The 57,671-nt window shown below is 69.0% G+C and carries 43 protein-coding genes and 10 pseudogenes (1 of these 53 running past the window's edge); 31 read left to right on the top strand and 22 right to left on the bottom strand.

Annotated features, from left to right (window positions below):
* Nucleotides 1-303: 303 nt before the first annotated feature.
* Nucleotides 304-1,848 (bottom strand): annotated as a pseudogene (locus tag OV079_RS59100) (serine/threonine protein kinase); the annotation flags it as partial.
* Here OV079_RS59100 and OV079_RS34195 point away from each other — a divergent pair.
* The gene (locus tag OV079_RS34195; protein ID WP_420829564.1) at nt 1,750-2,892 is read left to right on the top strand and encodes a saccharopine dehydrogenase family protein; all 1,143 of its coding nucleotides are present in this window, start codon (nt 1,750-1,752) and stop codon (nt 2,890-2,892) included. The pseudogene OV079_RS59100 and the gene OV079_RS34195 overlap by 99 nt on opposite strands.
* A gap of 219 nt (nt 2,893-3,111) precedes the next feature.
* On the opposite strand, the gene OV079_RS34190 is transcribed toward OV079_RS34195, so the two are convergent.
* On the bottom strand, nt 3,112-3,459 hold the full coding sequence (locus OV079_RS34190; RefSeq protein ID WP_267773520.1) for a BP74-related protein: 348 nt from the start codon (nt 3,457-3,459) through the stop codon (nt 3,112-3,114).
* Nucleotides 3,460-3,978: 519 nt separating this feature from the next.
* Between OV079_RS34190 and OV079_RS34185 the strand changes: the two genes are divergently transcribed.
* A complete protein-coding gene (locus tag OV079_RS34185) occupies nt 3,979-4,815 on the top strand; it encodes a hypothetical protein (RefSeq protein ID WP_267773518.1) in 837 nt (278 codons plus the stop codon).
* Nucleotides 4,816-4,887: 72 nt separating this feature from the next.
* Here the strand turns inward: OV079_RS34185 and OV079_RS34180 are convergent, their stop codons facing one another.
* Entirely contained in the window at nt 4,888-5,847 is a 960-nt protein-coding gene (locus OV079_RS34180) for an NAD(P)H-binding protein (RefSeq protein ID WP_267773516.1), read from the bottom strand.
* Between the two features lie 77 nt (nt 5,848-5,924).
* Here OV079_RS34180 and OV079_RS59095 point away from each other — a divergent pair.
* Nucleotides 5,925-6,442, top strand: a pseudogene (locus OV079_RS59095) (GNAT family N-acetyltransferase).
* A gap of 143 nt (nt 6,443-6,585) precedes the next feature.
* On the top strand, nt 6,586-7,590 hold the full coding sequence (locus tag OV079_RS34175; protein WP_267773514.1) for an ornithine cyclodeaminase family protein: 1,005 nt from the start codon (nt 6,586-6,588) through the stop codon (nt 7,588-7,590).
* 30 nt (nt 7,591-7,620) lie between these two features.
* Here OV079_RS34175 and OV079_RS34170 read toward each other — a convergent pair whose 3' ends face one another.
* The 4 genes and pseudogenes from OV079_RS34170 to OV079_RS34155 all read right to left on the bottom strand — a co-directional run bounded on the left by OV079_RS34170 (nt 7,621) and on the right by OV079_RS34155 (nt 11,524).
* Nucleotides 7,621-8,238 carry a hypothetical protein gene (locus OV079_RS34170; RefSeq protein ID WP_267773512.1) on the bottom strand — a complete coding sequence of 206 codons (618 nt, stop codon included), beginning with the start codon at nt 8,236-8,238 and terminating at the stop codon, nt 7,621-7,623.
* 130 nt (nt 8,239-8,368) lie between these two features.
* Nucleotides 8,369-9,475: a PAAR-like domain-containing protein gene (locus OV079_RS34165; RefSeq protein WP_267773509.1), complete on the bottom strand. Its 1,107-nt coding sequence runs from the start codon at nt 9,473-9,475 to the stop codon at nt 8,369-8,371.
* A gap of 105 nt (nt 9,476-9,580) precedes the next feature.
* Nucleotides 9,581-10,699 carry an AAA family ATPase gene (locus OV079_RS34160; protein WP_267773508.1) on the bottom strand — a complete coding sequence of 373 codons (1,119 nt, stop codon included), beginning with the start codon at nt 10,697-10,699 and terminating at the stop codon, nt 9,581-9,583.
* Between the two features lie 31 nt (nt 10,700-10,730).
* Nucleotides 10,731-11,524: pseudogene (locus OV079_RS34155) on the bottom strand (RNA ligase family protein).
* A 376-nt stretch (nt 11,525-11,900) separates the two neighbouring features.
* Between OV079_RS34155 and OV079_RS34145 the strand changes: the two are divergent.
* From OV079_RS34145 to OV079_RS34135, 3 genes are all read left to right on the top strand, one after another.
* A complete protein-coding gene (locus OV079_RS34145; RefSeq protein WP_267773503.1) occupies nt 11,901-12,119 on the top strand; it encodes a hypothetical protein in 219 nt (72 codons plus the stop codon).
* Entirely contained in the window at nt 12,116-12,463 is a 348-nt protein-coding gene (locus OV079_RS34140) for a hypothetical protein (protein ID WP_267773502.1), read from the top strand. Before OV079_RS34145 ends, OV079_RS34140 begins: the two co-directional genes overlap by 4 nt.
* 582 nt (nt 12,464-13,045) lie before the next feature.
* Nucleotides 13,046-15,361, top strand: a complete 2,316-nt coding sequence (locus tag OV079_RS34135; RefSeq protein WP_267773499.1) for a DUF4215 domain-containing protein — start codon at nt 13,046-13,048, stop codon at nt 15,359-15,361.
* A gap of 13 nt (nt 15,362-15,374) precedes the next feature.
* Here the strand turns inward: OV079_RS34135 and OV079_RS56445 are convergent, their stop codons facing one another.
* The 3 genes from OV079_RS56445 to OV079_RS34120 form a co-directional block, all read right to left on the bottom strand.
* Nucleotides 15,375-16,412, bottom strand: a complete 1,038-nt coding sequence (locus OV079_RS56445; RefSeq protein ID WP_267773496.1) for a tyrosine-type recombinase/integrase — start codon at nt 16,410-16,412, stop codon at nt 15,375-15,377.
* Nucleotides 16,413-16,477: 65 nt separating this feature from the next.
* On the bottom strand, nt 16,478-16,654 hold the full coding sequence (locus OV079_RS34125; RefSeq protein WP_267712136.1) for a helix-turn-helix domain-containing protein: 177 nt from the start codon (nt 16,652-16,654) through the stop codon (nt 16,478-16,480).
* 305 nt (nt 16,655-16,959) lie between these two features.
* A complete protein-coding gene (locus OV079_RS34120; protein WP_267773494.1) occupies nt 16,960-18,021 on the bottom strand; it encodes a hypothetical protein in 1,062 nt (353 codons plus the stop codon).
* Between the two features lie 503 nt (nt 18,022-18,524).
* Here OV079_RS34120 and OV079_RS34115 point away from each other — a divergent pair.
* The 4 genes and pseudogenes from OV079_RS34115 to OV079_RS34100 all read left to right on the top strand — a co-directional run bounded on the left by OV079_RS34115 (nt 18,525) and on the right by OV079_RS34100 (nt 23,521).
* Nucleotides 18,525-19,973 carry a hypothetical protein gene (locus OV079_RS34115; protein WP_267773492.1) on the top strand — a complete coding sequence of 483 codons (1,449 nt, stop codon included), beginning with the start codon at nt 18,525-18,527 and terminating at the stop codon, nt 19,971-19,973.
* 565 nt (nt 19,974-20,538) lie between these two features.
* Entirely contained in the window at nt 20,539-20,988 is a 450-nt protein-coding gene (locus OV079_RS56440; RefSeq protein ID WP_267773489.1) for a helix-turn-helix domain-containing protein, read from the top strand.
* A gap of 643 nt (nt 20,989-21,631) precedes the next feature.
* Nucleotides 21,632-23,006 (top strand): annotated as a pseudogene (locus OV079_RS34105) (IS3 family transposase); the annotation flags it as partial.
* A 161-nt stretch (nt 23,007-23,167) separates the two neighbouring features.
* Nucleotides 23,168-23,521, top strand: a complete 354-nt coding sequence (locus OV079_RS34100; RefSeq protein ID WP_267773484.1) for a nuclear transport factor 2 family protein — start codon at nt 23,168-23,170, stop codon at nt 23,519-23,521.
* Between the two features lie 219 nt (nt 23,522-23,740).
* Here the strand turns inward: OV079_RS34100 and OV079_RS34095 are convergent, their stop codons facing one another.
* Entirely contained in the window at nt 23,741-24,058 is a 318-nt protein-coding gene (locus tag OV079_RS34095) for a hypothetical protein (protein WP_267773483.1), read from the bottom strand.
* Nucleotides 24,059-24,190: 132 nt separating this feature from the next.
* Here OV079_RS34095 and OV079_RS34090 point away from each other — a divergent pair, with 132 nt between their 5' ends.
* Complete coding sequence (locus OV079_RS34090) at nt 24,191-24,856, top strand: hypothetical protein (protein ID WP_267773482.1); 666 nt, start codon at nt 24,191-24,193, stop codon at nt 24,854-24,856.
* 6 nt (nt 24,857-24,862) lie between these two features.
* On the opposite strand, the gene OV079_RS34085 is transcribed toward OV079_RS34090, so the two are convergent.
* From OV079_RS34085 to OV079_RS34065, 6 genes and pseudogenes are all read right to left on the bottom strand, one after another.
* Nucleotides 24,863-26,428, bottom strand: a complete 1,566-nt coding sequence (locus OV079_RS34085) for a hypothetical protein (protein WP_267773481.1) — start codon at nt 26,426-26,428, stop codon at nt 24,863-24,865.
* A 31-nt stretch (nt 26,429-26,459) separates the two neighbouring features.
* Nucleotides 26,460-26,876, bottom strand: a pseudogene (locus OV079_RS59090) (protein kinase domain-containing protein); the annotation flags it as partial.
* Nucleotides 26,827-28,146 carry a protein kinase domain-containing protein gene (locus tag OV079_RS34080; protein ID WP_267773480.1) on the bottom strand — a complete coding sequence of 440 codons (1,320 nt, stop codon included), beginning with the start codon at nt 28,144-28,146 and terminating at the stop codon, nt 26,827-26,829. The gene OV079_RS34080 and the pseudogene OV079_RS59090, both read right to left, overlap by 50 nt.
* 322 nt (nt 28,147-28,468) lie before the next feature.
* Nucleotides 28,469-29,482 carry a DUF4215 domain-containing protein gene (locus tag OV079_RS34075; protein WP_267773478.1) on the bottom strand — a complete coding sequence of 338 codons (1,014 nt, stop codon included), beginning with the start codon at nt 29,480-29,482 and terminating at the stop codon, nt 28,469-28,471.
* A gap of 538 nt (nt 29,483-30,020) precedes the next feature.
* Nucleotides 30,021-31,577 (bottom strand): DUF4215 domain-containing protein, encoded by a 1,557-nt coding sequence (locus tag OV079_RS34070; protein ID WP_267773477.1) that lies wholly within the window; start codon nt 31,575-31,577, stop codon nt 30,021-30,023.
* Nucleotides 31,577-32,473, bottom strand: coding sequence for a DUF4215 domain-containing protein (locus OV079_RS34065; protein WP_267773476.1), 897 nt, complete (start codon nt 32,471-32,473; stop codon nt 31,577-31,579). The genes OV079_RS34070 and OV079_RS34065 overlap by 1 nt, the downstream gene beginning before the upstream one ends.
* 544 nt (nt 32,474-33,017) lie before the next feature.
* Between OV079_RS34065 and OV079_RS34060 the strand changes: the two are divergent.
* Nucleotides 33,018-34,393: pseudogene (locus OV079_RS34060) on the top strand (IS3 family transposase); the annotation flags it as partial.
* A 136-nt stretch (nt 34,394-34,529) separates the two neighbouring features.
* Here the strand turns inward: OV079_RS34060 and OV079_RS34055 are convergent.
* A pseudogene (locus OV079_RS34055) lies at nt 34,530-35,006 on the bottom strand (type I restriction-modification system subunit M N-terminal domain-containing protein); the annotation flags it as partial.
* Between the two features lie 841 nt (nt 35,007-35,847).
* Between OV079_RS34055 and OV079_RS34050 the strand changes: the two are divergent.
* Complete coding sequence (locus tag OV079_RS34050) at nt 35,848-36,213, top strand: hypothetical protein (RefSeq protein WP_267773474.1); 366 nt, start codon at nt 35,848-35,850, stop codon at nt 36,211-36,213.
* Nucleotides 36,214-36,231: 18 nt separating this feature from the next.
* Nucleotides 36,232-37,158: a DUF2169 family type VI secretion system accessory protein gene (locus OV079_RS34045; RefSeq protein WP_267773473.1), complete on the top strand. Its 927-nt coding sequence runs from the start codon at nt 36,232-36,234 to the stop codon at nt 37,156-37,158.
* Here OV079_RS34045 and OV079_RS34040 read toward each other — a convergent pair.
* Nucleotides 37,136-37,660, bottom strand: a complete 525-nt coding sequence (locus OV079_RS34040) for a hypothetical protein (protein ID WP_267773472.1) — start codon at nt 37,658-37,660, stop codon at nt 37,136-37,138. The two genes, OV079_RS34045 and OV079_RS34040, sit on opposite strands and share 23 nt — an antisense overlap.
* 24 nt (nt 37,661-37,684) lie before the next feature.
* Between OV079_RS34040 and OV079_RS34035 the strand changes: the two genes are divergently transcribed.
* The 5 genes and pseudogenes from OV079_RS34035 to OV079_RS34015 form a co-directional block, all read left to right on the top strand.
* Nucleotides 37,685-38,119: a hypothetical protein gene (locus tag OV079_RS34035; protein ID WP_267773471.1), complete on the top strand. Its 435-nt coding sequence runs from the start codon at nt 37,685-37,687 to the stop codon at nt 38,117-38,119.
* A 67-nt stretch (nt 38,120-38,186) separates the two neighbouring features.
* On the top strand, nt 38,187-39,509 hold the full coding sequence (locus OV079_RS34030; protein WP_267773470.1) for a PAAR-like domain-containing protein: 1,323 nt from the start codon (nt 38,187-38,189) through the stop codon (nt 39,507-39,509).
* 181 nt (nt 39,510-39,690) lie between these two features.
* A complete protein-coding gene (locus OV079_RS34025; protein WP_267773468.1) occupies nt 39,691-40,020 on the top strand; it encodes a hypothetical protein in 330 nt (109 codons plus the stop codon).
* A complete protein-coding gene (locus OV079_RS34020) occupies nt 40,017-40,253 on the top strand; it encodes a hypothetical protein (protein WP_267773467.1) in 237 nt (78 codons plus the stop codon). The genes OV079_RS34025 and OV079_RS34020 overlap by 4 nt, the downstream gene beginning before the upstream one ends.
* A gap of 736 nt (nt 40,254-40,989) precedes the next feature.
* Nucleotides 40,990-42,371, top strand: a pseudogene (locus OV079_RS34015) (IS3 family transposase); the annotation flags it as partial.
* A gap of 374 nt (nt 42,372-42,745) precedes the next feature.
* Here the strand turns inward: OV079_RS34015 and OV079_RS34010 are convergent.
* Nucleotides 42,746-42,985 (bottom strand): peptidoglycan-binding domain-containing protein, encoded by a 240-nt coding sequence (locus OV079_RS34010; protein WP_267778714.1) that lies wholly within the window; start codon nt 42,983-42,985, stop codon nt 42,746-42,748.
* Nucleotides 42,986-43,196: 211 nt separating this feature from the next.
* Between OV079_RS34010 and OV079_RS34005 the strand changes: the two genes are divergently transcribed.
* From OV079_RS34005 to OV079_RS33980, 6 genes are all read left to right on the top strand, one after another.
* Nucleotides 43,197-43,946: a serine/threonine-protein kinase gene (locus tag OV079_RS34005; protein WP_267773466.1), complete on the top strand. Its 750-nt coding sequence runs from the start codon at nt 43,197-43,199 to the stop codon at nt 43,944-43,946.
* The gene (locus OV079_RS56435; protein WP_267773465.1) at nt 43,897-45,069 is read left to right on the top strand and encodes a serine/threonine-protein kinase; all 1,173 of its coding nucleotides are present in this window, start codon (nt 43,897-43,899) and stop codon (nt 45,067-45,069) included. The genes OV079_RS34005 and OV079_RS56435 overlap by 50 nt, the downstream gene beginning before the upstream one ends.
* A complete protein-coding gene (locus OV079_RS33995; RefSeq protein ID WP_267773462.1) occupies nt 44,978-45,784 on the top strand; it encodes a vitamin K epoxide reductase family protein in 807 nt (268 codons plus the stop codon). The genes OV079_RS56435 and OV079_RS33995 overlap by 92 nt, the downstream gene beginning before the upstream one ends.
* Nucleotides 45,766-46,131, top strand: coding sequence for a hypothetical protein (locus OV079_RS33990; protein WP_267773460.1), 366 nt, complete (start codon nt 45,766-45,768; stop codon nt 46,129-46,131). Before OV079_RS33995 ends, OV079_RS33990 begins: the two co-directional genes overlap by 19 nt.
* 8 nt (nt 46,132-46,139) lie before the next feature.
* Nucleotides 46,140-47,153 (top strand): hypothetical protein, encoded by a 1,014-nt coding sequence (locus tag OV079_RS33985; protein ID WP_267773459.1) that lies wholly within the window; start codon nt 46,140-46,142, stop codon nt 47,151-47,153.
* 157 nt (nt 47,154-47,310) lie between these two features.
* Complete coding sequence (locus OV079_RS33980) at nt 47,311-48,534, top strand: TlpA family protein disulfide reductase (protein WP_267773458.1); 1,224 nt, start codon at nt 47,311-47,313, stop codon at nt 48,532-48,534.
* Here the strand turns inward: OV079_RS33980 and OV079_RS33975 are convergent.
* Nucleotides 48,531-49,571: a hypothetical protein gene (locus tag OV079_RS33975; RefSeq protein WP_267773457.1), complete on the bottom strand. Its 1,041-nt coding sequence runs from the start codon at nt 49,569-49,571 to the stop codon at nt 48,531-48,533. The genes OV079_RS33980 and OV079_RS33975 overlap by 4 nt on opposite strands.
* A 301-nt stretch (nt 49,572-49,872) precedes the next feature.
* Here OV079_RS33975 and OV079_RS33970 point away from each other — a divergent pair, with 301 nt between their 5' ends.
* Complete coding sequence (locus OV079_RS33970) at nt 49,873-51,366, top strand: DUF4215 domain-containing protein (RefSeq protein ID WP_267773455.1); 1,494 nt, start codon at nt 49,873-49,875, stop codon at nt 51,364-51,366.
* Between the two features lie 57 nt (nt 51,367-51,423).
* Nucleotides 51,424-52,161, top strand: coding sequence for a hypothetical protein (locus OV079_RS56430; RefSeq protein WP_267773454.1), 738 nt, complete (start codon nt 51,424-51,426; stop codon nt 52,159-52,161).
* 137 nt (nt 52,162-52,298) lie between these two features.
* On the opposite strand, the pseudogene OV079_RS33960 reads toward OV079_RS56430, so the two are convergent.
* Nucleotides 52,299-53,674 (bottom strand): annotated as a pseudogene (locus tag OV079_RS33960) (IS3 family transposase); the annotation flags it as partial.
* A gap of 560 nt (nt 53,675-54,234) precedes the next feature.
* On the opposite strand from OV079_RS33960, the pseudogene OV079_RS59085 reads away from it, so the two are divergent.
* The 3 genes and pseudogenes from OV079_RS59085 to OV079_RS33935 form a co-directional block, all read left to right on the top strand.
* Nucleotides 54,235-56,133: pseudogene (locus tag OV079_RS59085) on the top strand (HsdM family class I SAM-dependent methyltransferase).
* 95 nt (nt 56,134-56,228) lie between these two features.
* Nucleotides 56,229-57,452: a restriction endonuclease subunit S gene (locus tag OV079_RS33940; protein ID WP_267773449.1), complete on the top strand. Its 1,224-nt coding sequence runs from the start codon at nt 56,229-56,231 to the stop codon at nt 57,450-57,452.
* Nucleotides 57,449-57,671, top strand: partial view of a type I restriction endonuclease subunit R gene (locus OV079_RS33935; protein WP_267773448.1) — the 5' portion only. It continues 3,197 nt past the right edge of the window; 223 of the gene's 3,420 nt are visible here — the first part of the coding sequence; it begins with the start codon at nt 57,449-57,451; the stop codon falls past the right edge of the window. Before OV079_RS33940 ends, OV079_RS33935 begins: the two co-directional genes overlap by 4 nt.

Raw genomic sequence — 57,671 nt, 5'->3', positions numbered from 1 at the left:
CAGGTCGTGGTGGGCCAGGTCGCGCAGGTACTCGCCGACGAACAGCGGCACGCCGCCGGTGCGGTCGTGGACCAGCGCCGCCAGCGAGGCGACCTCGGCCGGGGCGCGGCGGAGGGCGTCGGCGAGCAGCGCGGCGGTGTCGTCCTGGGTCAGCGGGCGCAGGTCGATGCGGCGCGACACCTCGGCCAGCGCAGCCAGGGTCTGCTGCAGCAGCGGCGACACGGCCTCGTCGCGGAGCGTGGCGATCACCAGCAGGCCGGGCGGGCCCTCGCCGGTCAGCAGCGCGGCGAGCAGCTCGAGCGAGGCGGAGTCGGCCCATTGCAAGTCGTCGAGCAGCAGCACCAGCGGCGCGGCCGGGTCGGCGAAGGTGCCGACGAACGCGCGCACGGCCCGGTGCAGGCGGCCCTTGGCGGCCCCGGGCGAGTCGCCGTCGGCCGCGCTGGCGCCGGCGCGGGGCAGCGCGGGCCGCAGCTCGGGCAGGAGGGTGAGCAGCGCGCCGGCGAGGCGGCCGAGCGCCCGCTCGAGCGCGAGCGAGCGGCGGGCCAGGCCCTCCTCGGAGTCGGCGAGCATGGCCTCGACGAGCTGCACGAACGCGGCCCGCAGCGCGCTGTAGGGTTGGTCGCGGCGCAGCTGCTCGAACTTGCCGGCGACGAGGCGGCCGCCGCGGCCGGCGATCTCGCGGTCGAGCTCGTGGACCAGCGCGGACTTGCCGATGCCCGGCGGGCCGGCGACCAGCAGCAGCTCGGCCGGGCCGGCGCCGACCCGCGCGTAGGCGGACGACAGCTCGACGGCCGCCGCCTCGCGCCCGTACAGCCGCGCCGGCAGTTCGAACCGCGCCGGCGCGTCGTGGCTCGCCAGCGGGAAGCGCGTCGGCGCCTCGCCGGCCCGCACGCGCTCGCGGCAGCGCTCGAGGTCGTGGCGCAGGCCGCTCGCGCTCTGGTAGCGGTCATCTGCCTGTTTGGACAGTAACTTGAGGACAATGTCCGAAAGGACATCCGGCACCCCGGCCGCGAGCTCGCCGGGCGGCCGCGGGGCGCGGGCGATGTGGCCGTGGACCAGCTCGACCGGGTCGTGGCCGGTGAACGGCGGCCCGCCGGTCAGCATCTCGTAGAAGGTCGCGCCGAGCGAATAGAGGTCGCTGCGCGAGTCGACGGGCCGGTTCATGCGCCCGGTCTGCTCGGGGGCGATGTACGCGAGCGTGCCTTCGAGCACGCGCGGCGGGGCTGCGACGGCGAGCACGCGCGGCGCCTCGGAGGCGATCCCAAAATCGATGACCTGGACCTGACCGGCGTGGTCGACCAGGATGTTGCGCGGCTTGATGTCCTTGTGCAGCACGCCGCGGCGGTGCACGCCGTCGATGATGTCGGCCAGCTGGACCGCGAGGTCGAGGAACTCGGCGAGCGCCAGCGGCCCGCGGCGCAGCCGGGCGTCGAGGGTGTTCCCGCCGAAGTCGAGCAGGACCATCCGCAGCTCTCCGTCCTCCTCCTCCAGCGCGCGCGCCCGGACCACCCCCGGCAGGTCCAGGCGTTGCAAGATCTCGTACTCGCGGCGCAGCCGGCCTCGCTCGTGCGGGTCGCTGCGGGTCGCGGGCAGCCGTTTCAGCACCACCGGGCGGTTGTCCGTGGTGTCGACCGCCCGGTCGAGCGAGAACACGGCCCCGTCGTGCAGGTGTTCGACGACGAGGTAGTGACTCACGGCAACGCGAGTGTATCGCCAGGTCTCGCGCGAGAAACAAGGTATCCTCGCGCGGTGACGCCGCCCGCTGCACCCGTGAGAGACTGGGACATCACCGTGTTCGGAGCCACCGGCTTCGTCGGCCGACTGTGCGCCGCCTACCTCGCGGCTCATGCCCCGCCGGAGGTCCGGATCGCCGTCGCCGGACGGTCGCGCGACAAGCTCGCGGCGGTGGCCGCGGAGCTCGGGCGTGAGGTCGGCATCGTCGTCGCCGACACCGGCGACGACGCCGCGCTCGCGCGCATGGCCGCGGGCACGCGCGTGGTGCTCACCACCGTCGGCCCCTACGTGCGCTACGGGGAGCCCGTGGTGCGTGCGTGCGTCGAACAGGGCGCCGACTACCTCGACCTCACCGGCGAGCCGGCCTTCGTCGACCGCATCATCGAGCGGTACGACGAGGCCGCGCGGGCCCGCGGCGTGCTGGTGCTGCCGTGCTGCGGCTTCGACAGCATCCCGACCGACCTCGGCGTCCTGTGGACCACGCGCGCTCTCCCGCGCGACCGCCCCCTGACGATCGCCGGTTACATGGAGGGCCGCGGGAGATTCTCCGGCGGCACGCTCGCCTCCGCGCTCGGCGTGCTGACGGCGCCCCCGCCCCCGCGCAAGCCGCGGAGCGAGCCCGGCGCCGGCCGCAAGCGGGCCGCGATTCACTACCAGCGCGAGCTCGGGCGCTGGGGGCTGCCGCTGCCGACCATCGACCCGGTGATCGCGCGCCGCTCGGCCCGGCTGCGCGGCGACTACGGGCCCGCGTTCAGCTACGCGCACTACATCGCGCTGCCGCGGATCTACCACGTCGGCCTGGCGCTCGCGGGCGCCGGCGCGCTGGTCGGCGCGGCCAAGATCGGCCCGCTGCGGCGGATGCTCACCCGCATGAACCCGCCGGGCAGCGGCCCGAGCCCCGAGGTCCGCGCCAAGAGCTGGTTCAAGGTCACCTTCGTCGGCCGCGCCGGCGACGACCCGCCGGTGATCGCCGAGGTCTCCGGCGGCGACCCGGGCTACGACGAGACGGCCAAGATGGCCGGCGAGACCGCGCTCTGCCTCGTGTTACAACGGGACATGTGCAAAAGTACAGGCGGCGTGTCGACCACCGCGGCCGCCTGCGGCGAGCTGCTGATCGAGCGCCTGCAGGCCGCCGGGCTGCGCTTCGTGGTGCGCTGAATCGCGGCGCTCCGCGCCCTGCGAACGAAATGCGAGCAGGTCCGATCGGCGCGGACGATGAATGCATCGTCCGGTCGATACGGCCTTGCCCGCGCCTTCACGGGCGCGAAGTCATGCCAATCGGCGGTCCCGGCCGCGGCGACGCAGTCGTCGTCACCCGCGCCCCGAATCGCTGCTCCGGGCCCGGGTGCGCCGCGCGGTCGCTCTCGGCCGCCCGGCTCAACCGGGGCGGACCTCGTCGACCAGGCGCGAAGACCACGGGCACCAGTGACCGCCGGGCAGGAAGGCGCCGCCGGCCTCGTCGAGGTGGTCCTCGACGTATTGCATGCTCGCGTCGCAGACTTCGATCGCGACCTCGAAGAAGTCGATGGTGATCGGGTCGAGGTGGAACGACCAGCCGGGGTTGTAAGGCACGGGCCGCTTGAGGATGCGCCCGTGGATGTGGATCCGGTTCGTCTCCTCGCCGCTGAGGATCTTGCGCGCGTGCGCGATCTTGGCGTCGTCGGTCAGCTCGATCACGAAGCGCGGAAGGCCATTGGTGTCGGTGAATCGGAAGTAGGCTGCCATGTGTTTTCCTGCCCGCGGCCCACGCAATCATGACCCGCCGGCGACGGCCGCAAGACCGCCGGCAGAATCGAGGCCCCGAAGGTGACAGACTCGAGACCGTAGTGCAAGGCGCGATCGAGTGAACATCGATAATTTTAAAGAGGATTCGATCCCGCTGACGGCGATCGGGTCCGATTGACGTGATTGAGCCGCACGGTGGGCCGAAAGACCACGGGGCGATAATGCCCGAATGGGTGGTATCGATCGTCGCACCCAGCGGGCTCGAGAATGGCGATTTATAATACGCCGATCCGCGGCGAGGTAATGGCGAGTTACCGAATGACCGCTCGGAGGGCGACCGAGGCCGCGATCGACGCGGTGCGCCGGCCCCACGTCGCTGACTACCTGTAATCCGGTGTCGTTGTCCCCCGATCTGCCGCGCCAAGGCCGAGTCCGCCAGGACGGGCGGAGTTGCGCTTGCGCCGGGCTGGGCGGGTGTCAAGGTCAGCGGGTCGCGCCGGACGCGACTTGCGAGGCCACATGCACCGAAGTGCCGCCATTCTGTTTTCGGTCGCGCTGACCGCCTGCGACGGCGAAGCGCCGGCGCCCGCCGTCGCGGCGCCCCAGCAGGCCGCGCCGGCGCCCGCGACCCCGCCGGCGCCCGACGGGCAGCCGCGCGTGCTGGCGGAGCTCGACCTCGGCGGCGGACATACGGTGGTGTTCGAGGAGCTCGAGGCGGGGCTCATCAGCGTGGTCGAACGCGGTCGCGTCGACCACCCGCAGCAGGCAGTGACGCCCGAGCTGATGCGCGAGGGCGCGGCCGAGGTGTGGTCGCGGCTGGCGCCCGGCCGCGAGCCGCCGCCCGCGCTGGCCGCGGCGCTCGACCGCCAGGCCGAACGCGAGGTCGACGAGGTGTCGGCGTCGCCGAAGCCGGTCGCACCGCCGACCCTGCCGGCGGCCACGGTGTCGCCGACCCGCGACGACTGGGAGCAGCAGTGGTTCAAGGCCACGTTCTGCACCCGCCCCGAGCGCAGCCATTGCACGCAGGGCTGGGAGTGGGCCGAATCGACGTCGGACCTGAACTCCGGCGAATACGAGGCGGTCGCCATGCAGGGCCGCGAGGGCAAGCAAGACGCGACGTTCACCACCGACTGGTGGAAGTGCCGCCGCACCTGCGAATTCTTCGATTGCGACCTCGAGTGCTGGTGGGAGCGCGGCTCGACCGACACGATCAAGCCGGGCACATGGGTCGGCCGCCACTACGACAACGACCCGGGCCTCAAGCTCACCGGCGGCACCACGTACAAGGCGGAGATCACCGGGGCGACCGGCGCGCTCGTCAGCCTGCGGACGAAGTGGGAGCCCTGGCACGAATGAAGACGACGAATGATGGTGCTGTGAATGCGAGGCGCCCGGCGGTTTGACGATTCGGTCGCGCGTCGACCCTGATCAATGCGCCGCGAGGACGCGCTCGACCACTCCCCACGGGCCGCGCACCGGGACGCCCTCGCGCTCCTCGGCCGCGAGCGCGCGTCGGGCCGCCTCGGCGAACGACAGCCGGGTGCGGTGATCGATCAGCGCCCAGAAGCGGTCGCTCTGCGCCAGCAGGTCGTGCGTCAGGCCGACGACGATGTTGCGCGCCACGGACCAGTCGGCGCGGGTGACGAAGCGGACCCACAGCGACGACAGGTGCGGGGTGAGCAGCGGGACGTCGAGCGAGCGCGGCCGCCGGAGGCCCATCACCCGGGCCGTCTGCTCGAGGATCTGCTTGCCCGTGAGCACGTCCGGGCCGGGGATGTCGAACCACGCGCCGCCGGGCTGCTCGAGCGCGAGCGCCCGCACCAACGCGACCACGACGTCGTCGATCGCCACCGGCTCGGTCCGCGAGCGGAGCCAGCGCGGCAGCACCATCACCGGCAGGCGCGCGGCGAGGTCGCGGACGATCAACCAGCTGAGGCTGCCGTGACCGACGATCATGCTGGCGCGCAGCTCGATCGTCGACACCCGACCGGCGCGCAGCGCCTCGCCGACCTCGAGCCGGCTCTGCAAATGTTCGGACCCGCGGCCGCGCGGCGCGACCCCGCCGAGGTAGACGATTCGTCGCATCGACGGGACCGCGGCGGCCGCGGCGGCGAAGGTCCGCGCCGCCTCGACCTCGCGGCGGCGGAAATCGGCGCCCTCGCCGATCGCGTGGACCAGGTACAGGGCGGCGTCACAGTCGGCCAGCGCGCGGGCGCAGACGGCCGGATCGGCGACGTCGCCCCGGGTCCACTCGATCTCGGGCCAGCGCTCGCGCGCCCGGCGAACGTCACGGCTGAGCCCGCGGACCTGCCAGCCCGCGCGCAGCAGGGCCGGCCGGACCGAGCGGCCGACGAACCCGGTGGCGCCGGTGAGGAGGACCCGCGGCATCGATCGATCCATAGCACGCACCCGCCGGCGCGCCCGGCCGGCAGCGAGCTCGTCCCGGGTCGTGATACGGTGCCGGGGTGACGAACGCGAGTCGATCGTTGCCGGGCCCGAGCGAGCGGCTGGAGTTCCGCTGGTGGGCGCCCGACGACCTCGAGCTGGCGCGCGGGCTGTGGGGCGATCCGCGGGTGACGGCCAGGATCGCCGGGGAGCCGTTCACTGCGACGGAGATCGCCGCGCGCCTGGCCCGCGAGATCGATCAGGGCCAGGCGCACGGGGTGCAGTACTGGCCGGTGTTCCTCCGCGACGACGGGTCGCACGTCGGCTGTTGCGGGCTCAGGCCGCACACGCCACAGGTCTACGAGCTCGGTTTCACCTCCGCAGCGCCTTCTGGGGTCGCGGCCTGGCGGGCGAGGCCGCGGCCGCCGCCGTCGCCTTCGCGTTCGGCCCGCTCGCCGCGCGGGGCCTGTTCGCCGGCCATCACCCCGACAACGCCGCGTCGCGTCGGGCGCTGCTGCGATTGGGCTTTCGTCACACCCACGACGAATTGTATCCACCGACGGGGGCTCTGCATCCGTCGTATCGGCGGGACCCCTGATACGATTGCCGACGTCGGCGAATCGTCGCGCCTGCTGTCACGATCGCGTGGGGCGGATCCGCACTTTCCTGCTCGCGCGGCCCCGCGCTCGCGCGCGTGCGTGCTTGTGCCCGCCGCCCTCGCGTGCGACCGTCGCCCGGCCGATGACCACGGTGATTCTGACGCAACGCGAGATCCGCCATCTCCTGCCGATGGCGGAATGTGTCGAGCAGATGGCCGAGGTGTTGACCGCGCTGGCGCGCGACGAGGCGACGAGCCCGCTGCGCTGGGGCATGCGGCTCGCGGGCGGGGCGATCCTCGGCATGATGCCGGCGGCGCTGCACTCGCGGCGGGCGCTCGGGCTCAAGATCGTCGCCGTGTTCCCGCACAATCACGGCACTCCGTTCGATTCGCATCAGGGCCTGGTGACCCTGTTCGACGCCGAGACCGGCGCGCCGCGGGCGATCCTCGACGCCACCGAGGTCACCGCGATCCGCACCGCCGCGGTCTCTGCGGTGGCCACCCGCGCGCTGGCCCGCGACGGGGCCGACGACCTGGCGCTCCTCGGCGCCGGCACGCAGGCGTGGACGCACCTCGAGGCGATGCTGTGCGTGCGGCCGATCCGCCGCGTGCGAGTGTACAGCGCGACGCCGGCCAGCCGCGAGGCGTTCGCCCGCCAGGCCGAGCAGCGCTTCGCCGTCGAGGTGCGCGCGGTCGACTCGGCGCGCGCGGCGGTCGAGGGCGCGTCGATCGTGTGCACCACGACCTCCTCGCGCGAGCCGGTGCTGCTCGGCGAGTGGCTGGCCCCGGGGACGCACGTGAACGCCGTCGGCGCCTGCGTGCCCGCGGCACGCGAGCTCGACGCGCGCGCGGTGGCTCGCGCGCGGCTGTACGTCGACCGCTGCGAATCGGCGCTGGCCGAGTCCGGTGATTTCCTGCTGGCGCGCGCCGAGGGGGCCGTCGACGACGCGCACATCCTCGGCGAGCTCGGCGAGCTGCTGTGCGGCGAGTGCGAGGGCCGGCGCTCGGCGGAGGACATCACGCTGTTCAAGTCGCTCGGCCTCGGGGTCGAGGACGTGGCCGTCGCGCACTACCTGCACGGCCGCGCGCTCGCCACCGGCGTCGGCGTGCAGGTCGAGCTCGGCGGCCGCCGACGCCTCGGCGATTGAGCGCTCGGCCGCGTCGACGGCAGCTCGAAGCTACCGTCGCGGTGCCCACACGAGATTCTCGACCACAAGATGGGTCGAGGTGGAGACCATGCCGAGGAACTTGCGCAGGGAGCCGGGCGACGGGCCGCCCAGGTTGAACGGAATCACTTGCGGCGTGGGCCAGGCCGGGCTCCGGTAGCTGGAGAACGCGATCGTTCCGTCATCGTACAGCAAGCACAGCGGGCCACACGCAACGGGCACGTCGAATCCGCGCTCTGCGAGCAGAGGAGCGAGCGTTTGGGACGCCTCTTCCCCGTCCTCGGCGACGAGCAGCCCCTCGCATCGGAACGGCATGGGTCGAAGTCGATGATTGTCGAACACGGCCGAGGCGATGAGCTCCCGCAAGGTCTCGAATTCCGGCTCGAAGTCGTCCTCCTCCGGCCCCGCGACGAACACCGGGGCGTCCTGGTCGGAAGGGTGGGCGAGATCGTAGTACCGCAGCTGCGGCTGCTCCTTCGCGGTGTCGTTGGCGATGCACATCATTCCCGCGCGGTGCGGGAACACGCCGCGGATGTGGCCTTCGACGATGCTGCGAGCCGAGAAGTCGAGCGTTCCATAACCGATCGCGTCCCAGCCCTCCCCAGCCGGAGCAACAGCCAGCGGTAGCACCGGGGCAACTCACCCCCTGCGATCCCTTCGATGGCCGCGATGTCTGCTTCGGACGCGCTGCGCCAGCGTGAGCTCATTCCGGGGACCCATCGCAAGAGTAGCGCCTCGAGCTCGGGTTCGAGGTCGTGATCTAGGAGTGGCACGACTTGTCCTTATCGCAGAGGAGGAGCGGCAGCAGGGCGTCACAGGCCAAGCAGGGGGGCACGGTGTCCCCATGCTTGAAGACCTTGTCGGTGACGTACCTCCGCTGGTCTCCGGTGTCGTCGTAGTACGCGACGGGGTCGGCCATCGTGTCGCTGCCGCACCAGCGCTCGGTGAGCGCGCCAGGCAAGCCCTTGTCCTCCAGCAGCAGTAGAAGTGCCCGTGGCGCGGCGCAACTACCCGGCACGTTGACCTGGGGACCTGGATCGAGACCGTCTTTCGCTTGCTTGACGAAGTCCTCGCGTCGCTTTTTGGCAAGGGCGATGCTCTTGTCGAACGCGCCTTTGTTCTTCTCCATAGCCTTGATCTTCATGAGAACCGCCTTGGACGAGCCGTACGTCTCATACGCCGGGGTGAGATACCCCGACGCCGCCTTACCGAAATCACCAGATCGTTGCATGGTCGACCGCGCCGCGGCCTTGGTCTTGCCGCATCGACAATGAGCGACGGCCAGCATGTTGATCTCTTCCGCGGCGAAACCAGCGGCCTTGAGGGTCGACTCCAGGCTGGCGGCTTCGCCCTTGGTGGAGTTGCTCTCTTCGAGCTTGTGGCCGGTCTGTTTACAGTCGGGGCACGTCTCATTCCCTTCCACCACGACCAGGAGCGGCCCTTGGATGACCCCGAGCAATGTCGCCGAGTTCGGCGGGCTCCCGCTCGGCCCGCAGTTGTTCAGCATGGGATCTCCCAGCAGCTGCACGTTCTTGCCCTCGAACTTCACGTTCATCGAGCCGGGACCCGCGAACTTGGTGGGGCCGTGCGTGTTCGCGGAGAGCAAGCCTCCGCCGGTCGCCTTGCTGGCCGCGTCGCCCACGGAATTGAAAGAGGCGCCCTTGACAGCGACTGCTTGCCCCTCGACCATGACCCGCTTCGTGTAGCCCTTGGGAGAGTCCCCGCTCTTGCCGATGTTGGGAAGCGGTGTCGGCACGAACGGTGCGGGAGGGCCGGGCATCTTGCAGACGTTGGGTAACGTGGCCGTGGCCACCCCGCTGCTGCCCTTTGTCACCGGTGTCTTGGGCGCGTTGACGGATACCTTCACTGTTGTCTCCTCACGGGTGGGCGCGCAGGCTCTGGATAGGCGCACACCACGACGATCCGCCGGTCGCGGAGGTGGTTTCCAGGATAGCCGGGGGCCCGTCCGTGATCAATCGCCTTGCAAGATCCACTCGACGTGATGCGCCTCGGTCAGGTCGGGCGGTTCCCAGCGCGCCAGCATGCGCTCGATCGCCGCCAGCGGGACCTGGGCCTCGCGCTCGCGGTTCTGTCGCAGCACCCGGCGGTACGGCGTGTCGAGGAACACGATCCGCACGCGCGCCCCGTAGTCGGCGCACAGGTCGATGAGGCGGCCGCGCATCTCTCGGCTCAGGTTGGTCGCGTTCCACACGAACGACTGGCTGCGGCGCAGGTGCTCGCGGGCCTGCTCGCGGGCCGCCTGGATCACCGCGTGTTGCGGGCCCGTGTGTGACAGATCGAGCTCCTCGCGCAGGGCGTCGAGCGACACCACCGGCAGATTGAGGTTGTGCTCGATCCAGTGGTCCTTGCCGCTGCCGGGCAGGCCCGACATCAGCGTCACCTCGCAGCGCGTGTCGTCGTGGACCGCGAACCGCGGGTCGCGGTCGTCGCTGCGGAAGTACACGAATCGCGTGTGTGCGCTCGGGAACTTCCACGGGCCGTCGAGGCATTCGTGCTCGGCGCAGAAGTCGACGAACAGGTCGATGTTGTCGAGCAGCCGCTGCGGATCGCGGCAGATCCGTCCGAGCGCGTCGGCGCGGGTGAGCAGGGCCAAGTGGTCGCAGCGGACCGTCTGGCTGATCTGCGCCGCGCGGCGGCGGGCGTCGTCCTGGTCGATGAGGAAGAACGGGATCTGGTGCGTCCGCACCAGCGCCGCGATCCGTTCGCGCACGACCGGGTCGACGCCCATCTTCCACAGCATCGCGCGGACCATCAGCGCCCCGCGCGGCGAGTGGCCGGGCTGGCGGATCCGCCCGTCCTCGATGCGCGTGCACACCGGCTTGGCGATGTCGTGAAGCAGGGCCGACGCGAACACCACCTCGCGGTCGGCGGGCGCGAGCGCCTGCCAGTCGGGCAGGCCGACCAGCGCCTCGCACACCATCTTGGTGTGGGTCCAGACGTCGCCCTCGGCGTGGTGCTCCGGGTCTTGCGGGCACGCGGCCATCGGCGCGATCCACGGCTCGAAGAAGCTGTCCCAGGGGACAGCCGTCGAGACCGCCGGATCGGCGGGGCAGGGGTAGGGGAGCAGCATGGCGGTGTCCTCCGTCGGCGCGCCCGGGGCCTCACGCGGGGGCCCACAGATCGACGCCATCGGCGAGTTGATTGGGGACGATCGGGCGGTCGAGCCAGTGGCTGCCGCTGTCGAGGATCGCGTTGAGGAAGCTGGCACGGACCCACTTGAGGCGGGCGGTGACGCGGCCCTCCTCTTCGACCTTGATGTAGAGGCCTTCCATGTCGTCGAAGCCGTCGGTCTCGGCGACGACCTGGGCCGGCGCCACGCCCGAGGCTTCGCCGGCGGCGACCAGCCGGTCGCGCCATTGCGGGGTCTTGAAGCGCGACGGGCCGACGTGGCGGGTGATGTCGGTCAGGCGCTCGGGGTGGCCTTCCCACAGCACCTCGACCGAGACCACCGGCAGGCCGCGCAGCATCTCGCGGCGGCGCGCGGTCGACAGGAACTCGCCGGTCTCGCGGTCGAGGATGTCGAACTCCATGAAGTAGTGGGGCAGGGCGTCGTAGAAGCAGGTGTGCTTGGCGTACATCCATTCGCCGTACATCACGAAGCGCTCGCCGAGGGCCAGGTAGAGGTCGTCGGCGTGGGTATTGGCCCAGCGCTTGAGCAGGTCGAAGTGGCGCTCGCGGCCGCCGCCGGTCAGATAATGGCCGCGGCTCTGCAGCAGCATTGGCCCGACCCGTCGAAGCTGATGCCGGCGTTGCCGCCGTCCATCTTCTCCTCGACGACCACGAAGCGGCCGCGGACGTCGCGGAACGGCACCGCGTCGAGGTCGTGGTCGCCGTGCTGGAAGCGCGAGCCCTCGAGGTGCTGCGTGCGCGGATATTTTAAAATGGGCGGTGTCATGACGGACGCTCCTTCGCGCCGCCGGCCGCTCCCGCGAGGCCCCCGGGCCGCTCGCCTGTCGCGTCGCCGGCCTCGCGGCCCGGAGCGGGCGCGGAGCATTCGACGCAGGCCACGAATGGCGACTGCCGGGGACGGGGGAGCGCGCAGGCGCTCAACGGGCCGAAACGGGCATGAGGCGTGACCTCTAGGCGGGCGCGCAAGATGCCTCAACTCGCGCCCCCCGTCAAGCGACCACGAACCCGAGCGAGAGCGCCCGTGGATACAACATACAGTTTTTGGAGAACGACATGTCCTCATGAACATGTGTTTTGAAACAGAAATGCTCGCACCGCCCGCCGGGGTGCGCGACGCGTGAGGCCCGGCTACGCTGGGACCCATGTCACCGCCCACGGCAGAAGACGTTCGCATCGCGCTGGAAGAGCTGCGCACTGCCGACCGGATCTTGCTCTCGGTGGAGGGCACCACGCAACTGCTGAGGCGCCAGCAGGGCTTCGACTTGTTCGGGCTGCCGACGACCGACGGTCTCTTCGGCGACCAGACCCGCAGCGACAACGCCCACGCCAGCGAGAGCTGCTGGCGGCCCAGCAGGCCATGAACCGCGCGGCTCGCCGCCTCGGCCTCGACGTCGACCGCGACCCCGAGACCCTGAAGCAGTGGGGTCGGCTCGACGACATCTTCGATCACGTGTGGACCGACTTCCTCGCGCTCGGCCAGGCCGAGCACAACCTGGCGATCGCCGGCCGGGTCCGCAGCCGCGTGCGCGCCCTGTTCGCTCGCGCGTGCGCCCGGCACCCGCACGTCGCCGCCGCCGTCGCTCCGCTCGCCGACGACAGCGACGGCGCGGGCGACGTCGACCTGCGCCTGGGTACCGACCCGCGGAAGCTCGCGGTCGGGATCGCGCTCGTCGTCGCCGGCGTCGCGCTCGCCGTCCTGCTGTGATACCCGCACGATTCGCGGCGCGCGCTGAGAGTGTGCTCGCGGTCACCGCGTCGGGTCCTTCGCACGAGGGTGCGGGGTCGATCGGGACCAGCTCCTGTCGCATTTGACAGAGACAGTCGCCGCTCGTCGTCGCCACCATCGCGGCGCTCGGGCACCGGCCCGGAGTGGTGCAGCGCCGACTTTGCCCTCGCGGGTCGGGCTCGCGTCGACCCGAGCGGCGCCAGGCGCGACGCGGCCCGATCGGGACGCACGATCGAGGGGTTGCTGGATCTCCGAGACCAGCGGCGGTCGCTCCGGCTGACCTCATCGGGTGCTCCGGAGCCGGCCGGTGACCGCCGCGTGCAGGTCGTGGGCCAGCCGTTCGCCGTCGACGGGTGCTCCGATCCGCCACCTCACCTCGCCGAGCGCCGCGGTCGATCGTCGTCGCTTGCTGGAGCTGTCTGCGGCTCCGTCCCCGGACCCGCGTGCGTCGATGCACCCGGGCGGGTCCGCCTCGCGCCGGGGCGGGCAGTTGCCTGGCGACGAACCAGTCGGTAGCGTCGCTCAATGCGTTTTCAGACCTCTCTGTGTACGACCTACGCCTTGATCTCGGCGCTCGTGGTGGTCCCCGCCTGCTCCGACGACACGACCACGACCAGCGCCCAGCCCGATACGGAGTCGAGCGGCACCGATACGACCACTGCCGGCTCGACCACCGCGCCGTCGACCGACACGGCGCCGACGACGACGACGAATGTGCCGACCACCGGCGTCGGCATGACCGACAGCTCCACGACGGCGGGGACGATGACGGCGTCGACCACCGAGCCGAGCACGGCCACCGACGGTACGCAGACCGGGCCCGATACCACCACCGAGACCGGCACCGAGTCGACCGCCACGACCACCGCGGCCACCACGGCCACCGATACCGACACCACCACCGGCCCCGGCACGACGACTCTCGAGGTCGACCCGGTGTGCGGCAACGGCGTGCTCGAGGGCGGCGAGTCCTGCGACGACGGCCCCGAAAACGGCCCCGGCAAGGTGTGCAAGGCCGACTGTACGCTCAACGCGTGCGGCGACGGTGACCAGGGTCCGGGCGAGGAGTGCGACGCGGGCGACCAGAACGGCCAGCCCGACAGCAGCTGCACCGCCATGTGCGTGCTCAACGTGTGCGGCGACGGCATCCTTGGCCCCGACGAGGGCTGCGACGACGGCGCGAACAACGGCGACAACAACACCTGCACCTCGATGTGCGAGCCGAACGTGTGCGGCGACGGCCTGATCGGCCCCGGCGAGGCCTGTGACGACGGCAACGCGGTCGACAACGACGAGTGCAGCAACGACTGCGCGCTCGCGACCTGCGGCGACGGCAAGGTCGCGGCCGAGGAGCAGTGCGACGACGGCAACAACGTCAACACCGACGCCTGCACCAACTCGTGCACCGAGGCCACCTGCGGCGACGGCTTCGTCCAGGACAGCAACCTCGAGGAGTGCGACGCCGCCGAGCTTAACTCCGACCAGAGCGACTGCACCACCAGCTGCAAGGTCAACGTGTGCGGCGACGGCCTGCCCAACACGAACGGTCAGACGCCCGAGCAGTGTGACCTCGGCCAGGGCAACGGCCCCGGCCAGGCGTGCAACGGCGAGTGCGAGCTCAACGTGTGCGGCGACGGCGACAAGGGCCCCGGCGAGGAGTGCGACGACGCCAACACCGTCGGCGACGACGGCTGCAGCGCCACCTGCTTGCTCGAGTTCTGCGGCAACGGCATCGAGGAGGGCGCCGAGCAGTGCGACGACGGCAAGAACGGCGACCAGGACGACGGCTGCACCGACCAGTGCCTGGTCCCGTTCTGCGGCGACGGCCTCGAGCAGCCGAGCATCGGCGAGCAGTGCGACCTCGCGGCGCAGAACAACGACACCGGCGCGTGCACGCTCGGCTGCAAGGACGCCAAGTGCGGCGACGGCCTGGTCTGGGCCGGCCAAGAGCAGTGCGACGACGGCGCCAACAACGGCAACACCAAGGCGTGCAAGGCCAACTGCACCGCGCAGTTCTGCGGCGACGGCTTCGTCGGCCCCGGCGAGGCGTGCGACGACGGCAACCAGAGCAACGAGGACAGCTGCACCAACGCGTGCAAGCTGGCGACCTGCGGCGACGGCATCAAGCAGCTGAGCGAGCAGTGCGACCTCGGGGTCAACAACAACAACAACGGCGCCTGCACCCTGGCCTGCCTGCTGCCGAAGTGCGGCGACGGCTTCGTCCAGGCCGGCGAGCAGTGCGACGACGGCAACGGCAGCAACGGCGACGCCTGCCTCAACACCTGCAAGACCGCCAAGTGCGGCGACGGTTCGGTGTGGGTCGGCAACGAGGACTGCGACGACGGCAACACGGTCAGCAACGACGGCTGCAACAAGATCTGCCGGCTCCCGAAGCGGGTGTTCCTCTCCAGCCAGGCCTGGAGCGGCAACCTCGGCGGCCTGAACGGCGCCGACCAGAAGTGCCAGGCGCGGGCCAACGCGGCCGGCCTCGGCGGCACCTGGAAGGCCTGGCTCAGCGCCGAGAACGGCAACCAGAACCCCAACACGCGCTTCACCAAGTCGCTCCACGGCTACCACGGCCTCGACAACCTCGAGATCGCCCAGAACTGGGTGGACCTCACCGACGGCAGCCTCGACGTGCCGATCAAGCTCACCGAGTTCATGCAAACCCTCGACAGCGACGTGTGGACCGGCACCGATACCGGTGGCAACACCGCCAACAAGACCTGCCAGGACTGGACCTCCGGCAGCTTCGTCAATCAGGGGCGCGAGGGACAGAGCACCGAGACCAACGGCGATTGGACGATCATCGACCAGATCATCGGGGTCGCCCAGGTGTGCAGCGGCAGCAACCGCCTGTATTGTTTCGAGCAGTGAAAAGAAGGCGGATTTAGATTGAGCTTCCGAGCACTGACGAGTGCTCGGAAGTGCGTCTCCCCGACGTCTCCAAGGCGTGGATCGCGCCAGCGCTGCCGCGGCGACGATCGACGTAGTCGCTCGCGGTCTGAAGATCCTTGTGGCGGAGGTGGCTGGCGACAGCCGCCACCCCGCCACCGCCCTCGGCGATCCGCGTGCCGCACGACTTGCGGAGGACGTGGGTGCCGTGCCAGGGCAAGCCCGCGCGCTTCACGAGGACCTTCATCCACGACTTGATGTGATGCTCCTGGAAGTGACTTCCGTGGTTGTCGAGCACGAACGGGCCGCTCTTCGGAAAGCCGCGCAGCGTGGCGGCGAGGCGCATCGTCAGGCCGACCTCGTCCTCGGTCCTGCCCTTGGGGAGGTCGACCTTGTCCCGCACGAGGTTGTGGCGGATGGTCATGAGCCCTCGCTTGAGATCGACGTCCGTCCACTTGAGCGCGAGAATTTCTCCGCGCCGGAGACCGCCGTCGAGACCGAGCAGGACGGCGACGACGAACATCGGCCCCATCGCTTGAGCCGCGGCGAGCAGCGCGACCTGCTCCTGGTCGTCGTAGGCGATCGCGGGCTTGCGCTTCCGGCGGGGAATCTCGAAGTCCACCGGCGCGCTCTTGATCTCGTTCTCGGCGATGGCCCGGTTGAACACCCGGCGGAGGGTCTTGAGCACCTCGCACATCGTGTTGTGCGACTTGCTGACCAGCGACTTCTTGATCGCGGTGATGTCCTTGGGCGTCACCGCGTCGAGCCGCCGACGCGCCAGCACCGGGAGCAGGTACAGGCGCAAATGGACGTCGTAGTTCATCAGCGTGTTGGTCCCGAGACGGTCGGCCTGGCACAGGTCGAGGAAGGTCCTGGCGAACTCCTCGAACGTCGGGGGCGGCGGCTTCTCGGGCTCGGGCTCGGGCGCGAGGAGTTGAGCGAGGAGCTCTTGCTCGAGCGCCTTGGCCCACCGCTCGGCAGCGGACCTGCCGGTGACGGGGGCCTTGACTCGTTGGCGGAGCCTGCGCCCCACTGCGTTCTCGACGCGAACGTCAACTTCAAATTCATTCTTGGATCCCTTCCACGGGCGCAGCGTGATCATGGTTGACCTCCCGCGCTCGCACTTTTCGCCGAGAGCCATTGTGCGATGATCCGGGGGTCGAAGCGAAGGGTACGGCCGAGCCGGAGACCTCCCGGGATGCCGCCCCGCGCGTGCCGGGCGTACACTGCTCCTTTGCTCGTGCGGAGCAGTACGGCGAGCTCCTCGACCGTCATGAGCGGCGGCGGCAATTGTACGTCCTCGCGCGAACTCACGGCGTCCGGCGCCTGCGGACAGGCGATCGACTCGCTGCTGTCCGGAGAGACAGGCTGTCTCCGGCGAGCCGCTATATTGTAAGGATGCGTGCTCTCCACGAACCACCTCCGAAATTCAAACCACCGGCTTCTCCAATGCTCGACCCGACTTCCCGAACGCGCCGCTCACGGCGGCCCGGACCAGAGTCGGCTCTGGTTCATGACGCGAGGCAGCAAGGCTCGCGCCTCGGCCCGCATGAGCCTTTCAGAGCCTGATGCCGTCGTGGTCAGCCATGGCTCGCGGCCCTTCCGGCTTGGACCATCGCCCGCATGAGCAGTAACTCGTTCTCGATCGTGCTCACCCGCGCGAGCCCCGTCTGGTGGTGCTCCTCGTACTCTTCGGTGAACGCGCTGATGAGCCCGAGTGCCTGAACGACCTCGTCCTCCGTCACCACCGGCAGCGGCTCCGCGGGCTCGATCGACCCCTCGGGCACGTCATGCAAGTGCGGGGTTCCTGCCGCCATCTCCGTCTTCTCCGCGCTCGGTTGATCCACCACCGAGGTGTCGGCCTCGAGCGCCGTCGTCTCCACCTCCGCAGCAACGATGGCGGGCGCCGGCTTCGCGCGCTGCTCGATCTCCTGACGCAGGGCGGCCAGCTCCGCCTCGGCTCGCGCGAGGCGAACATCGAGCACTTCCTCATAGGCCCTCATGCGCTGGCGCAGCGCCGCGAGCTGGCGCTCGACGAGGCTGACGAGGGTTGGAGCTGCAACGTTCGGGGACGCGGGTACATCCGCCGACAGATGCCTCGTCGCTGAGTTGCCGGAGTTCGCTGCCCCCGCAGGCTGCCGCGCCTCGCGGGTGAACTCGGGACGGAAGCTCGGCTGCTCCGCCTCCCCGACGCCAGCGGCCGCAGCTCTCGCCGCTTGCCGCGCCTCGCGGGTGAACTCGGGACGGAACTCGGGCGACGGCCTGGGCTGAGCGGGTGGCGGCGTGACCAGCGGCCCGGTTGGCGTCGACTGAGCGCTTCCCGGGAATCCGAACTGCTTGGCCCACTGCTGAAGCAACTTCTCCGGCTCGGGCGAGCCGACTATCATCGAGGCGACCTGCTTGGCCTCGTCACTGCCGCCCATGAGCTGCGCGAGGGCCTGCTCGATGCCAGGGATCTTCAAGCCCGCCTGCGCCATCACCTCGTCGAGAGTGCCGGGGCTCGCCGTCTCCCTGGCGACGCGCTCCTGACGGTGCTTCTCCGCCTCGACGAAGCTGTTGGCGATCAGCATCGCCACCGAGATCCAGCTCGGCGCGCTGGAACTTGGCGCCTGCTGCAGTTCGACGCCGTCGAAGATTTTCATGGCTGTCCTCCTCCCCGTTCTGTTTGGGTGACCTCGTGCGCAGGCGGCCAATCCTGTGCAGTGCTCCCCCAAGTCGTTTGCTTCCTCGGCGACTACGTCCGGCGCGGTCCTGACAACCATCCACCGCATCGGCTCCACGCCTCCGATGGCACCAGCCAAGCCCAGCGAGGACCGATGTGCAAGACGGTTCAACGCTCTTTTTCCGCGCCGATGCGGGGCGGATTGTGACAGCTCGCCACTGCGCCGCGCCACTCCGCGCGCGACTTGGTACCCTAGCGGTGGCCGAAGATCCCCGCGAAGGGAGCGAGCGCGGTAACCCCAACATGGTTTTGAAGTGCGAGCTGCGACGGTTCCTGAACGCCTCCCCAGCCGTCCCGAGGGCCGGGGGTAGCATGGCGAGCACCAAACATGACGATATCGCTGACTCGCCGTCGCTATCAGCCACCAGCATCGGGAGTGTGCCACCGCCGCGCATGGACTCGTGTTAGCGTCGTCGTGCGGCGGTGGTGGGGACGGAATCGGACAACTGGCACATCGACCAGGCGATGCGGGAGTACCAGGCTCGCAGCGCTGGCGAGCTCGACCTGTTCATCGGCTCTACCGAGGCCCCGGGCGGCGCGATCGAGTACTGCGGCACGGAGAGCGACCAGGCGAATTGGACCGCCGCGTACGTCCGCGCCGAGGACGAGGCGCTGCTCCCCCTCGCGGTCGGCTCCTTCGCACGAGTGATCGAGCAAGTCACGCGCATAGACCGGATGGACACGCCGATCTGGGATCCGCGTCTCATGCCGCCGCCCGTCGTCGTCCTCGACGGCGTCCGCCACCACTTCCGACCGGCGCATGGCCGGCACCTGCTCGGCGTCGTAGAGTCGAAGCGTCGAGCGGTGCTCCTGGCGACGGTCGGCGAGGTGCTGGCGGTCGTCCACGTGGCTGGGCAGAGGAGGACGGTCCTGTTCCGTGGGGGCCCGTTCAGCTTCCGCGAGCTCGACGTCGACGCTCTCCTGCAGACGCGCCGCGATGTCCGGATCGGCGCAGCGGAGCCGAAGCAGGCAGCTCCAGCGATCCGCCCGCCATCTCCGGTCCGTGCCCATCACGCCCGCATCGTCGGCAAGCTGCGCGTCGATGTCGGCGAGGGACCGACGATGGACGAGGTGCTATGGTTCGGCTTCGAGGATCTTGCACGCCGCGCCATGTCGGTGACGCTGGGCGCGAAGAGGAAGCGGAAGGGCAAGACGATGGTGAGCTCGGTCGTCCGGGCCATCCATGGCGCAGTCCGCGTAGGTTGCGGCAACTTGCAAGGCGTGGCCGGCGAGCTCCTCGAGCAGCTCAAGGCGCTCTGCCCCGACTTGGGGATCAGCGTCGAGGTGTTCGGCGACGTCTTGAGGCTGCTCCACGCCACCGGGACCTGCCTTTTGGAGCAGCCGAGCCCCCGAACCTGGCGGATCCGCCTGGTCGGGTTGACGGACCCGCGCTCGCCTCTGCATCGGCGTTTCTGCGAGGAGACGGTAGGGCTTTGCCGCCTGGATGAAGCGGCCCCCCCACGCATCCCGAAAGGAGCGCTGGTCCTGCCGGCGCGATCGCCTCAGCCATCGATCCAGGAGGGCGATGCAGAGCGGGTGGCCAGACCTCGAGTGGCCGGCATGGTGCCGACAGACGAACCGGCGCAGGCGGCCCACCCGACGCAGGCGGCCCACCCGGCGCCTCAGGCCGACGCCGAGCCCGAGTTCGCGGTCGGGCCAGTGCATGAGGCGCTGCAGGCTGACCTGTCGCCGGCAGCCGAGCCGGTGCAGCAGCCGAGCTCCGACCTCGAGATGAACGCAGGACCGGTGGCCGAGTTGCCATCGCCTGGTCCGGCCCAGGTCGCCTCCACGCGCTGGCGGTGCCAGCGGAGTTCGACTTGCCGGAGATGTCGGCGCCGGCTGCCGCGGTCGTGGCGATGTTCCTCGGGATGAAGGAGAAGCTCAGGGCCGCAGCGATGGCCCGGGCGATCTTGCTGGTCGAGCGCGAGGAACTGCGGGCACGGCTTGCCGTCGCCGAAGCTCAGCGCGCCCGGCTCGCCGTCGCGATCCCACGGGTGAAGACACCGCCGCCGAATCCGAACCCCGCCAGCGAGGTCCCGCAGCCGACGATGCAAGCACCGCGGCCGAGCCCAGCTCGCCGGAGGAGGTTGCCTCTGCGCGTGACGGAGAGATTGATGCCCCCGGTCGAGTTGCGCGCGTCGACCCCCCGCGACGAGGCGCAGGTCAGGTGGCTCACCACCCAGGAACTGCACCCGGAGTCGCCGCCGGTCCTGCGCGCGCCGTTCGAGGTCGTCGGCTGGCTCGCAGGGCCGCGGCGGCTCCGCCTGGCTCGCCCGAGCCTTGCCGGGCTTTCGATCCCGATGGACGCGGAGCGTGACGGCGACGGCCGCAGTCGGCACGACTGGTCCGCCAACGACCTTGCTTTCTGCACGGCGTCGGCGACGCCGGTCGGCCCCTTGGCGCTCGGTTCGCTGGGTGCACGGGGTCCTCCCGGCTCGTGGCGCCGTGTCTCCAGCCGTGCGACGACGTCGGGCTCGTCACGTCGCCGGGCCGAAAGCGGCGCGGCGAATCCGATCCGCCGTGCGGCTGGGCCGCTGCCCCGAGCAGGAGTGCGATTGATCTGCGCGAGAACAAGCGCCTGCAGTACAAGGGCGTCATGCCGCAGATCATCCTTGAAAACTACAACCTCGAAGCCGCCGAGCGGCGCCTCTGCGTCGACGCGCTCGAGAGCGCCGGCAACATCGTCGGCGCCGCCCAGCTCCTCGGCATCACGCGCCACTCGATGAAGCGCCGGATCGTCAAGCTGCGCATCGATTGGCCGCGGCCGAGCGAGAGGCACGCGGTCGCCCCGTCGACCTTGCGACAGCATAGCGAATCGCGAGGAAGTTCGCAGCGATGCGGAAGCCACGCTCGGTGGTTGCAGCTCACTGCGGGCGTCCCCGACTAACGCCCAGCCGCCTCGATCCCCGCGTGGGCACCGACACGGGCCTTCCGAGATCCTGAGAAATGCCGCCGAACGTCCCTACCTGACAATGTCATGTGAGACACGGCCCCCCGCGAGTAGAGAGCAGGGCGAGTCCGTGAATCCAGAGCATGAGCAACCCAACCATCAAGAGAAGCGGCGACGAGGAGCAATCGGATAGGCGGAGCGTGAGCGGGTCGAGGTCGTCGGCCGTCGATGTGACGAGTCAGCAACGGCGTAGTCCGGTCGAAAGTTTTGCTGTGCCTGCTGCGACAACAAGCACCAGGATGGCCTTCCGAAGGAGCGGCAACGAGGAGCAATCGAGTAGGCAGGGCGTGAGCAAGGCGAGGTCGCCGGCCGTCGATGCGATGAGTTTGCAACATTGTAGTCCGGTCGAAAGTTTTGCTGTTCCTGCGGCGACGAGGAACACCCGGAGCGCCTTCCAAACGAGCGGCAACGAGGAGCAATCGGGTAGGCGGGACGAGCGCGTGTCGAGGTCGTCGAGCAAGGACGCGAGGAGTCGGCGACGGTGTAACCCCGTCGAAGTTCTTGCTTCACCAGGGCCGACGCGCGGCGAAGAGCACTGGAGGGTGGTGTTCGGCCTGGAATCGGGCGAGTCCACGGAGGCATGGACCTGATGGCGACTCAAGCACGAGAGCCCGACCCTGAGACCGCGGAGAAGGCGACGCGACGCCGCTTCACGCCCGCGTACAAGTTGAAGATCCTCGCGCGGACCGACCACGCGAGCGAGGGACAGATCGGCGCCATCCTGCGCGAGGAGGGCCTGTACAGGTCGCTGTTGTCGACCTGGAGGCGGCAGCGGGACGAGGGTACGCCGGGGGGTTGAAGCCGAAGAAGCGCGGACCGAAGCCGAAGAAGGACCCCGAGCAGAAGGAGTTGGAGCGCCTGCGTCGCCGGGTAGCGCAGCTCGAGCACAAGCTCGAGACGGCGGAGCTCATCATCGACGTCCAAAAAGTCTCGCAATTGCTCGGGATCCCGCTCGCGACGATCGATCCGTCCGAGAGGCCCTGATCGCACAGGCGGGCGAGCTGTCCGAGAGGACAGGTCTACCACGCGCGTGCGAGGCGCTGGGCGTCTCGCGGGCGACCCTCTATCGCCGACGTCGTCCCGCGCCGTCCCGGTCGTCAAAGCCGCGGCAGTCGCCACGGGCGCTGAGCGCGGCGGAGCGCCAGGAGGTGCTGGAGCTGCTGCACAGCGAGCGCTTCGTCGACAAGGCGCCCGAGGTGATCGTGCCGACGCTGCTCGACGAGCAGCGCTGGCTGTGTAGCGCGCGGACGATGTATCGCCTGCTCGCCGCCGAGGGCGAGCTCCGCGAGCGCCGGCGGCAGCACCCCGAGTACAAGCGCCCCGAACTGCTGGCGACCGCGCCGAATCAGGTGTGGTCATGGGACGTGACCTGGCTGCGAGGGCCGACGAAGGGCCAATACTATTACCTGTACGTCCTGCTCGACATCTACAGCCGCTGCGTCGTCGGCTGGACCCTCGCGCGCCGCGAGAGCGCGGACATCGCCGCGCGCCTCATCCGCGCCGCCTGCGACAAGCAACAAATTCGACCGGATCAATTGACCATCCACGCCGATCGCGGCGCCGTCCCGACGGCGCGCGAGCTCGCCGACCTCTACGACGCCCTCGGCGCCCGCCGCTCGCACAGCCGCCCCCACGTCAGCGACGACAACCCCTACTCGGAGGCCCACTTCAAGACCCTCAAGTACACCCACGACAACCCCGCTCGCTTCGCCTCCTACGACGACGCCCACGCCTTCTGCGTCCGCTTCGTCGACGGCTACAACCATCACCACCGCCACTCCGGCATCGCCTTCCTCGCGCCCGCCGACGTGCACTACGGCCGCACCGACGCCATCCTGTCCGTCCGGACAGCAACCCTCCACGCCGCCTACGACGCCCACCCCGAGCGCTTTGTCCGTGGAAGACCCACGCCGCGCCGGCCTCCCGCCGCGGTCTACATCAACCCTCCGCGCCCGCCCGAACGCGGCCTTCGCGAGTACGACGTCCATGTCCTTACGGACAGGTGCATCACGACCGATCCATCGCCGGGCGGCCAGGGCGGCGAATCCTCACATTCACTAAACCAGACCCGCGCCTTGTCTCAAAATCATTGACAGGCTCCGAGCGCAACAAGGCGGTGGTGCGGGCGCTGCAGGAGGCCATCAACCGGCGGGACTTTCCGGCCGTCGAGACGCTGCTCGCTCCGAGCTTCGTCCAGCACGATCCCACGGACAACCGGGCGGCCGTCACTCGCGCCGGCTTCATGAGCCGCCTGCGGTTCGACGCGGAACAGAACCCCGCCGCCCAGGAGCACGTCGACTTTCTCGTCGCCGAGGAGGACTTCGTGGCTGTCCTCCTTCACCACGTCGGGAATCGGCCGGATTCAAGTCCCAGCGGGACGACCGACAGCCACGTGCAGATTTTCAGGGTGACGGGCGGTCGCCTCGCCGAGGTATGGGGGCGTCGGGAGGTCTACTGCCGACACTCGTGAGCGACAGTATTCCGTGCGATAAGCTCGCACGTGCCCGCTGAGGGCTACGGTCGCGCGCGCGGCGAGGGTCGTTTCGCCTCGCTCGTCGTCGGTCGCATCGAGTCCCGCCCGCGTGGAAACCGACGGTCGGAATGCTCGTGCTCGCGGCGCGCACAGCCGACGCCGGACGGTGTTCGGCGGCGCCCCTTGAGGCGAAGTGTCGGCGGGGCCGGATTCGCGCTACACTTCGGGAATGCGGCCACGGTCCCGGCCCATCGTCCTCGCCCTCGGTCTCGCGCTCGCCTGCCAGCCGTCGCAGGCGGACACGTCGCCGTTCACAACCATGCCGCCGATGACCTCGTCAACGACCTCGACCGGCCTCGCCGACTCGAGCATCGGCGGCTCGCCCGGTAGCAGCTCGAGCGGCACCGGCTCGAGCTCCACGACGGAGCTGTCCACCGGCTCGGGAAGCGGCGACGCGAGCAGCGGTGGGACCACCATGATCTGGGACGTCGGCACCGACCAGGACCTCGGCGACCCGAAGCCGCCCGGCTGCAAGGGGAAGATCGACTTCCTGTTCGTGATCTCGCGCTACGGCGGCATGAGCTACTTCCAGACGCAGCTCTCGCCGCTTTCCCACGATTCATCGACACCATCCAGGCGAAGTTCGCCGACTTCGACTACCACATCATGGTGGTCGACGGTGATCCGGACTGGGGCTCCAGTTCGTGCGACGCGCAGTGCCCGATGCCATGCCCGGTTCCCGGCTATCCCTGCAGCTACACCCCGACGACCTGCGACACCACAATCGGCGCCGGCACCGTGTTCCCCGCGGGTGACGACGCGCCCAACAAGCCGTGCCCGATCGACGGCGACCGCCGCTACATGATCAAGGGCCAGACGAACCTCGACGACGCCTTCGCCTGCGTCGCGCAGGTGGGCAGCAACGGCCGGGACTGGATCGGCGAGGCGCTCACGGCGGCAGTTCTTCCGGGCCTCAACAAACCCGGCAGTTGCAACGAAGGCTTCCTCCGCGACGACGCGTTGCTGATGGTGACGCTCATCTCCAACACCTTCGACTATGGTCCCAAACCCTTAGGATCCAAGGGCTCACCGGGTGACTGGGCGGCGGCGGTGCTCCAGGCTAAGCACGACGACGCGGAGTCGGTGGTCATGTTCAGCATTCTGAGTGCTGGCGAACCCGAGTGCGATCCAGACGATCGTACCTGCCAGTTGGTCAAGATGTTCCCCCACCACCTGCTCGCCGACCGCGAGGAACCAGACTACGGGCCGTTCTTCGAGCAGGCAACCGACCTCGTCGAGGTCGCCTGCGCCGACTTCGTCCCGCCGGGGTAGCCCGCGCTACCCACCGATGTAGGCGACGGCGGGGTAGCCGTTCGCACCCAGGCCCCCGGCGTAGACCTCGCCGTACGAACCAATCGCCAGTGCCAGTGCCAGGTGGAGCACCTGGCCGTCCTTGCGCGCGAAGGTCCACACCGGCTCGATCTTGGAGCGGGCGAAGGCCCGGACGGTGAAGGCGGTCTCGTTGCCCTTCATGCCTCCGGTGGCCACGACGGCGTAACCGGCTGGGCTCCATGCGAGGTCCCGCGGGCCGAACTGCTTGGTCGGAAAGGTGCCGAGCGAGGTCTGCCAGGCGAGGTCGCCGCGCGTGTCGTAAATGCGAAGGTCGCTCTCCGGCTGGCACGCGTCGTCGCAGGTGTAGCCGGCGACGACGAGGCGACCGTCCTCGTCGGCGTCGACCGCCTGAGCGCCACTCTGGGTCTTCACGCCCGCCGGGGCCACGGTCCAGGCCACGTCCTGGATCTCACCGTCGAAAGTGAGGATGAAGAGGCGATCGCGAGACTTGATGTCGTCGCCGTGCTTGCCGTACATCTCGCCGACGAGCGCGAGTGTGTCGTCTACGTAGACGCAGTCGCGCGTCCGCTCGTAGAACCAATGCGCCTGCTTGACAGGGGAGTCGAAGGTCAGCGTCTCGCCCGGAAGGTTTGGCCGGAAGATCCGCACCATCGTGTCGTCGTCCATCCACGGTGACGGCGCGTAGCCGCAGACCGCCACGGCGCCCGACGAGTGACGCGCGAGCGCCACGGCCGTCTCGTCCTTCGCCCCGAGCCCGAGGTTCGTCGGCGCCTGTCCCCACGCTGGGATCTTCGCCAACCACCAGCGCACCCCGTCGACCCCCTCGCGGTTGACGGCGACGAACATCGCGCCATCGTCGCCGACGACGAGGTCGATCGGCGCGCAGTTGTTGTCGGGCAAGATCGTCACCAAGTCGTCGGGCCCCCACGCGCCGCCCTTGTTGCGGCGGCGGAGGTAGCAGCGCGACTCGCCGTTCGGGAGGAACGTCCCGAGCTCGACCACGTCGCCGGCCGGCAGTACGCCCATGGCCGCGACCTGGCCGCCGCCGATCAGGTCGCCGGTCTCCCAGAAGCCCTGACTTCCGGGCGTGGGGAGGGCGACCTCGTAGGGCGCCTGCACCGTCTCGCCGTCGACGATGTCGCGCCATGGCGTCAGCAGGGCGACGTGCGGCCCGTTGACGAGGCCCGTCAGCACGGCGATCTCGCCGTCGAAGAGCCCGGGCTCGATCATCGCCAGCTCGATCACCTCGCCGGAGTCGAGCTCCATGCGCACGCCGTCCGCGTGCTCGGCCGACACCGCCACCGTGATCGCCCCGTTGAATCCGATCGGGTCCGGCGTCAGCTTGAACTCCATAACCGCCGGCGGCCCGGCCGGCTCGGTCAATGTCGTGCTGCTGGTGTCCAGCTCGACGTCGGTCGAGCTCTCGTTGGCGCCGGTGACGGTCTGGATTCCGCCGCCCGACATCAACGTGGTGATGTCTCCGGTGCTGTCCCCGGTGGAGGTCGTCGCGCAGTGGGTGTCCGGACAATTCACTCGAGTCGACGCGCTCATCCGGGTCTTGATGGAGCGCCCAGCGGAGCGCCGCCTCGAGCGCCCTGGGGCACCCCGGCGCGTACATCCGTGGCGAGACCATCTCGTTCGAGTCCCCCGTGAACGGCCGCTTCCCGGTCAGCATCTTGTACAGCAGCAAGCCGAGCGAGTAGACGTCGCTCTTCGCCGTCCAGCCCTTGCCCTCGCGGGCTTCGGGCGCCGTCCACTCGAGCATCTCGAGCCCGCCGGTGCCGAGCTTGAGCCGCGACTCGGGCGGCGTCGGGTAGCGCTGCTCGACCACCGCATAGAACCTGTCCGTAAGGTCAGCCATCCCGACGTCGATCAGCGTCGCCGTCGTCTCGCGCCCGAGGTCGATCAGGATGTTCGACGTGTTGAGGTCGCGGTGCAAGATCCCCCGGTCATGCAGCGCGACCAGCGCCCCCGCGAGCTGCCTCCCGACCGCGATCAAGTCGGCCGGCCCGAGCGTCTGACCGGCGATGCAGATCGCCCGCCCGCTTGCCCTTCGCCAGCGCCATGGCGATGAACGGCTGCTTCCGGCTCGTCGCCGTCCGGCAGTCGATCAACTTGGGCAAGGCCGGATGACTGACCGCGCTGAGCACCCGTGCCTCGCGGGCGAACCGCACGCGCTCCTCGAAGCTGGCCTTCGACCTCGCGCTGAGCAACTTGAGCGCCACGTAGCGCGCCGCGTCGCGGTGATACGCGCGGTAGACCTCGGCCTTCGCCCCGACGCCGAGCACCTCGATCAGCTCGTAGCACCCGTCGAACAAGAACGGTTCGGCGTCGTCGGCGTGGGCGATGCGGATCGCCTCGAGCCGCCGCTGGAACTCCTCGGCGGTCGCCACCCGCTCCTCCGGCAGGACCGCTACCGCCGCGGCCACCAGCGCCTCGAGCTCCGGCGGCACCTTGCACGTCGGTCGCACCTCGACCATCGGCCGGTACTCCCCAGGCGTCGGGAAGACACCTGTGCAGAGCTGATAGATCGTCACCCCGAGCGCATAGGTATCAAAGCGCGGGTCCGCCTCGACCAGTGCCACCTCGGGCGGGTAGAAGCCGGGCGTCCCAACCACTTTCCCGACCTCGGTCTTGTGCCGCGGCACAGGCGTGAACCCGCCGGCCTGTACGCGCGCCCAGTCGTGGATCTTGGCGATCCCCAGGTCGATCAGCTTCACGACCGGCCGCCCCGCCGCACTGTCGATCTGCACGATGTTGCTGGGCTTCACGTCACGGTGAATCACCCCGACGCGGTGCAGCGCTTCGAGCGCGCCGGCCACCTGCGCCGCCAGCTCGACGACCTCGCGCCACGGCAGCGGCCCGCGCCGGATCAACCGCTCGTCGAGGCTCTGCCCGGGCAGGTACTCGAGCGCCATGTACGGCGCCCCATCCGCGGTCTCCCCGACCGCGAGCACCTGAACCATGTGCGGGTGCCGTAGGTTGGCGAGCAGGCGCGCCTCGTCGGCGAACCGCCGGCGCGCGTCGGCGTTGTCGTCGCGCAGCACCTTCACCGCCGCCAGGCCGTGCAGCGCCCGGTCCTTGCAGACGTAGACCGCGGCCATCCCGCCGGCTCCGATCGGCTCGCGGACCTCGAAGCGCTCGCCGAACAGCACGCCGACCATCTCGCGGCTCGCCTCGGCGTGGAGCGTCCAGCCCTTCGCGTGCCTTAACGCCTCGGGAGGGGTTGTGGCCGGCACAGGTGTCGGGCTGTTGGGTGAGCGTGTCATGCGTCTCGCCGTATAAGGAGGGCGTATCTCAAAAGGCAAGGGCAAATTCACGGTCTCTCGCCGAACGCAGTCCTCGGGCTTGTTTACATGCACATACACCGCTCGGGGAGTCGGATGGACCTACCCTGTTGCGTTACGTCTCGGGCACTATCTGGACTTCCAGCGCATCCTCAACACCACGCCCTCCAAACGCCGCCAGCCCTAACGCTGCGCGCCCCGCCGGGCAGGCCGCCGACCCATTGGCAGATCGTTTTCAGTTCTCTTCAATGGCGTGCAAGAGAATCCCGTCAGTCAGGTCCGCCCAACCGTGCTCACGCCGCTTTCACGGGTCCTCGATGCAGTAGATGGGGGCAGAGCCGGAGCACGGGGCTGTGCTCATCGCGTCGGTCCAGGTCGGATCGGTCACGTTCGTAAAACCGAAACCGCCGGAGACCTGGGGCGTCGAGTCGTTCCAGCCGTCGCAGTGGTTCTCGCCGGGGGTTCCGTCGGTCCTCGTGTTCGTCCACGGGGCCGAGTTCACCTTCACCTTCGCCTCGGTCAGGTCGACGGCATGCGCGAGCTCGCCATCAGTCAGGTCGGCCCAGCCGTTCTCGGCCACCGGGGTCCCGTCGGTCAGCACGTACATCCCCAGGTACTGGGTGTCGAGCCGGCTCGCGGGCCCGTTCAACTGGCTCGACAGCCAGGCCTTGAAGCTCGCTTCATTCGCTAGCCCGGCGGCGGTCGCCGCCATCACGCACTCCTCGTCCGCGCCGCTCAGGCCCCCGAGGTTGCCCTCGAACTTCTTGCTCGTCACGAAGATCACCCGCCGCGGCTTCAGGCATTCGAAGCAGCCGTCGCTGTCGACCTGATTCCCGTCATCGCACTCTTCCACGCCTTCCTGGACGATGCCGTCGCCGCACTCCGCCGGCTCACAGGCGTTTGTGCAAGTGTCGGTGTCGATGTCGTTACCGTCGTCGCACAGCTCCACGCCTGCCTGGACCGCTCCGTCGCCGCAAAACGCTTTCTGACAAGCCACGCACTCGTCGGTGTCATCGCTGTTCCCGTCGTCACACGTCTCACCGGGACCGACGTCGCCGTCGCCGCAAGCACTCGCCTCGCACATCGCGTTGCACGCCTTCCCGGGGCCGTTGTCGGGACCGTTGTCGCACTGCTCTTCGCCGGTCCACACGATGCCGTCGCCGCAGCTCGCCATGGCGCAGGCGTTGGTGCAGGCGTCGGTGTCGACGTCGTTCCCGTCGTCGCACGGCTCGCCCTCTTCCACCGCCCCGTTGCCGCAGGACGGCTCGGTGCAGTCCTCCGGGCAGCTCATCATCGACTCGCCTGTCCCGCAGACCATGTCCCCGCAGACACACGAGTCGGAAGTGCAGGAGAGGCAGTCTCGCCCGCACGTCGCCTCCTCGTCCGCCTGACACACCCCGTCGCCGCACCCAGGCGCGCAGTCCTCGGCGCAGAGGGCGGTGTTCTCGTGCAGTTCGCACGTCCCGTCGCCGCAGCTCCCGGGGTGGCACTCGATCGGGCAGCGCGCGGGGTCCTCGAGTGGCGCGCATACGCCGTCGCCGCAGCCCGGTCCCGGAAGTCGCGCGGGCACGTCTCTGCCGTCTCGTCCTCGTCTTCCTGGCCGTTCCCGCACGTGCCGAGACACGCCTGGACGAAGGTCCAGTTCTCCTGCGCGTCGCACACCGCTGCCGCGGGGCCCTCGCCCGTCTCGTCCCTCCACACGCAGTCCGACGGGCAGACCTCCTGGTTCTCGTCAGGGTCGCAGACGAAGTTGTCGTTGCACTGCCACGGCGGGTACTCGGGCTCGCGGGCGCAGGCGGTGAAGGCCAGCGCGAACAAAAATGTCCTGAGAGACAGCCGGCGTGCGAGGCGATGCACTACACATCCTCGATGCAATAGAGGGGGGCAGAGCCGGAGCAAAAACTCGTGCCCACCGCCTCAGTCCAGGTCGCGTCGGTCGCGTTCGTCTTGCCGAAGCCACCGGAGTAGTCGAGGGTCGAGTTGGTCCAGGCGTTGCAGTCATTCTCGCCGGCGGTCCCATCGGCCTTGGTATTCGTCCACGGAGCGCTGGACACTTTCATCTTCGTCTCGGTCAGGTCCACGGCGTGCAGCAGCTCGCCGTCGATCAAGTCAGCCCAGCCGTTCTCGGCCACCGGGGTGTCGTCGATCAGCACGTACATGCCCTGGTACTGGGTGTCGAGCCGCTTCGCCGGCCAGGTCGCTTCGTTCGACAGCCATGCTTTGAAGCTTGCTGCGTTCGTAAAGCCGGCGGTCATTGCCGCCGCCTCGCACTCATCGTCCGCGCCGCTCAGGCCACCGAGGTCGCCCTCGAACTTCTTGCTGGTCACGAAGATGACCCGTCGCGGCTTCAGGCACACGTTCGAGCATCCATCCGTGTCGACCTGATTGCCGTCGTCGCACTCCTCCTCGCCCTCCCAGACGATGCCGTCCCCGCAGTCCGCCGGCTCGCAGGCGTTCGTGCAGTCGTCGGTGTCGATGTCGTTTCCGTCGTCGCAATCTTCTTCTCCGGACCACACGAAGCCGTCGCGGCAGCTCGCCTGCTGGCAGGCCACGCAATCGTCGGTGTCGTCCGCGTTCCCGTCGTCGCACGTCTCGCCGGGGCCGATGTCGCCGTCGCCGCAAGCACTGGCCTCGCACATCGCGCTGCACGCCTTGCCAGGGCCATTGTCGGGGCCGTTGTCGCACTGCTCCTCCCCGGTCCACACGATGCCATCGCCGCAGCTCGCCATGGCGCAGGCGTTGGTGCAGGCGTCGGTGTCGACGTCGTTCCCGTCGTCGCACGGCTCGCCCTCTTCCACCGCCCCGTTGCCGCAGGAGGGCTCGGTGCAGTCCTGCGGGCAGCTCATCATCGACTCGCCTGTCCCGCAGACCATGTCCCCGCAGACACACGAGTCGCTGGAGCAGGGCAAACAATCCCTCGCGCACGCCGCCTCTTCGTCCGCCTGACACACCCCGTCACCGCACCCGGGCGTGCAGTCCTCGGCGCAGATGGCGGCGTTCTCGTGCAGCTCGCACGCTCCGTCGCCGCAGCTCCCGGGGTGGCACTCGATCGGGCAGCGCGCGGGGTCCTCGTCGGGCGCGCACACGCCGTCGCCGCAGCCCGGCCCCGGGAAGTCGCGCGGGCACGTCTCCGCCGTCTCGTCCTCATCCTCCTGGCCGTTCCCGCACGTGCCGAGGCACGCCTGCACGAAGGTCCAGTTCTCCTGCGCGTCGCACACCGCCGCCGCGGGGCCTTCGCCCGTCTCGTCCTTCCACACGCAGTCCGACGGGCAGATTTCCTGGTTCTCGTCAGGGTCGCAGACGAAGTCGTCGTTGCACTGCCACGGCGGGTGCTCGGGCTCGCGGGCGCAGGCGGTGAAGACCAGCGCGAACAAACATGTCCTGGGGGACATCCGGCGTGCGAGGCGGTGCATCACACATCCTCGATGCAGTAGAGGCGACGAGCGCCGTCGCACGGCGCTATGCCCACCGCCTCGGTCCAGGTCGCGTCGGTCGCGTTCGTCTTGCCGAAGCCCCCGGAGTAGTCGCCGGTCGAGTTGGTCCAGGCGTCACAGTGGTTGGCACCGGCGCTGGTCCCGTCGGCCTTGGTGTTCGTCCACGGAGCGCTGGACACCTTCATCTTCGTATCCGTCAGGTCCACGGCGTGCAGCAGCTCGCCGTCGGTCAAGTCAGCCCAGCCGTTCTCGGCCACCGGGGTGCCGTCGATCAGCACGTACATGCCCTGGTACTGGGTGTCGAGCCGCTTCGCCGGCCAGGTCGCTTCGTTCGACAGCCATGCCTTGAAGCTTGCTGCGTTCGTAAAGCCTGCAGTCTCCGCCGCCGCCTCGCACTTCGAGTCGGCGCCGCTCATGCCCATGAGGTCGCCCTTGTACTCGGTGCTCGTCACGAAGATCACCCGCCGCGGCTTCAGGCACGCGTTCGAGCATCCGTCCGTGTCGACCTGATTGCCGTCGTCGCACTCCTCCTCGCCCTCCCAGACGATGCCGTCCCCGCAGTCCGCCGGCTCGCAGGCGTTCGTACAGTCGTCGGTGTCGATGTCGTTTCCGTCGTCGCAATCTTCTTCCCCGGACCACACGAAGCCGTCCCCGCAGCTCGCCTGCTGGCAGGCCACGCACTCGTCCGTGTCATCGCTGTTCCCGTCGTCGCACGTCTCGCCGGGGCCGATGTCGCCGTCGCCACAAGCACTGGCCTCGCACATCGCGCTACACGCCTTGCCGGGGCCGTTGTCGGGGCCGTTGTCGCACTGCTCCTCGCCGGTCCACACGATGCCGTCGCCGCAGCCCCTACCTGACAATGTCTTGTGAGACACGGTCCCCGCGAAGTTTAGAGAGCAGGGCGAGTCCGTGAATCCAGAGCATGAGCAAACCAACCATCCAGAGAAGCGGCAACCCGGAGCAATCGAGTAGGCGTTGTGTGAGCAGGACGAGGTCGTTGGCCGCCGATGCAACGAGTCAGCAACGGCGTAGTCTGGTCGAAAGTCTTGCTGCGCCTGCGGCGGCATCGAGCACCAGGAGGGTTTTCCAAGAGAGCGGCAGCCCGGAGCAATCGCGTAGGCAGGGTGTGAGCAGGACGAGGTCGTCGGCCATCGATGCGACGAATCAGCAACGGTGTAGTCCGGTCGAAAGTCTTGCTGTGCCTGCGGCGACCACGAACATCAGGCGCGCCTTCGAAACGAGGAGCAACGAGGAGCCGTCGAGTAGGCGGGATGAGAGCGGGTCGAGATCGTCGGCCGGCGATGCGACGAGTCAGCAACGGTGTAGCCCGATCGAAATCCTTGCTTCGCCGGGTTCGATGCCCCGCGAAGAGCACCTGAGGGTGGAGTTCTACCTGGAATCGGGCGATGCAACGGAGGCATGGACCTGATGGCGACTCAAGCACGAGAGCCTAACCCCGAGACCGCCGAGAAGACGCCGCGACGCCGCTTCACGCCCGCGTACAAGTTGAAGATCCTCGCGCAGACCGACCACGCGAGCGAGGGACAGATCGGCGCCATCCTGCGCAAGGAGGGCCTGTACAGCTCGCTGTTGTCGACCTGGAGGCGCCAGCGGGACGAGGGTACCCTGGGGGCGTTGAAGCCGAAGAAGCGTGGACCGAAGCCGAAGCAGGACCCCGAGCAGAAAGAACTGGAGCGCCTGCGCCGCCGGGTGGCGCAGCTCGAGCACAAGCTCGAGACGGCGGAGCTGATCATCGACGTCCAAAAAAGTCTCGCAATTGCTCGGGATCCCGCTCGCGACGATCGAGCCGTCCGAGAAGACCTGATCGCGCAGGCGGGCGAGCTGTCTGAGAGGACAGGTCTGCGGCAGGCGTGCGAGGCGCTGGGCGTCTCGCGCGCCACCGTGTACCGCCGTCGCCGCCCCGCGCCGGTGAAGTCGCCGAGACCGCGGAGGACGCCGCGAGCGCTGAGCCCTGGAGAGCGCCAGGAGGTGCTGGAGATGCTGCACAGCGAGCGCTTCGTCGACAAGGCGCCCGAGGTCATCGTGGCGCTCCTGCTCGACGAGGGGCGCTGGGTGTGCAGCGCGCGGACGATGTATCGCCTGCTCGCGCAGGATGGCGAGGTCCGGGAGCGCCGGCAGCAGCGGCGGCACACCGAGTACAAGCGCCCCGAGCTGCTGGCGACCGCGCCGAACCAGGTGTGGTCGTGGGACGTCACCTGGCTGCGAGGACCGACCCGGGGCCAATACTACTACCTGTACGTCCTGCTCGACATCTACAGCCGCTGCGTCGTCGGCTGGACCCTGGCGCACCGCGAGAGCGCCGACCTCGCCGCGCGCCTGCTCCGCACCACCTACGACAAACAACAATTAGACCTGATCAATTGACCATTCACGCCGATCGCGGCGCCGTCCAGACGTCCCGCGAGCTCGCCGACCTCTACCAAGCCCTGGGCGCCCGCCGCTCGCACAGCCGGCCCCACGTCAGCGACGACAATCCCTACTCCGAGGCCCACTTCAAGACCCTCAAGTACACCCACGACTACCCCGACCGCTTCGCCTCCTACGACGAAGCACACACCTTCTGCGCCCGCTTCATCGACGGCTACAACCACCACCACCGTCACTCCGGCATCGCCTTCCTCGCCCCCGCGGACGTGCATTACGGCCGCACCGAGGCCGTCCTGTCCGTCCGGACTGCCGCCCTCCACGCCGCCTACGCCGCCCACCCGGAGCGCTTCGTCCATGGAAGACCCACGCCGCACCGGCCTGCCGCCGCGGTCTACATCAACCCTCCGGGCCGCCCCGAGCGCGGCCCTCGCGAGTACGAAGTCCATGTCCTTACGGACAGGTGCATCGCGATGGATCCACCTTCGGAGCACCTCTCCGGTGAAATCTCACATTCACTAAACCTGATCAGCACCGTGTCTCAAAGTCATTGACAGGCTCCGGGCTCAGGTTGATCTCGGGGTCAAGGAACTTCTCGATGAGCGTGCCGAGGGCGTCGCTCTTCGAGAGACGGGCGAGCACGCTCCTGAACTCGAAGTTGGTCAGGATATCCTGCACGTTCTGCGAGAACCCGTCGAGGTAGTCCTCGAAGTCGGCCTTCAGCTGCTGCTGGTTTCCACGTGACTTGAGGTCTCGCAGGCTGAACCTCGATGTGTTGTAGAACGCCTGGTTAGACGCCTTGCAGAGCGCCGCGTGCTGCTCGGTGATGCCGGCCTCGTCGAGCAACTTTTTGGTATCGAAGACCTCCTTCTTCGTCGGCTCGAGCACGGCGTCGAGGCGGCGAAGCACGAACATGGGCAGGATGACATCCCGGTACTTGCCGCGCACGAAGAGGTCGCGGAGGACGTCGTCGGCGATGCCCCAGATGAAGGAAACGATCTTGTTGTGTGCTGCCTGATCCATGTTCAAACGTCTCCGAAGCGGGGCGCCGCTTCGGCGCACGAGAGAAGGGAAGGAGCTCGCATGGTGAGCGGCGGGTTGGCGGAGCTACGCATCCCATCCCCCTGACGGCGTGGTGGGGTGGTCTGGGCCTGGATCCACGCGTCGGTCTCGACCGCCGGAATCGCCACTGGCCGCGCACCTTGAATGCCGGGATCTCCCCTTTCTGCGCCATCGTGTAGACGGTCTGGTCCGCGACCTTGAGCAAGGTGGCAACCTCCAGGACGGTCAGAATCTCGCCGCTCATGCGGGTTGGCTTCGGCCCTGACGGACTCGACCCCGACCCCGTCCCCAGGCCTCCGCGACGACCGCGCGCCACGCGAGGGGTAGACGGTGTTCCCCGAGCGGGGGGAGGACATGAACGAAGCTGTGCTCGGGGGGCGCTTCGAGGTCGAGAAGCGCATCGGACGCGGGGAATGGCCGAGGTGTTCCTGAGCAAAGACCTGCTGCTCCACGGGCTGGCGGCGGTGAAGATGCTGCGGGAGGGTAACATAGACGCGTGGCGGCGGTTCTCCGATGAGGGCCGGCTGCTGACCAACCTGCGCGATCTGCACCAGGTCCGGGTGCTCGCGGTCGGGGAGACCGAGGACGGGGCGCCGTACATGGCGCACATGGCGCTGGAGTCCGGAGGCGGCGCTGACCGAGGCGGACCCCTGCTACGACACCTACGGGCTCTGGGTGACGATCGACCTACCAGGCTCTGCACGAGCGTGCTGCCGGTGCCGGGGCGAGTACCCGCCGATGCGGGAACTCGCCCCGAAGGGCGGGGATCCCGGCGGAGCTCGAGGCGCTGGTCGAGGCGGCGGTGGCGGTGCTGCCAGAGGCTCGGGTGGCGAGCGCCGAGGAGTTCGCGCGACCGCTCGAGGCGATCCGGGTGGCGCACGCAGACGAGGAGACGCCGCACCTCTTCGACGGGTGCTACGAGCTGCACGAGGTATTCGGCGCGTGGGCGAAGGCAGAGGTGTACCGGGCGTACCACCGCGACGCGAGGCGCTACGTGGCTCGCCCTACGGCCTGGTCGAGCGGGCCAGGGGCGCCCTGCGAGCACACGGCTGGGGCGGCGATGCGCAAGGGCAAGCAGCGGCGGGGTCATGCTAACCTCCGGCCCCACTGCGATGTGGTGCCTGACGAACCGGACCCCGTATGCGGCCGCGCGCAACTGGATTCGTGACCAGAACGGCATCCACTGGTGGCTCGTCGCCATTCGCGCCACCTACGACGTCGACCATCGCGGCCGGCTCACGCTGCTCGACGAGCAGGCCCTCCGGCCCTTGCGCCCGAACACTTCGGCGAGGCAGGGCGCTCGAGCCTGCGTTACGACTCCGACTTGCTCGAGGTGAAGCCCAGCACCGATATCCTTGTGCACGGTTCCGTCGTCGCGCCTGGAGAGCGACCGGCTACGAGCGTCCAGGTCGCGCTCCGGCTGGGGTCCGTGGACAAGGGCCTCGTGGTCTACGGCGAGCGGGCCTACCGTGACGGCGTCATGGGGCTGACGACCACCTCGCCACGCCCCTTCGTCCAACAGCCGCTGCGGTACGAGTCGGCATTCGGCGGCGGCGACTTCCGCGACCCCGACCCCTCGCGGTGGCGATTCGACGAACGCAACCCGGCGGGCCGCGGCTTCGCGGTCGACGCCGCCGACGTCGAGACTCCGGCGCACACCATCGAATACGCCGCGGGGCGTCCCGAAGCGACCGGGCCCGCGGGGTTCGGTCCCATCGACCGCGGCTGGCTCCCACGACGCGAGCTCGCCGGAACCTACGACACAGCGTGGGTCCGCGAGCGCAAGCCCCTCCTCCCCCGCGACTACGACCCGGCCTTCGCACTCGCAGCACCGCACGACCAGCGCCCATCGATGCCGCTCGTCGGCGGAGAGCGGATGGCTGTGTCGAACATGACCCCCGAGGGCATGCTGGTGGTCGAGCTCCCCCGCAAGCGCTTCGCGCTGAGCTCCCGCTTCGGAACGACCGAGCATGAGCACGGCACACGGTTAACCACGGTACTGCTGGAGACCGACGAGCGCCGGCTCTCGCTGATCTGGCAGAGCGCGCTACCGGTCCGCGCCAGCGACGTGGACTACCTCGACGAGACCTTCATCGAGGAGGCGTCGGCATGATCGACCTGCTGGGCATCGGCGCCCGAACCCCGGTCGGTCTCACGGCGCCGGCCAGCGCCGCGGCGATCCGGGCGGGCATCAGTCGCCTCCGAGATTCGCCTTCGCCACGATGCGAGGCGAGCCGCTCATCATCGGCGCCGACGCCCGGCTGAAGGACGCGCTTCAGGGGCTCGCGCGCATGGTCGAGCTCGCCTCGTCCGCCGTGGCCGAAGCCCTCGCCGACTTCGCTCCGGGTGCGGTCCCCGAGTGTGAGCTCTGGCTGGCCCTCCCGGAGCAGCGTCCTGGTTTTGACGACCATGCTGCGGCCACCGTGGCGCGTGCGAGCGCCGACGCGGCGCGCCAGCGAGGCTTTCGCACACGAGCGACGACCGGCGGCCGGGGCCACGCCGGCGTCATGCAGTGCGTGCGACAGATCCTCGCCGCCGCGGACGCGGATCGCCTCCATGTCGTCGTCGGCGTCGATAGCTACTGTGACGACGAGAGCCTCGTCTGGCTCGAGCAAGCGCGGAGGCTCGCGCAAGACGGCGTGCGTGGTGGGTTCACGCCCGGTGAAGCTGCGGGCTGCCTCGTGCTCGGGCGACGGCGACTCGGAGCGCGGCTCAAGCGTCGGCCCCTCGCTACGATCTCCGGCGTCGGCGTCCACCAGGAGACGCAGCTGCGCGACAGCGACGCCGGGTCCTTCGGGCTCGCCTTGAGCGAGGCCGTGATGGACGCGGCCGCGGGCCTGGACTTGCCCGCGCACGCGGCGGACGCCGTGTACTGCGACATCAACGGCGAGCGCTACCGCAGCGAGGAGTGGGGCCTGTTCGCCACGCGGGCTCACGCGGCGCTGCGGTCCCTGCAGTATCAGACCTTCTGCGGCAGCATCGGCGACGTCGGCGCCGCCTTCGGCGCGATCGCCAGCATCGTCGCCGCACAGTCGTTCGCCCGCGGCTACGCCCAGGACCCCGCGCCCTCGTGATGGCCGGCTCGGACTCCGGCACGCGCGGCGCGATGTTTCTGCACGATCCTCGTATCCAAGGACGCCCATGAAGACGCTCGTCAACGCGCCCAAGACACCGGTCACGAAGGGCAGCAAGGGCGTGGCCGCGGCCACCATCCCCAACGTCTGCAAGATGCCGGGACCGCCTGCGCCCTTCGTCCCCACACCGCTGCCAAACATCGGCAAGAGCGGCAGCTCTCCCAAGGGTTATTCGAAGAACGTCACGATCGAGGGCAAGCAGGTCGCCGTGAAGGGCGCGACCTTCGGATCGACGGGCGACATGGCCAGCAAGGGGACCGGCGGTGGCCTGTTCTCCGCCAACACGCACGGCTCCACGAGCTTCGTCGGCCCGGGGTCGTTCGACGTCAAGATCGAGGGCAAGAACGTGCAGCTCCTCGGCGACCCGATGCTCAACAACTGCGGGCCCAGCGGCAAGCCGCCCAACGCCGCCACCCTCGTCGGCGTGCTGCAGAATGCGGGCCTGACCGCGGTGGTCGGCGACGAGCCCTGTCCGCTGTGTCGTAAGCAACACGGCTTCAACGGCAAGCTCGAAGAGGACGAGGACACCAAAGGGGCCGCGGGGCAGCTGCAGGCCGCCATCGACCGAGCCATCGGGAAGGCGCGCGCGACCAACGCCCCGCGGCTCGCCGCGGTACAGGCCGAGATCGCTGCGCTGAAGACGGCGATGGCCGAGCTGCCGAAGAAGCAGCGTGCTCCCCACAGGCAGCAGATCGACGCGCTCGAGAAGGAAGAACGCGGGCTCGCGGTCAACTTCACGGGCATGATGGGCGTCGTCAAGTGCAAGGACGACGGCCTCATCTTCGCCGGGACGAGCCTGTTCCAGTACTCCGACATCCAGGCCGAGATGCCCGGCGCATGGCACTCCCCCACGCCCTCGGGCACCCTCGCCAACAAGCCGGACCGCAAGGACTTCCAGGCCGACGTCCTCGACTTTGCCAGGTACGGCAAGGGCTCGCTGAGCTCGTGGCCCGTGGAGTGGGAGAAGCTGAAGCAGCTAGCGAACGACTCTTTCCGAGGTGTCACCGACGAGATGTTCTACCCCCCGGGGAGCTGCGCGGCGCAGCAGATGGCGCTGCTGGCCATGAACCACGGCGACCGCCCCATGGGCCTCACCGAGCGCTACTACACCACGAACCCCGCTGCCAAGCTGTCCAAGCTGTGGATCCGCAAGCCCGGCAAGGACGGCCCCAAGCGAGCCCGCCTGGCCACCCCCGAAGAGCTCGGGCCGGGCAAGCCGATCCCCCCGTGCGGCACGTGCCAGGTCATCCTCACCATGCTGATGTGCGCCGAGGGTGAGATGCATTGCGATCACAAGACCGCTCACCCCGGAGTGTGTCACAAATGCTAGAGCCCGAGCTCGAAGCGCTGCTGCTTCGCATCGTCCCCAACCTCGCACGCGACTGGTCGGGGGCCTCCCCGGAAGATCTGGAGGAGCTCGAGGAGCGCGTCGAGCTCACCGGCCACGACTTCCCCCCTTTTATCGGTGGTTCCTCTCGCGCCTGGCTGGCAGCGTGGGCGCGCTCCACCCCATGCTGCGAGGTTTCACCGCCGCGAGCGTCCTCGAGGCCTACCGAACCGGCAGCGTCGACATCGGCCCCACGCAGTTCCTCATCGGGCGCATGCCCGACGCCCTGATGCCGCTCGACGTCTATTACGATCTGGCGCACCCGCTACGAGACGACGCCCTCGTCCTGAACGCCATCCTCGACGCAGGTCCCGAGACCCAGACCAGCGAGACCTTCCGCGAATGGATCGCGGCGGGTGCCATGATCACGTTCGGCGTGATGACCGCGCCCCACCGATGTTTCGGGGCCCTCGTCGACCCCGGAGAGCCGCCGCCGCTCAGCTCGAGGCCGTGATGTCGGGGCTCGGCTTCACCAGCCCGATCACGACCGGGCCCTTCTGCCGACTCTACGAGCGAGCTGACATGACACTCGTCGCCGAATCGACTGTCAAGCCCGAGAACCTCGGCATCCTGATCTACAGGGTCGGCGGCCCCAGCGTCGCCTCCATACGCCGGCTGTTGGGGGAGATCGGGCGCGGCACCACGCTCCAGATCGACGCCGATCGCTGGGCGACGCGCTCCCGATGAGCGCCGCGCCATTCGAGCAGATCTTCATACCGACTGAGAAGATCGTGACCGGGCCAGCCGCGTAGCCGTCACAGCGATTGCCTCACAGCGGGTTTCATACGCCTTGAGGAGCCCCCAGGCCACGGAGGGCGGTCTTGATTTTCGACCAGGCGAGCTCGATGGGATTGAGGTCGGGCCCCTACCTGCCAATGTCGTGTGAGACACGGCTCCCACGAAGTTTAGAGAACAGGGCGAGTCCGTGAATCAAGAGCATGAGCAACCCAACCATCAAAAGAAGCGGCAACGAGGAGCAATCGAGTAGGCAGGGCGTGAGCCCGTCCAGGTCGGCCACCGCGGCGTCGAGTCAGCAAGGGTGTAGTCCGGTCGAAAAGCTTGCTGTGCCTGCAGCGACCACGAGCACCAGGAGCGCTTTCCCAAAGAGCGCCAAGGAGGAGCGATCGAGTAGGCAACGCGCGAGCGCGTCAAGGTCGTCGGCTACCGCGGCGAGGAGTCATCAACGGTGTAGTCCGGTCGAAAGTCTTGCTGGATTTACGACGACCAAGAGCGCCTTCCAGAAGAGCGGCAACGAGGAGCAATCGAGTAGGCGGGTCGCGCGCACGACGAGGTTGTCGGGCACGGGTGCGAAGAATCAGCAACGGCGTCGTCCCATCGAAATCCTTGCGTCACCCAGCTCGTCGCTCGGCGAGGAGCACTCGCGGGTGGAGTTCGGCCTGCAACCGGGCGAATAAGCGGAGGCATGGATCCGATGGCGACTCAAGCACGAGAGCCCGACCCCGAGACCGCCGAGAGGGCGACGCGCCGTAGCTTCACGCCCGCGTACAAGCGGAAGATCCTGGCGCAGACCGACCGGGCCAGCGAGGGAGAGATCGGCGCCATCCTGCGCAAGGAGGGCCTGTACAGCTCGCTGTTGTCGACCTGGAGGCGGCAGCGGGACGAGGGTACGCTGGGGGCGTTGAAGCCGAAGAAGCGCGGACCGAAGCCGAAGCAGGACCCTGAGCAGAAAGAGCTGGAGCATCTGCGCCGCCGGGTGGTGCAGCTCGAGCAGAAGCTCGAGACGGCGGAGCTGATCATCGAAGTCCAAAAAAGTCTCGCAATTGCTCGGGATCCCGCTCGCAACGCTCGAGACGTCCGAGAAGCCCTGATCGCGCAGGCGGACGAGCTGTCCGGAGGACAGGTCTGCCGCGGGCGTGCGAGGCGCTCGGGGTCTCGCGGGCGACCGTGTACCGCCGGCGTCGCCCCGCGCCGTCGCCGAAGCCGACGACGCCACGGCAGTCGCCGCGGGCGCTGAGCGCGGCGGAGCGCCAGGAGGTGCTGGCGCTGCTGCACAGCGAGCGCTTCGTCGACAAGGCGCCCGAGGTCATCGTGCCGACCCTGCTCGACGAGCAGCGCTGGCTATGCAGCGCGCGGACGATGTATCGCCTGCTCGCCGCCGAGGGCGAGCTCCGCGAGCGCCGGCGGCAGCGGCGGCACCCAGAGTACAGGCGCCCCGAGCTGCTGGCGACCGCACCCAACCAGGTGTGGTCGTGGGACGTCACCTGGCTGCGAGGACCGACGAAGGGCCAATACTATTACCTGTACGTCCTGCTCGACATCTACAGCCGCTGCGTCGTCGGCTGGACCCTGGCCCGCCGCGAGCGCGCCGACATCGCCGCCCGGCTGATCCGCGCCGCCTGCGACAAGCAGAACATCCAACCTGACCAATTGACCATCCATGCCGATCGCGGTGCCGTCCCGACGTCGTGCGAGCTCGCCGACCTCTACGACGCCCTGGGCGCCCGCCGCTCGCACAGCCGGCCCCACGTCAGCGACGACAACCCGTACTCGGAGGCCCACTTCAAGACCCTCAAGTACACCCACGACTACCCCGACCGCTTCGCCTCGTACGACGACGCCCACGCCTTCTGCGTCCGCTTCGTCGACGGCTACAACCATCACCACCGCCACTCCGGCATCGCCTTCCTGGCGCCCGCCGACGTGCATTACGGTCGCACCGAGGCCATCCTGTCCGTCAGGACAGCCACCCTCCACGAAGCCTACGACGCCCACCCCGAGCGCTTCGTCCGCGGTCGGCCGACGCCGCGCCGGCCTCCCGCCGCGGTCTACATCAACCCGCCGCGTAACCCCGAACGCGGCCCTCGCGAGTACGACGTCCATGTCCTTACGGACAGGTGCAGCGCGACTGATTCTCTACAAGGTTGCTATGTCGGCGAAATCTCACATTCATTAAACCTGAGCAGCACCGTGTCTCAAGGTCATTGACAGGCTCCGGGCGAGTACGGCGGCTGGTAGACGACCCTCGCGCCGCATGCCTCAATACGCTGCAGGGATGCCGGAGCCGAAAGACCCAGATCCGAGCGAAGATTCGCACGAGCACGAGCCCACGAAACCCAGGCTCATCGGGACCTTCGCGGCCGCTCGCTCGGACCGCGCGCGTGACACTTTCAACACGCTCGAGGCCGGACCGCGCTGGTCGTTCTCTTCCTGAACTCGCCTCAGCACCCGTGAGCCTCCTGCAGGGCGGCGATCGTCGGCTCGTCCAGCGCGCCCGTCACCTCGAGGCGGCGCAACGCCTGAAAGCGGCGCAGGGCCCGCTGGAAGCCCTCGTCCGGCGCCGAGGGCTCGGCGCCGTACAGGCCGAGGCTTCGCAGGCGCTGGGCGGCGCCTCGCCAGTGGTCCGCGGGTTCGAGGTGCCCCAGCGTGAACTCGTACTTCTCGCCGCGCTCCGGAAGCACCAACGTCGCCCTCGTCACATCAGCCGGGATCGCGGCCTCGAGGCGTCCCTCGTCGTCCGCCGTGCCCTCGACATGGCGGCCTGGCCCTTGCGCCTTTCGCGCTCGAAGCGTTCCAAGGATCGTTCGCGGAAGTGAGAGTCGGTCCGCCACGGGCCCGAGGGCCGTCTCCGGGCTCCTTTACGGGGCGTGGCCTCACGGTTAGCCTCCCCTGGTGAAGTTCACCGAGGAGCAGCTCGACGGGGTCGAGCAGACGGAGGCGCACGAGACCTCGACCGTGCACCAACCGTCGCGGGCGGATACGCGGGCCGGGCTCCTGATCGCCGAGCGCTACCGAATCATGGAGCGGCTGGGCAAGGGTGGAATGGCGGCTGTGTATCGTGCAGTCGACCGCGAGTCGGGCGTGGAGTACGCGGTAGAATTCCTCGACCGTCGATTCACGGCCGACCCCGGCATGGGGCGACGCTGTCAGCGCGAAGCGCGGACCATGGCTGAGATCGAGAGTCGCCACGTGCCGCGTGCCTTCGTGGTCGGGACTACGCCGGAGAACGAAATCTACTTCGTGATGGAGTTCCTGCGCGGGAGCGATCTCGAGCAAGTGCTCATGCGCCAGGGCCCACTCCCGTGGCGCCGAGCCGCGGCGATCGGCCTCCAGCTGTGCGAGGCGCTGGCAGCGGCCCATGCCCGCAACATCATCCACCGCGACGTCAAGCCATCGAACTGCTTCCTCGTCGAAGGCGGCGACGCAGGCGACGATCTTGTGAAGTTGATCGACTTCGGGATCGCCAAGGACCTCGACGCGAGCGGCGAGCAGACCGGCCTCGGGCTGGTGCTCGGGACGCCGGGCTACGTGGCTCGAGCTGCTCGCAGGCGAGGCGCGGCCGTCGCCGGGGACCGACGTGTATGGCCTCGGCGTGACGATCTACAAGTTGATGACCGGGCGGCTACCCTGGCAGCCGGGTAGCGCGGGCGATGTGACGTACGCGCAGATTCACGAGTCGCCGCGGCCGCTCCACGAGCATGTGCGCGGGGCGCTGCCGCCCAAGGTCGAGGCGGCGGTTATGCAGGCGTTCGAGCGCGATCCGTCGCGACGCTTCCGCTCGGTCGACGAGGTGATGGCTGCCCTGCGGCTGGCGCTCGATGAGCCGCGCGCGGTGCCGCCGAGCGGCTCGGTGCTGCGGGAGGCGCCCGTGCCGGTGTCTTCGCCAGCGCCTGGGTGGCGTCGTGAGGCGGCGATCGTGATGGTGACGGCTGCAGCGCTGTTCGGAGGGGCGTGGTCCCTGGCGCCGACGGAGAAGCCGGGACATGGTGGATCTGGACGGGTGCTGCTGTCCGCGGTACGGCCGACGCCGACGCACCAGTTGCTCGTGCGCGAGGCGACAATCGCCGGGGACAGAATGCGCAAGCCCGTCGTGAACGCGGCGGATGAGGCGGCGCGTGGTGAGGTGGAGCGCGTCGAGGCCCCGGGTGAGGGCCTGGCGCGTGAGGCTCCGCCAGCGCCCGTGACGGAGGTCGCGGCTCCGGCCGCGTCGCCGCCCCAGGAGCCGGCGCCGGTTCTGGCGCGGCCGTTCTCGGCGAGCAAGGTGCGGGCGCAGCTCGATCGGCGCCTCGCCGACCTGCGGGTGTGCGCGATGCCGGGCACGGACCGACTGCGCTTCACGTTGAAGGTGAGCCCAGAAGGGTCAGTGCATGAGGTGCAGGCGTCGCCGGCGTCGTTTCGTCAGTGCGTGCTCGATCAGCTCGACGGTGCCGAGTTCCCGGAGAGTGATGACGGCGGAGAGCTGACGTACACGTTCACGGCCAAGGACGCGCCGAAGCCGGCGACGAAGAGCAAGAAGCCTTCGAAAGCGATCCGATGGACGACCTCCTGCCGGTGGGGCAAAAGTGACGGAGCCGACGATGGTCGCTCCTCCCGCGATCCCTCGACGGGTCCGCTTCGGGGCGGGGTTGACGCTCTTGTCCGCGTTCGTCGGGCTCGGCGTCGGCGCGTGGCTCGTGCGGCTCAAGTTCGGCGCCGACTACCTCTGCGACGCGAGCGGATGCACCGGCGGCGACGACGGGCCGTCGTGTGCCGAGGCGCTGAGTAGCGCGTGGTCAGAGCTACTCGGGCTGCCGCTCGGCGTGTGGTCGATCGGACATGTTCTCACGACCATAGTGCTCGCGGCGGCCCTGCTGCGCGGGCGCGGTCCGCTGGCCGAGGTCGCACCGCGCGGACTGCTGGGGCTCGGCACGTTCGGGATCACGGTGTCGGCGCTGCTGGGGACCTACGCGTTCACCCAGTTCACGCACATGTGCCCGTTCTGCATGGCGCTGTACGCGACGCTGACGCTGGCGTTCGTCGGCGCGTGGCTGATCCATGGGCCCTCGGACCAGAGTGCCGGCGGGCAGCGGATCCGCGGGACGTTCTGGGCGGCGATGATCTGGGTGCTGACGACCGGCGGGCTCGCGGTCGGCTACCAGCTCGCGGCGCGCAGGGCGAGCTGCCCGCCCCCGCCGCCCAATCCGCCACCGGTCACGCTCGCAGCAACGGTCGAGACGCCGCGCACCGCGGTGATGCTTTTTGTCGATCCGACCTGCCCCCTGTGTCGGCGAGAGCTGCACTACTTGCAACAATCGCTGCCGCGGTTGCGCGCACACGGGGCCGAGCTATGGGTGTACATGTTCCCGCGCGCGAGCTGTGACGAGCGGTTCCTGCCGTCGCACGAGTTCGTCGACGTCGAGGAAGGCCGCAGACGCACGGTGATGCGCGTGGCAACAACGCGTGCCTCGGGGCGCTGGCGGCGTTGTGCGCGGAGCAGCTAGCTCCCGGGCGTGGGCTCGAGGCTCTCGCGGCGCTGTTCGACCTGCAGGACACGGAGGCGCCGCGGTTCACGATCGAGAAGGTGGAGCGAGCGCTCGGCGAGGTCGCAGAGACGCTGGGCCCGGGCGGAAAGCTGCGCACGTGCGTCGACGGTGAGGATGCGGCGGCGACGCTGGCGGCCCAGCAGCGCTACTTGCTCTCGTGGGTGAAGGCGCGAGGCGGACGGGTGAGCGTTCCCCAGGCGTTCGTGGTCCCCATCGTCGATGAGGCGCTGCACCTCGACGACGCGATGCCGGCGACGAGCGCGGGGAAGCTCCTCAAGCTCGTCGAAGCGCCTGGGTCGAAGTGAGGATGACGATGTCGATCGATCTGACGACCAGGGTCTTGATCGCGCTGACGACCGCGATCTGGGTGATGGTGTTGCTCGTGGCCTATCCGGTGTTTTTCTTGCCTGGGATGGTCGTCGACGAGGGCGAAGAAGCGCGGGTCTGCGATCCGCGCCGGCCGGACGAGGAGCAATGTCCCGAGGGGCAGTGGTGTGTTCATGGACAATGCACGCCTCACGAAGAGCCGCAGGTGGCCCAGCGAGGCGAGCAGTGCCGTGATTGTCCGTGCGACGTCGGTTTGCAGTGCGGCGCGGATCTGCGCTGCCGGCCGCGTAACGAGCCGGAGGCGCCCGCGCCGACATGCGGCGACCCAGCCGTCGAGGCGGCGGTCTCGCGGTTGACGCAGACGTGCCTGCAGCGCCGGCACAGCGTGCAGGACCAGGTCGAGAGCGGACAAGGATGCAGCGCCGACGAATGGCGGGCGCTGCTCGCCGACGACGAGCAGATGAACACGCTGCTGGCCGCGTTCCCGAACCGGCTGGCGGTGTTCTTCCCGTCGGGCGAACCCCGCGCCCGACAGGCGTGGCCGGACCCCCAGACGCGGGCGCACATGGCCAGCGAGCTGGCGCGCCACGCCGAGGCGCTGCGCGAGGCGAAGATGTTGTTCGTGCTCGGCCGCGCGAGCCCCGACGGCAACCCGGCCGACGACTACGCGCTCGCTCTGCGGCGGATCAACGCGGTCGAGCGGCTGATCGACGTCGCGCTCGGTCGCGAGAAGCCGAGCGAGCGCGGTGCCGGCCCGATGCTCATCGGCTCGGGCGCGCCGAGCGATCGGCCGGTCGCGCTCGAGGCGTTCGTCCGCAACTATGCGGGGACGCAGGCGCCGATCGCTACTTCCCGCGCGGAGAGCGAGCGCCTGGCCGGCGCGTTCGCGGCGATCCGCGCGGGGGAGCCGGTGCCGGGCAGGCGCTCGCTCGAGCGCGATGTCAACCGCGTGGTCCTGGTGATCCCGGTGCCGTGCGACGGCACGAAGGAGGTCCGATGATGACGGCGAGAGCGGCACGACGTGTGCTGTTGGCGGCAGCGCTCGCGGCGACGGTGGCGGTGTTCGCCGCAGCCGTGGGCATCTGGCATCTCAGGCAGCTCGAGGACCGGTTCTCGGGGACACGCCGCGCGTGTGAGTGCTGCGAGGAGTCGGAACATTGAAGACGACACTGCTGCCGTCCGAGGCCGAGGCGCCGCGCGCGTGGATTTGGGGGGCGTTCGTGCTCTTGATCTCGGTCGGCGTGCTCTCCGCTCTGACGCTCGTGCTGACCTGGCGGATCACCGAGCGGACCGAGGCGCTCGAGAAGTTGCGGGCGCGTGCAGCCTCGTGCCCCGCGCCCGTGCGCTCGCCGTCCGAGCGTCACGTCGAAGTCGAGGAAGCGCCTCCGCCGCCTCCCAGCGCGCCGCTCGGGTCCGGCTCCTACGTCGCGGCCGGCGTGGACCTCGGGCCGTTGATGCGCCTGCGACTCGAGCGCGTGCGCCAGGGAGCGCCCGCGGGTACGGTGCGCTTCGGCTCGTCGGAGGTGCTGTCGCCGCGGGCGGTGCATGTGATCAGCCTGTGGGCACCATGGTGCGTCGCCTGCAAGGAGGTCCTGCCGGACCTGCGCGAGCTGTTCGAACGACGCGGCGCGAGCTGGGGCGACTCAGTGCGGTTCCTGCCGGTGCAGGTGCTCGACCCGACCGCGCCCGAGGACGCGATCCGGACGTGGGGGCCGCTCATGCCCGCGAGTCATGTGCAAGTCGCCGACCGCTCGCTCGCGGACAGCTTCGTCGCCGCGCTGCGCGACGACTCGCGCCGTCTCTACCAGGGAACGTTGCCCGTGACGCTCGCGCTCGACTGCAACCGACGTGTCCGATGGGCCAGGATCGGTGTGCCCGGCGAGGCGGAGATGAAGGAGCTCGAGGACTGGCTCGACACCTTCCGCGCCGAGATGACCGACGGCGATCCGCGCTGCCGGCAGGTCTGGTGCGGGAACGGCCGCTGCGAGGCCGGCGAGGCCGGGCGCTGCGAGGAAGACTGCGGCGCACTCGCCGAAACGGCGCCTAGCGAGCGCGTGGTGTCGGGGCCCACTGAGGTCGCGGTCGTCGGGCCGAACGAGATGGCCCCGGACGATCCCGCCAAGCGTCCCTCCAAGCGAAAGCCGTGCCCACAAGAGTGCCCTCGCTGCGATGAGAAAGGCCGGTGCTTGACGCTATGGGGCGGGTCCGAGGCGCCGGCGACTACGGCCCCCGTATTCACCTGCGGCGATGGTCACTGCGATCCTGGCGAGGACCCGAAGACGTGTTGCCGTGACTGCGGTTGCAAGGGCTCGCTGCAGTGCCGGCGCGCCGAAGGCGGGCGCGACGTCTGCCTGCCCGCGAACGAACTGTGGTCGGACTAAAACCGGCCCTCGATGACAAGGGCGCCACCGCCGACGCGGACTTGTGGACCCGCCGACACGAGGAAGCGGCCGCTCCGATCGAGCAACAGGCCCGTGATCGCGCTGGCCAGAGCGCCGGCGCCGAGGCCCAGGAACGTGGCGCCGGTCGTGTGCGCCGCCCCGGCTCCGTTGATCGCGCGGCGATCGTCGTCTGTCCAGGGGGACGGGTCGTTGTGCCGGCCGGATGCCTGGGCGCCGAGGCCGAGAGCGACCGCGCCGCCGATCGTCGACAGGCCGCCGACCGAGGCGGCGATGATCCAGCCGAGCCGGCGCTTGCGGGGCTCCTTGACCCGAGCGACAAGACCTCCGAGCAGCGCGCCGGCACCGACGCCGAGTACGGCGGCGCCCGACGCTCGCAACGTCCCGGCCGCATCGAGCTCGCGACGGCACGCCTCGACCGGAAAAAGCGAACCGTCGGACTGGCACGCCTCCACGGGGCCGTTGAGCCGCGACGACCATCGGCCCTGTCCGATGCCGAGCAGAGTCCCGCCGACGACCATCCCGGCGACGCCGGCGCCGCTCCAGCCAAGCGCGAAGCGTCGGAGCGCGCGAGCGTCCTGGCGCAGCCGGAGATCCAGGACCGCCGGAGCCGTCGTGGATGCCTCGACCCGACTTTCGTGCGTGATGGGCTCGAAGCGCGGATCGTCGACGCGGATCTGCCACCTGCCCGGGTCGAGCGAGAGGACGGTGTTCTCGCCCGGGCGGACCGTGATGGTGAGATCCGGTCGAACGTCGGACGCGAAGGCGGAGACGAACGTGAGGGTAACGGAGAGCGGAGCGTCGAGCGGGCGCTGCGTTCGCAGCTCGAGCGGCACCGGCCTGGTCTCCGCCCGGGCGGTCCGCAGAAGGGCCGTCGCCTCCTCGCGCTGGGCGGCGGTCAGACCAGGTAGCGCGAGCAGGGCCTCGAGATGCACGACGACGTGGGCGTGGTGGCTGAGGGCGACACGCGAGACTGCGGCATTGAACAGGTCGGCTGCCCCATGTCCTTCGCGCCACAACGCCTCGAACTCCAGCGCGGCCTCGCCGAAGTGACCGTGCTCGAACGCCGTGCGGGCGCGACCGCGGCGCTCGCTCCCGGGGTCGCTCGCGCCTGCGGCAGGCGAGGCCGAGCCGGCGGAGACGGATGGCGTCAGGAGCAGGAGAGCGGCCAGGAGGACGCAGACCATGGGCCCGGGAGTGTACGGAAAACGAGCGACGGACGCGAGGCCCAACCGGAGTTGGGCCCCCCAACCACGGTTGGGGGCGCAGGCGCACGCGTGAGGCGTTGATCGCCCGAGATCCATGTTTTAGAGTCTGCTGATGATGCGCGTCGACGTGCGACTCGGCCTCCTGCTCGCCCTCGGCGGTCTGAACTGCCTCAAGATCGACTTTCCGCCCGCGGACGATCCGTACTGGCAGTGCAACGAAGACCACGTGTGCGACGCGGACGAGAATCAGGTCGTCTGCCCGTCGGACTGCGTGTGGAGGGACGAGACGGGCGAGGGCCCCGCGGCGGCGGTGTGCGACGCGCAGGAGAACTGGACCTTCGTCCAGGCATGTCTCGGCACGTGCGGGAACGGGCAAGAGGACGAGGACGAGACGGCGGAGACGTGCCCGCGCGACTTCCCGGGGCCGGGCTGCGGCGACGGCGTGTGCGCGCCACTCGAGGACCCCGCGCGCTGCCCGACCGACTGTCACCCCGAAAGCTGCGGCGACGGGACGTGCGAGCTGCACGAGAACGCCGCCATCTGCACCGAGGACTGCACGCCTGGGTGCGGCGACGGGGTGTGTCAGGCGGACGAAGAGACGGCGTGCGCGAGGGATTGCTTGCCCTGCTCCGGCGACTCGTGTGTCTGCGGGGACATGGTCTGCGGGACAGGCGAGTCGATGATGAGCTGCCCGGAGGACTGCACTAAGCCCTCCTGCGGCAACGGGGCGGTGGAAGAGGGCGAGCCGTGCGACGACGGGAACGACGTCGACACCGACGCCTGCACCAACGCCTGCGCCATGGCGACCTGCGGCGATGGCATCGTGTGGACCAGCGAAGAGCAGTGCGACGACGGCCCCGACAACGGCCCCGGCAAGGCGTGCAGCGCGATGTGCGAGGCCAGCACTTGCGGCGACGGCGACGTCGGTCCCGGTGAGACGTGCGATGACGGGAACGCGGACGACACCGACGAGTGCGTGGCCTGCCAGGACGCGACCTGCCGCGACGGTTCGGTCCAGGCAGGCGTGGAGCAGTGCGACGACGGTAATGACATCGACACCGACACCTGCACGAACGACTGCGAGCCGGCGAAGTGCGGGGACGGCATTGTCCAGGACGGCGTGGAGGAGTGCGATGACGGGAATCAGGTCGACGGCGACAGCTGCTTCGAATGCCTGAAGCCGCGGCGGGTGATCTTCGTGACGAGCAAGAAGTTCGAGGGCAACCTCGGGGGCCTGAGCGGCGCGGACGAGGAGTGCGTGATGGCGGCGACCGCCGCCGGGCTCACGAATGAGGGGAGCTTCAAGGCGTGGCTGTCGAGCCAGCTGACCGGGCCCGCGAACCGGCTCGACACGGCGTACCTGGGGATGTACGTGCTGATCGACGGGACGCCGGTGGCCGAGAACGGCTGGGCCGACCTGACCGATGGCGAACTCCTGCACGCCGTCGACCGGACCGATGCGAAGGAGAAGGTGAACTTGGCCCCGTGGACGAACACGAAGTCCGACGGGACCCCGGCGATCACGACTGCGACGGCTGGAACGCCTCAGCGCCCCAGGCCTCCGGTGGCTTCGGTTTACGAACGCGACCGACGCGACCTGGACTGAGGTGATGAGCACGTCGACTTGCGACGTCGCTCGTCCCCTCTACTGCATCGAGGACCCGTGAAGCGGCGCGACCTTCCTGCCTCGACGCATGCGCGACAATGGTTCCTGTCCGCGGGGACATGTCTCTTCGTGTTGGTCCTCACGCAATGCGCCCGGGAGCCCGAGCACCCGCCGTGGCAGTGCAACGATAACTTTGTCTGCGACGCGGACGAGAACCAGGAGGTCTGCCCGTCGGACTGCGTGTGGACGGACGAGACGGGCGAGGGCCCCGCGGCGGCGGTGTGCGACGCGCAGGAGAACTGGACCTTCGTCCAGGCGTGTCTCGGCACGTGCGGGAACGGGCAAGAGGACGAGGACGAGACGGCGGAGACGTGCCCGCGCGACTTCCCAGGCCCGGGCTGCGGCGACGGCGTGTGCGCACCCAACGAGGACCCCGCGCGCTGCCCGATCGAGTGTCACGCCGGGAGCTGCGGCGACGGGACGTGCGAGCTGCACGAGAACGCCGCCATCTGCACCGAGGACTGCACGCCTGGGTGCGGCGACGGGGTGTGTCAGGCGGACGAGGAGGCGACGTGCGGGCGAGACTGCCTCCCCTGCACTGGCGACTCATGTGTCTGCGGGGACATGGTCTGCGGGACAAGCGAGTCGATGATGAGCTGCCCGGAGGACTGCACCAAGCCCTCCTGCGGCAACGGGGCAGTGGAAGAGGGCGAGCCGTGCGACGACGGGAACGACGTCGACACCGACGCCTGCACCAACGCCTGCGCTATGGCGAGCTGCGGAGCCTGTCAATGACTTTGAGACACGGTGCTGATCAGGTTTAGTGAATGTGAGATTTCACCGGAGAGGTGCTCCGAAGGTGGATCCATCGCGATGCACCTGTCCGTAAGGACATGGACTTCGTACTCGCGAGGGCCGCGCTCGGGGCGGCCCGGAGGGTTGATGTAGACCGCGGCGGCAGGCCGGTGCGGCGTGGGTCTTCCATGGACGAAGCGCTCCGGGTGGGCGGCGTAGGCGGCGTGGAGGGCGGCAGTCCGGACGGACAGGACGGCCTCGGTGCGGCCGTAATGCACGTCCGCGGGGGCGAGGAAGGCGATGCCGGAGTGACGGTGGTGGTGGTTGTAGCCGTCGATGAAGCGGGCGCAGAAGGTGTGTGCTTCGTCGTAGGAGGCGAAGCGGTCGGGGTAGTCGTGGGTGTACTTGAGGGTCTTGAAGTGGGCCTCGGAGTAGGGATTGTCGTCGCTGACGTGGGGCCGGCTGTGCGAGCGGCGGGCGCCCAGGGCTTGGTAGAGGTCGGCGAGCTCGCGGGACGTCTGGACGGCGCCGCGATCGGCGTGAATGGTCAATTGATCAGGTCTAATTTGTTGTTTGTCGTAGGTGGTGCGGAGCAGGCGCGCGGCGAGGTCGGCGCTCTCGCGGTGCGCCAGGGTCCAGCCGACGACGCAACGGCTGTAGATGTCGAGCAGGACGTACAGGTAGTAGTATTGGCCCCGGGTCGGTCCTCGCAGCCAGGTGACGTCCCACGACCACACCTGGTTCGGCGCGGTCGCCAGCAGCTCGGGGCGCTTGTACTCGGTGTGCCGCCGCTGCTGCCGGCGCTCCCGGACCTCGCCATCCTGCGCGAGCAGGCGATACATCGTCCGCGCGCTGCACACCCAGCGCCCCTCGTCGAGCAGGAGCGCCACGATGACCTCGGGCGCCTTGTCGACGAAGCGCTCGCTGTGCAGCATCTCCAGCACCTCCTGGCGCTCTCCAGGGCTCAGCGCTCGCGGCGTCCTCCGCGGTCTCGGCGACTTCACCGGCGCGGGGCGGCGACGGCGGTACACGGTGGCGCGCGAGACGCCCAGCGCCTCGCACGCCTGCCGCAGACCTGTCCTCTCAGACAGCTCGCCCGCCTGCGCGATCAGGTCTTCTCGGACGGCTCGATCGTCGCGAGCGGGATCCCGAGCAATTGCGAGACTTTTTGGACGTCGATGATCAGCTCCGCCGTCTCGAGCTTGTGCTCGAGCTGCGCCACCCGGCGGCGCAGGCGCTCCAGTTCTTTCTGCTCGGGGTCCTGCTTCGGCTTCGGTCCACGCTTCTTCGGCTTCAACGCCCCCAGGGTACCCTCGTCCCGCTGGCGCCTCCAGGTCGACAACAGCGAGCTGTACAGGCCCTCCTTGCGCAGGATGGCGCCGATCTGTCCCTCGCTCGCGTGGTCGGTCTGCGCGAGGATCTTCAACTTGTACGCGGGCGTGAAGCGGCGTCGCGGCGTCTTCTCGGCGGTCTCGGGGTTAGGCTCTCGTGCTTGAGTCGCCATCAGGTCCATGCCTCCGTTGCATCGCCCGATTCCAGGTAGAACTCCACCCTCAGGTGCTCTTCGCGGGGCATCGAACCCGGCGAAGCAAGGATTTCGATCGGGCTACACCGTTGCTGACTCGTCGCATCGCCGGCCGACGATCTCGACCCGCTCTCATCCCGCCTACTCGACGGCTCCTCGTTGCTCCTCGTTTCGAAGGCGCGCCTGATGTTCGTGGTCGCCGCAGGCACAGCAAGACTTTCGACCGGACTACACCGTTGCTGATTCGTCGCATCGATGGCCGACGACCTCGTCCTGCTCACACCCTGCCCTACGCGATTGCTCCGGGCTGCCGCTCTCTTGGAAAACCCTCCTGGTGCTCGATGCCGCCGCAGGCGCAGCAAGACTTTCGACCAGACTACGCCGTTGCTGACTCGTTGCATCGGCGGCCAACGACCTCGTCCTGCTCACACAACGCCTACTCGATTGCTCCGGGTTGCCGCTTCTCTGGATGGTTGGTTTGCTCATGCTCTGGATTCACGGACTCGCCCTGCTCTCTAAACTTCGCGGGGACCGTGTCTCACAAGACATTGTCAGGTAGGGGCCCGAACCTGGTGTTCAATGGCGACGGCTCGGTGAAGCACCCGGGGATGGACAACCACTCGATGGGCACCGTCTTCGAGGAGCTGGTTCGCCGCTTCAACGAGGAGAACAACGAGGAGGCCGGCGAGCACTGGACGCCGCGCGATGCCGTGCGCCTGATGACGACGCTGATGTTCCGGCCCATCGCCGGGAGCGTGAAGGCGGGCTCGTACCTGCTCTACGACTGCGCCTGCGGCACCGGCGGCATGCTCACCGTCGCCGAGGAGACGCTGCAGAAGCTCGCTGCCACTCATAAGCAGAAGGTTGTCACGCACCTGTACGGGCAGGAGATCAACCCGGAGACGTACGCCATCTGCAAGGCGGACATGCTGCTGAAGGGCGAGGGCGAGAACGCCGACCACATCGTCGGCGGCGCGGAGTGGTCGACGCTCTCGCACGACGCGTTCCCGGCCCAAGAGTTCGACTTCATGCTCGCCAACCCGCCCTATGGGAAGAAGCTGGAAGAAGGAACTTGAGGCGATGGGCGGCAAGGACGGGATGCGCGACCCGCGCTTCAAAGTCATGCACCGGGGCGAGGAGCTGTCGCTCGTCACGCGCTCGAGCGATGGCCAGCTCCTGTTCCTCGCGAACATGGCCTCGAAGATGAACCACAAGTCGGCCCTCGGGAGCCGCATCGCCGAGGTCCACAATGGCTCGTCGCTGTTCACCGGCGATGCGGGCTCGGGCGAGAGCAACATCCGCCGTTGGCTCTTCGAGAACGACTGGGTCGAGGCGATCATCGCCCTGCCGCTCAAGCTCTTCTACAACACGGGCATCGCGACCTACGTCTGGGTGCTCTCGAACAAGAAAGCCGAGCAGCGCAAGGGAAGGTGCAGCTCATCGACGCCACGCAGTGGTTCAAGCCGCTGCGCAAGAACCTCGGCGAGAAGAGCTGCGAGCTGTCCGACGAGGACGTACAGCGGGTGATGGCGGCGTACGATGCGTTCGCCCAAACTGAGCAGTCCAAGACCTTCGCAAACGAGGCCTTCGGCTACTGGAAGGTGACCGTCGAGCGCCCGTTGCGTTTGCACAGCCAGCTCGCGACCAAGGCAATCGAGGCGCTGCGCTTCGCCTCGGGCGATGAAGACATCCGCAGCGTGCTCTACGACGAGCTGGGCGACGCGCTCTTCGACGACTTCGCCAAGGTGAAGGCCGCGCTCGAGAAGCGGCTCGCCGAGTGGGGCGCGGGGGATGGCGGCGACGAAGACGAGGGCGACGAAGAGGCCAACAAGAAGGGCCTGCCCGAGAAGAAGAAAAAGAAGCTGCTCGAGCCGAAGACCTGGGAGCGCGACGGACGGCTCGTCGAGACCGCCACGAAGCTGAAGAAGGCGCTCGGTGACGGCGTGTTCACCGACCACAACGAGTTCCGCCGCAAGGTCGCGGATGCGCTCGGGAAGGCTGGAATCAAGCTCGGCGCCGCCGACCTGAAACTGCTTCTGCGTGCTGTGAGTTGGCGAGACGAATCCGCGCCGCCGGTGATCGCCAAGGTCCACAAGCCGGGCAAGGCCACACCCGATCCGTTGCACGGCCGCTTCGGGGTGATCATGGACGGCAAGCGGTGCGTCGTCGAGTACGAGCCTGACAGCGATCTGCGCGACAGCGAGCAGGTGCCGCTCCTCGAGGACGGCGGCATCGAGGCCTTCATCAAACGCGAGGTACTCCCGTACACGCCTGACGCGTGGGTCGACGAGACCAAGACGCAGATCGGCTACGAGGTGAGCTTCACGCGTCACTTCTACAAGCCGCAACGGCTGCGCACGCTCGACGAGATTGCGGCCGACATCGTAGCTACCGAGAAGGAGGCCGAAGGGCTCCTCGAAGGCCTCGTGAAGCGGGGGGCGGCATGATCGAGGCGCTGAAGCCGTACGAGAGCTACTAATCCGCTGACCTCCCGTGGGCGCGGCGTCTTCCCGCGCACTGGACCGCCAAGCGCGGCAAAGCGGTGTTGGCAGCGTCGACGCTGCCGACCTCTGATGGCCAGGAGGTCGTCACCTGCTTTCGCGACGGTCAGGTGACGCTTCGGCGAAACCGCCGGACAAACGGCTTCATGGTAGCGCTGTACGAGCAGGGCTACCAGGGCGTGCGGAAGGGCCAGCTCGTTGTTCATGCGATGGATGCGTTCGCTGGCGCGATCGGGATCAGCGACAGCGACGGGAAGTGCACGCCCGAGTATGTCGTCTGCAACGCGCGAGGAACGTCGGTGCATCTGCCCTACGTCGCTCAAGCGCTCCGCGTTGCCGCCCGTGATGGCTTCATCCTCGCGAGCTGCCCGTCCGTTCGTGAGCGCGCGCCGCGCTTTCGGTGGGCAAACCTCGGCGACTTCCTCGTGCCGCTCCCGCCGCCGGACGAGCAGGCGGCCATCGTCCGCTTCCTTGACCACGCGAACCGCCGCATCGACCAGTTCATCCGCGCGAAGAAGAAGCTCATCGCGCTGCTGAACGAGCAGAAGCAGGTGATCATCCACCGCGCCGTCACGCGCGGCATCGATGCGGGCGGCAAGCTGAAGGACTCCGGCATCCCGTGGCTCGGTGCCATTCCCGCACATTGGGAAGTGCGCCGTCTCAAGTACGTGGCCTCCTTGCAGCGCGGGTACGACCTTCCAAGCGACAGCCGTGTGGCCGGGCCTTACCCGGTAGTGTCATCAGGGGGCCTGATCGACACGCACCACGAGTTTCGTTCGAAGGGGCCCGGCGTTGTGCTCGGCTGCTACGGTTCGACTGAAGCGGTTTTCTACGTTGAGTCGAGCTTCTGGCCGCACAACACGTCGTTGTTCGTCACGAACTTTCACGGAAACAATCGTCGATGGGCCTACTACCTGTTGCGGAGCATCTCGAAGGGAGCTCACTCGGGGAAGTCGGCTGTTCCTGGCGTCGATCGAAAAGACCTCCACGAAATCGTAGTGCCAGTACCACCCAAGCCGGACCAAGAGAAGATCGTCGCTGCACTGCCAGTCATGGTGGCAGACGTCGAGGCCAGCATTCGCTCTCTTGCTCGAGAACTTGAGCTGAGCCGTGAATATCGCACGCGTCTCGTGTCCGACGTCGTGACCGGCCAACTCGATGTGCGCGCGGCAGCAGCCCCGTTGCCTGACCTCGAACCGGAAGGCGTGTCGGTCGAGCCCTCCGACGACGAAGAAGCAGACATCGATGACAGCGAGGCCGCATGACCACGGACACCTCCGAGAAGGGGATCGAGGGCCTCATCGTTCGTTCGATGACCGGGAGGGTCGACCTGCTTTCGCCGCCGTACGTGCCGAGCGAGACCTCGACGCCGGCCGCCGGTGGCACCGGCTGGATGCTCGGCGACCCGAAGCACTACGACCGTGGCGCGTGCGTCGATCTCGTCCAGCTCCGCGGCTTCGTGATGGCCACGCAGCCCGAGCTAG

This window comes from Nannocystis pusilla (assembly GCF_026626665.1).
Taxonomy (GTDB): domain Bacteria; phylum Myxococcota_A; class Polyangia; order Nannocystales; family Nannocystaceae; genus Nannocystis; species Nannocystis pusilla.
Note: the sequence above shows the minus strand (reverse complement) of the source record. Positions and strands in the feature narration are given on the sequence as shown.

Bases quoted from the DNA above. Each gene is read 5' to 3' on its own strand.
- OV079_RS34075 (WP_267773478.1), bottom strand. From the start codon at position 29,482: ATGGTCTGCGGGACAGGCGAGTCGATGATGAGCTGCCCGGAGGACTGC.
- OV079_RS33970 (WP_267773455.1), top strand. From the start codon at position 49,873: ATGATGCGCGTCGACGTGCGACTCGGCCTCCTGCTCGCCCTCGGCGGT.
- OV079_RS34185 (WP_267773518.1), top strand. From the start codon at position 3,979: ATGCACCGAAGTGCCGCCATTCTGTTTTCGGTCGCGCTGACCGCCTGC.
- OV079_RS34025 (WP_267773468.1), top strand. From the start codon at position 39,691: ATGCTGCGAGGTTTCACCGCCGCGAGCGTCCTCGAGGCCTACCGAACC.
- OV079_RS34175 (WP_267773514.1), top strand. From the start codon at position 6,586: ATGACCACGGTGATTCTGACGCAACGCGAGATCCGCCATCTCCTGCCG.
- OV079_RS34160 (WP_267773508.1), bottom strand. From the start codon at position 10,699: ATGCTGCTCCCCTACCCCTGCCCCGCCGATCCGGCGGTCTCGACGGCT.
- OV079_RS34120 (WP_267773494.1), bottom strand. From the start codon at position 18,021: ATGAAAATCTTCGACGGCGTCGAACTGCAGCAGGCGCCAAGTTCCAGC.
- OV079_RS34140 (WP_267773502.1), top strand. From the start codon at position 12,116: ATGAACCGCGCGGCTCGCCGCCTCGGCCTCGACGTCGACCGCGACCCC.
- OV079_RS34180 (WP_267773516.1), bottom strand. From the start codon at position 5,847: ATGCCGCGGGTCCTCCTCACCGGCGCCACCGGGTTCGTCGGCCGCTCG.
- OV079_RS34190 (WP_267773520.1), bottom strand. From the start codon at position 3,459: ATGGCAGCCTACTTCCGATTCACCGACACCAATGGCCTTCCGCGCTTC.
- OV079_RS34085 (WP_267773481.1), bottom strand. From the start codon at position 26,428: ATGAGCGCGTCGACTCGAGTGAATTGTCCGGACACCCACTGCGCGACG.
- OV079_RS34080 (WP_267773480.1), bottom strand. From the start codon at position 28,146: ATGACACGCTCACCCAACAGCCCGACACCTGTGCCGGCCACAACCCCT.
- OV079_RS34030 (WP_267773470.1), top strand. From the start codon at position 38,187: ATGAAGACGCTCGTCAACGCGCCCAAGACACCGGTCACGAAGGGCAGC.
- OV079_RS34145 (WP_267773503.1), top strand. From the start codon at position 11,901: ATGTCACCGCCCACGGCAGAAGACGTTCGCATCGCGCTGGAAGAGCTG.
- OV079_RS34125 (WP_267712136.1), bottom strand. From the start codon at position 16,654: ATGACGGTCGAGGAGCTCGCCGTACTGCTCCGCACGAGCAAAGGAGCA.
- OV079_RS34090 (WP_267773482.1), top strand. From the start codon at position 24,191: ATGGTGGTCGACGGTGATCCGGACTGGGGCTCCAGTTCGTGCGACGCG.
- OV079_RS33985 (WP_267773459.1), top strand. From the start codon at position 46,140: ATGTCGATCGATCTGACGACCAGGGTCTTGATCGCGCTGACGACCGCG.
- OV079_RS34070 (WP_267773477.1), bottom strand. From the start codon at position 31,577: ATGCACCGCCTCGCACGCCGGATGTCCCCCAGGACATGTTTGTTCGCG.